Genomic DNA, 57671 nt, shown 5'->3' on the forward strand with positions numbered 1-57671 from the left:
GCTTTCTGGCGCAATTCCTGTAATGTGATTATTAGGACTTACGAAAACATCCGCAGGTTACAATGAAAGGTTGTTCCTGCGGATGTTTCTATGGTCTTATACTATTTTCAACTTATGCTTCAAAGAAATTTTCTTCCTTCAATAAATACATTTTGAACTTCCAGGTCTTCTGAGAGTATCAGAAGATCTGCATCATAGTTCAATGCAATTTTTCCTTTTACTTTGTCTATTCCTGAGAACTTTGCGCCGTTGTAGGAAGCCATTTTAATTACTTCATAAAGTGGCAGAGCTGTATTTTTATATACATTCTGCACGGCTTTATCCATGGTCAGAATGGAACCGGCGAGAGCTCCGGATTCAAGTCGTGCTGCACCTTCTTTCGAGATAACCTTCTGGCCTCCTAACGAATATGTGCCATCTGGCATGCCGCATGCCATCATGGCATCTGTAATAAGAAGGGTCTTATCAGATCCCTTCACCTTATACGCTGTTCTCAGTGAAGGATAACTCACATGAATACCATCGGAAATGGTTTCTGTGGTGACATCTGTATCAAATATTGCGCCAACAACACCAGGGGTTCGATGTGTAAAAGGACTCATGGCGTTGAACAGGTGTGTAGAGTGGTTAAATCCGTGATGGATTCCATCCATGGCTTGCTCATAACTTGCTACAGTATGTCCCATGGAAACATTGACACCATGTTGTCGTAGATAAGGGGCGAGTGTAAGGGCTCCTTCTACTTCTGGAGCCATGGTGATGTTTTTAATCAGGTCAATATGTTCTCCCACCATATCAAGGAAAGATTCTATGGATGGGCGGATTACATAATTGGGATTCTGTGCCCCTATGGCATGCTCACTGATGAAGGGACCTTCTAGATGGATTCCTGCAATGGTTGCACCAGTGACATTTCCTTTGGCCTCTTTAATTGCTTCTACTGCTTTACGGATTTCTTCTACAGAAACGGTCATTGTAGTGGGGAGGAAACTTGTAGTTCCGTGTTTTGCGATGGTATTTGAAATGGTCTCTAATGCTTCAAATGTTCCTTCCATCGTATCGTGGTTTCCCGCTCCGTGAATGTGGATATCCACATATCCTGGAGAAAGGTACCTGCCATTACCTTCGATGATTTCATCATCGCTGAAATCAGGATTCATCGAGACGATCTTCCCATCCATGATCTGGATAGACATTTTTTCGATCCGATCTGTAAATATGACGTTAAAGTCCTTAAATATCATGTGTACACCTCTTAACTTCTGTTTAAACCATTATGTGGTTTACTTTTATTATACATCAGAATTTTTCAATTAAAACTTTATTCATGTGAATAACTTTATTGTTTTATCCCATAATAGGGTTGTCTGCAAAAAGTGGAAACTGTCGCTCATATCGATTATGATAAAGCTATGAATGATTTGAAAGGAACTAGTGAATCTTTATGGAGCGTTTAGAAGGAGTAGTCCGGGACATAGTATTTCAGAATGAGGAGAGTGCGTTTTGCATCATCAGGATTGAGGATGAGCAAGAGGTGCATACAGCGTTGGGGACATTTCCCTATATATCCGTAGGGCAAACTTTGGTCCTGCATGGTGAATCTGTCCTCCATGCAACCTTCGGAAAACAGTTCAAATGTGAGTCTTATGAGGAAGTTGTTCCCAGCACCATGGCGGGCATCGAAAAGTATTTATCTTCTGGAGCGGTTGCAGGAATTGGCCCCATCACTGCAAAAAAACTAGTGGAGAAGTTTGGTGCTGAGATTTTCAGTATTATTGAAAATGAGCCTGAGAAGCTTAAAGAGCTGGATGGCATCGGAGACAAGAAAGTCAGGCTGATTTACGAATCATATATCAAAGGGCGTGAGGTGAAGAACATCATGGTGTTCCTCCAAAGTTACGGAGTCACACCCAAACAGGCACTCAAGATCTATAGGGTTTTTGGTAACGAGTCTGTGGCAAAGGTCAAAGAGAATCCGTATATACTTTCGGATGAGGTGCCAAGCATTGGTTTTAAGACAGCAGATAAAATTGCCAGAAATCTGGGGATTACCTTAGATTCGCCCTTTCGGATTCAAAGCGGAATCAAGTATATCATCAACGAGTACTGTGCTCAAGGAAGCACTTTTATACCGAAGGAGATGCTTCTTGAAAAAGGTCAAAGTATTCTTGAAGTCAGAAGAGAGGAGCTGGAGGAGAACATTCTCCACGAAGTCATGAAATCTAAGCTGATGCTGGAAAGAATAGGCGATGTAGAAGGTGTTTTTACCATGCCTTATCTTTACGCTGAGATATCAGTGACAAAACATATGCTTGGTCTTTTGCTGGAAGGTGTTGAAGGACTTGACATTCCTGTGAAAGACTATATTCAGGATTTTGAGAAAAAGAATGGCATTTCATTTCATGACAAGCAGATTGAGGCAATCACAGGTGCTGCAGAAAACGGTATTGAGATTATCACTGGTGGTCCTGGTACTGGGAAAACTACAATCATCAAATGCATCCTGAATATTTTTGAGCGTGCGGGTAAGAAGGTGCTGATGGGTGCACCCACCGGCAGAGCTGCCAAAAGAATGTCGGAAGCCACCGGACGTGAGTCAAAAACCATTCACCGCCTAATAGATTTAAGTGTTTCGTCAGAGGAGGATGAAGTGCTTTTCGACGAAGATGAAACATTGAACTGTGATGTGGTTATTATCGATGAAGCTTCTATGATTGATGTAATGCTTATGAATAATCTTCTGAAAGCCATCAAGCCCAAGACGAGGCTGATTCTTGTCGGAGACGTGGATCAGCTTCCTTCTGTAGGGGCGGGTAAGGTTTTGGAGGACATTATTGACAGTGGTGCTTTCCCTGTGGTTAAGCTTCAGTTTATCTACAGACAGGGGAAAGAATCCTTTATCACAACAAATGCGCATAGGATTAATACAGGTGTAATGCCAGTTCTAAATGCGAAAGAAAGTGATTTTTTCTTTATTCAGGGAAATGATTCTGAAGACTCACTGCAGAAAGTGATTGAGCTTGTGACCACTAGGCTTCCGAAATTTAATGAAAAGTGGGACAGAGTTAAAGATTTTCAGATACTCACTCCAATGAGAAAAGGAGAGCTTGGTGTGTATAACCTCAATCTGGTGCTCCAGAAAGCGCTGAATCCAAGAAGGAAAAAGTATAGCTTCACCGATTTGCAGATTGGTGATAAAGTGATGCAGACGAAAAACAACTATATGATCAAGTGGAGAAAAGTAAAAAGGACTTTTGGGGAACCACCTGAAGGACAGGGGATTTTTAATGGTGATATCGGCTATGTTACAGATATTAATGAGGAAGATAATACCGTATCGGTGCTTTTTGATGAGGATAAGATTGTGGAATTTGAATCTCAGGACTTGGATGAACTGGAACTTGCTTATGCGGTAACCATCCATAAGAGTCAGGGAAGTGAGTTCAAAGTAGTTCTTGTCCCACTCTTCATGGGGCCTCCTCTATTGATGAGCAGAAACCTGATCTATACTGCTGTAACGAGGGCTAGAGAACTCATTGTTTTGGTGGGATCTCAGAAAGCATTGTCTTATATGATTAAAAATACAAAAACTTATGATAGGCATACATCGCTTAAGTATAGAATCATGAGTGTCATGGATAATGTAGGGGAATAGAATAATAGTGGAGGTCTTTATGAAAGTTGAAAAGAAGCAGCAGCTCTTGCGTTGGTATATGGAAGGTGAACAGAAAGCCATAAACATCAAAACAGTTCCCTATATGGGGATTGAACCATTGAAAGAACTGGTGAACAAGGTTCTTTATGATGGAGGACGGGTTCTTTACATTACTGGAGAAATGAAAGAACATGTGCTTATTTCCCAATATATGAGAAATTTGGGGTTTTCTTCCATTTCACTGCACCAGGATCTTGAGATCAATGAGAAGGAATCGCTGGTCATCTGTGATTATTTCCAAGCGTTGCGAATCAGGGAACAGTATGATCTTGTGGTTTATGATGACGTCAATTCATTTCCGATTCATAAAAAGCCTGAAATGCAGCATCTGATTGGATTTATTTTTCCGAGATGCAAAAAAGTGGTTGCCTATTCTTTTGAAACAGTTTTTATGGGAATGGATGTGCTGGAAGTCCCTATGGCAGGCCGAAGTGGATTTGTTTCTGAGCCTAGAGTGATTGAGACACGGCTGAATCTTGATGAATTCGTGCCCACTTCGGTGTATGAATACCTTCTCTGGTTTGTATATGAAAAGAAAAAAGTTCTGTTTCTTACTGCTGATAAAAAGGTCAAAAGAAAAGTTGCCAGATTTCTTTCGAAGGTTGATGAATCGCTGGAAAGCTGTATTTTTGATGTGGATGAGATTGGTACGAAGACCATGAAGGAACTGGTCAAGGATCTTGAAAAACCGTATATTTTCATTACCGATGATCTGGATGACTATTTGGATGTGGAAACCAATTTTGAAATCATCATTCATGGTTCGGACTCTTCCAGATACAGCTATAGAGAACTTCTCTTCCTCTGTTTAAGAACAGGATTCTATGAAGAGATGAATGGGGAAGTAATCATGTTGTGTCAACATATAACAAGAGATATGGAGAGGACAAAGGAACTGACAAGACATTTCAATAAAGTGCTTTGGGAAGAAGGGTTTGAATAGGATTGTCCGGTTTTTTCAGAATCTGCTGTTTCCTTATGACAAGTGCCCTGTCTGTGAAGAGTTCACAGATGGGCTTTGTGCTTCTTGTAAGAAGAAGCTGGTGTTCTTAAAGGAGGAAGGGCTACTGGAAAAGAAGAAGGGGATGTCCATCCTTGAATATAATGAGGAGGGAAAAGCTCTGCTGATGGCATATAAGAAACAAGGATCGTTTTATGCCGGTGAAGATATGGTGAATCTTCTGCTCTATGCTCACAGAGACTTCATCAGCTCTTTTCAACTCATCACATTTGCCCCGAGTTCTTATCGCTCTACTCAAAATCTGGGATTTGATCATGGTGCATTTATGGCGGAAAGACTATCCAAAGAAACTGGAGTTCCGTGGAAGGCGCTCTTTCGACCTTCAAAAACGGAGCAAAAAAAACTAGATATGGAAAGCCGGAAAGAAAATGCGAATCATATTAAGCTTCGACGTGACCCGTTGGCGCCTTTGAAAGGGAAGAGGGTCCTGATTGTGGACGATGTCTTCACCACTGGAAGCACCGTAGGGAAATGTGTGAAGCTTCTCGAGAATCAAGGGATTCAGCCATATTATATAACTGTTTTCAAACTGATGTGAGCTGTTCCTTTTCATACAGCTCTTGAATATCTTCCTTCAGATTGATATAATGTAAAATTGAAAGTTATGTTTGTAGTTGCTCGGGGATACCCCTGATAGTCCATGCCAGTCGCAGGCAAAAGGATCCACGTAAGTCAGTCAAAGCACTGACAATCATGGTGCGGCTTAGAAGTAAGTCCTGCCAGAAATGAGAGGGTAAGTAGTGAGAGGTTAATTCCGGGTAGCAAAAGCTCCAGCAGGCGAGTGTGGGGTCAAAGACTAGGTCAGATAACTTTCACGCACGATTGTGCAGTTAAGCAGCCGTTGGCTGCTTAATTTTTTCGTGTAAATAACTCTATGTGGTATTTATCATAAATAGGGCTATAATTATAGTGGTGACCGTACACAAAGTGCGGAGAAGGATGGGTGATGAAAATGGATACGATTTTGTTCTATTTGTTTGTGGTTTATTCAATTATCCCCAATATTTATTTCCGGTATTTTTCAAAATGCGTTCTGAAAAAGATTCCTGTGGAAGGGAAGAGGATAGCAGTGACGTTTGATGATGGACCAGATCCGAGATATACGCCACAGCTGCTGGATCTCTTGAAGAAGTATAGGATTAGAGCCACCTTTTTTGTGCTAGGTGAAAAGGTTAAGGCGAACCCGGACATTGTCGAAAGAATCGTCAGAGAAGGGCATGTGATTGGTCTTCATGCAAATAAACATATTGGCGCTCCGATTCGTTCCTACAAAGCGATGAAAAAGGATTTTCACGATTCCATTGAGGTATTGCGGGGGATGGGTATTACAGTAAATTTATATAGACCGCCCTGGGGGCTTGTCAATATTGTTTCCTCAAAATTCATACATCAGTATGATTTTAAACCAGTATTATGGTCTCTTCATGCATCAGACTGGAGTAAGTATGTGGATGAGGAGTATATTGAAAAGACTTTACTGAAAAAAGTCAGGCCTGGAGATATTGTGCTCCTTCACGACGGAAGAGGTGCAAAAGATGCGCCGCAGAGAACGATCAACGCATTGGAGATTGCTTTGCCGGAGTTGCAGAAAATGGGGTATGAGTTTGTTGTTCCTGAACATGATGCGCCTGTAAGAGTGTAGGAGAGAGAATGGATATACTGAAGAAAGTTATTGGTTTTTATGATGCAAGTCTTGTCAGAATGCTGGGTTGGAAGCGTGTTCCGGGAAGCAGCATTGGGTTTTTATATTTGGTTCCTAAAGTGCACAGAGGAAAGAATGTGATCATTGAGGATGGTACAGTCATAAAGCGTGGTGACTGTTACTATGAAATTCATATGGTGAACACAAACTTGAAGAATCTCGATACAAGTTATGGAAATCTTTTTACGATGCTTGCGGAAGAGTTGAAACTGATCGGCAAACATATGGAAAAACCAGAAAATAGAAAGTATAAAGCTGTCTTAGGCATTACACTTCTTCATCGATTGGCTCGGCGAGCCGGGTTTACAATCATCGAGATTGAATCACCCGTAAGACGGAAGATGGTGAGCCTTGGTGAGAATATTCTTAGGAGCACCTTAAGAAAAGAAAAAGCAAAAAAAGATGGTAAAAAAAGAATTGCCAAGGAATGCTGGATATCCCAATCTCAGTTATTTGAGATGATAAAGGAATAACTGAAGTAAAAAGGAGAGATCAATGAATCAGATCTCTCCTTTTTTAATACAATTATACAACACAACTGATTTTCTGTACTATAAATTTCATGTTGTTTTATAACAGTGGGTATTTAACAGGACGAAGAATTGTATCATAATGAAGGTGGAAAGATTCTTACGGTTTGCGTGTGATGTGAAAAAGTGAGAGGATAAAAGAAAAAAGTTGTAATAAAATAATAATTATTTTTTGTCAAGCTGTATTGAAATGTGAGACAAAATCACTATAATAATCATGAATTCTAGAATACTGTACTATTTTTGTATCAATAACAAGGGGTGTTGTTATAATAATCATCAAAACAGGAGTTTGTCAAGAGAGTTTTCGATTAAAGCAAGATTATCGGAGAAAAAACTTATTGACTAGGTATTAACAAAAAGATGAACCTATTGTATAATACATTTGTAAGAGAAAACAGATTAAGCTAAAAAGTTAAATGTGTTATAAAAACTAGGAGGATATAAGATGATAACTCAATGGAACGGATTTAATGAGGGCAACTGGACAAATGAAATAGATGTTAGAGATTTTATTCAGAAGAACTTCACACTATATGAAGGAGATGCATCTTTTTTAGCAGGCCCTACAGAAAACACAAAAAAAGTATGGGAAAAAGCTGGGCAGCTGATTGTTGAAGAAATTAAGCAAGGTGTTCTTGGGGTAGACGAAGAGAACATTGCAGGGATCAATAACTTCAAACCAGGATACATTATCAAAGAAGCAGAGACCATCGTAGGTCTTCAGACAGATGCACCATTGAAGAGAATCATCAATCCTTACGGTGGATTCAGAATGGTAGAGCAGTCTCTGGAAGCTTATGATTTCACAGCATCCGACTCAATCTTGAAAGAGTTTCCTAAATATAGAAAGACACACAATGAAGGTGTTTTCCATGCATACAATAAGGAAATGAGAGCAGCAAGAAGTACGGGTCTTATTACTGGACTTCCAGATGCTTATGGAAGAGGAAGAATCATCGGTGATTACAGAAGAGTGGCTCTTTATGGAATAGATCGTCTGATTCTTGAAAAGAAAAAGGATCTTGAAAACCTTAAGGGACCCATGCTGGATGCACTAATCCGACAGAGAGAAGAAGTCAATGAGCAAATTCGAGCATTGAATGAAATGAAAGAAATGGCAGCTTCTTACGGATTTGACATTTCTCAGCCAGCGAAGGATGCAAAGGAAGCAGTTCAGTTTGTGTATTTTGGATATCTGGCAGCTGTAAAAGAAAACAACGGAGCGGCGATGTCTCTTGGAAGAACAAGTACTTTCCTGGATTGCTATATCGAAAGAGATTTACGAAATGGTACCATTGACGAAGCGGTAGCTCAAGAGATCATCGATCAGTTTGTCATTAAGCTGAGAATGGTCAGACACCTGAGAACGCCAGAATACGATGATCTGTTTGCAGGAGATCCAACTTGGGTAACTGAAGCGATCGGTGGTGTTGGTCTTGATGGACGACCACTGGTGACCAAGTCATCCTTCAGATTCCTGCATACACTGATCAATCTTGGAACAGCTCCAGAACCCAATATGACGGTTCTATGGGCTCAGTCTCTTCCTGAGAACTTCAAGAAGTTCTGTGCGGATATGTCCATCCAGACAGATTCCATTCAGTATGAGAATGATGATATCATGAGACCTCTTTATGGGGATGACTATGCAATCGCATGCTGTGTGTCTGCAATGTCCATCGGGAAGCAGATGCAGTTCTTCGGAGCAAGGTGCAATCTGGCAAAATCACTTCTCTATGCTCTAAATGGTGGTGTTGACGAAAAATCAGGAAAGAAAGTCATCGAAGGTCTTACACCTATTACTGACGAAGTACTGCAGTATGATACAGTACTCGAAAACTACAATAAGGTTCTCGAATATGTAGCGGAACTTTATGTCAATACCATGAATATTATCCACTATATGCATGACAAATATGCTTATGAAGCTGGCCAGATGGCACTTCATGACACAGAAGTGGGCAGACTCATGGCGTTTGGTGTTGCAGGACTTTCAGTAGCTGCTGATTCACTTGCTGCGATCAAATATGCAAAAGTAATGCCAAAACGCAATGAAAATGGAATCACAGTGGATTTTGATATCGAAGGGGACTTCCCCAAATATGGAAATGATGATGACCGTGTGGATGACATCGCAGTCAGTCTGGTGGAAAAGTTCTCCAGCGAACTGAAGAGACATCAGACCTATAGAGACGCAAAACATACATTGTCTGTTCTGACCATCACATCCAATGTGGTGTACGGTAAGAAAACCGGTGCAACACCAGATGGAAGAAAAGCAGGAGAACCATTTGCGCCAGGAGCAAACCCAATGCACGGAAGAGACCTGGAAGGTGCTTTAGCATCTCTGAACAGTGTGGCTAAGATTCCATACTGCAGCACGTGTGAAGATGGTGTATCCAATACATTCTCGATTGTTCCGGATGCCCTTGGAAAGTCTGGAGATGAAAGAATCAACAATCTGGCATCTGTACTTGATGGGTATTTCTCACAGGATGCGCATCACTTGAATGTGAATGTATTCAACAGAGAAAAGCTTGAAGATGCCATGGCGCACCCAGAAAAGTATCCAACTCTGACCATCAGAGTTTCAGGATACGCAGTTAATTTCAACAGACTATCTAAAGAGCAGCAGATGGAAGTCATTTCAAGAACTTTCCATGAAGCTATGTAGTCTAGACTGATCAAATACTAGAAGGAGTGAGGACTTTGAAAGGCAGAATCCATTCAATAGAAAGCATGGGTCTTGTAGATGGACCAGGAATCAGAACTGTGGTGTTTTTGCAGGGCTGTAAATTGAGATGCCTCTATTGCCATAATCCAGATACCTGGACTATGGGTGGCGGAACCCAAGTAGAAGCCTCCGACCTTATCAAGAAGATTAAAAGATATCGTCCGTATTTTGAAAAATCAGGTGGTGGAGTTACCTTTTCCGGCGGAGAACCGCTGCTGCAGCCTGAGTTCCTATTGGAATCTCTCAAGGCTTGTAAAGAACTTGGCATCCATACTGCACTGGATACTGCGGGATACGGATTTGGCGAGTATGAAGAGATACTGAAGTACACAGATCTAGTTTTGTTTGATATTAAGCATGAAGATCCGAAGCAGTATTTATTCATCGCAGGTCAGAAAGAAGATAGGTCTTTGAAGTTTTTGGAAGCCGTTCAAAATGCAGGGACCAAAATGTGGATCAGACATGTTGTGGTGCCTGGCATCACAGACAGCGAGGAACATATCGTTCAGCTGGCTCAAAAAATCAAAACGCTTCAAAATGTAGAAAAAGTTGAACTTCTTCCTTATCATTCCATGGGAGAGAACAAATACGAGGTTATGAACATCAAGTATAAGCTTGAAGGTGTAGAGCAAATGGACCGTAAAAGAACTCAAGAGCTCACAGCACTACTTCATAAAGAGCTTGGTCAAGACTTTGTTGAAAGAGTGGAAGAGAAGAGTAAAGGTACTACATTATATAGAATAAGCTAGTGAAAAGCAGGGGAAACCAGATTTGGTTTATTCCCTGCTTTTTTGACGGAAATGTAAAGCGCCAGGCAATTGCCTGGCGCTTAAAGGGATTTTACTCTTCAACCTCGAACTGGTCTTTGCCAACTCCGCAAAGTGGACATACCCAATCTTCTGGTAGATCCTCGAAGCTTGTTCCTGGAGCGATTCCGTTGTCCTCGTCGCCTACTGCTGGATCATAAACATATCCGCAAACTATACAAACGTAACTCTTCATCATATTCCCTCCTAATTCAAATAAGTGTTATAGAATCATAACCTAATTTGATTATAGTGTAGAAATCACAAGCTTTCAATAGATTTTCTTCGATTTGATGTTTCGTAATGCGGGTTAATCTAGTATACTAAACAAGCGTGAGGTGAAAACATATGTTGGAATTAGAAAAGGAAAATATAAATAATCAAAATCATTTTTATAAAATACTACTTACCATTGCTATCCCGATCATTGTGCAGAATTTCCTGTCCTCCTCCTTGAATATGGTGGACAATCTGATGATTGGCAATCTTGGAGAAGCATCGATCGCTGCGGTTGGACAAGCGAACCAGCTTTTCTTTCTTTTTACTCTGATGTCGTTCGGTCTCAACAGTGGAGGAGCTATTTTTTTCTCCCAGTTTCATGGGAGCGGTGATTACAAGAGTTTCAAGAAGTACATGGGTATGACCATGGCTTTAGGTGGGCTGATTGCGGCTTTTTTTACAATCATTGCTGTGATCATTCCAGAAAGAGTTATGGGACTCTACTCTGAGGATCCAGAGGTTCTTAAAGCCTCTGTAGAATACCTTAGAATCGTTGGGTTCAGTTATATTTTGAGTAATCTTTCGGTGACAATGATTTTTGCGCTTCGATCAACAGGTCAAGCTTTTGTACCTATGTTTTCCAGTATCCTGGGATTAGGGACGAATACGCTGCTCAACTATCTTTTGATTAATGGAGCTTTTGGTTTCCCGCGATTGGAAGTTAGAGGAGCTGCCCTTGCCACGCTCATAGCGAGAATCATTGAGTTTTCAGTGCTCTTCTATATTGTTTTTCTGAAGAGCAATCTTTTGAATGGAACATTTAAAGAGCTTACATCGTTTAAGAAACCAAATATCTCGAATTTTCTGAGAGTCGCTGCACCTGTTCTATTGAATGAGACATTCTGGTCCCTTGGCATTGTGGTGTACAATTATTCCTATTCAAAACTGGGAGTATCCTCATTTGCTGCAATTCAGATTCAGAATACGATAACCCAGCTTTTCTATGTGTTTTCCTTTGGTATCTGCAATGCGGCAGCGATTATCACGGGGAATCTCATTGGGAAAGGTGATATAGAACGGTTAAAGGTGTATGCAAGTAAAATTATCAAGCTCACATTCCTTATCGGGGTAATCACATCGCTTCTATTAACTGTGTCCAAAAATCCGATTCTCTCGCTTTATCGCCTGGAAGAAGGCACGAGAGACACAACATTCAAGCTGCTGACTTATATTTCTTTTATCGTTCCTGTCAGATTTTTAAATGTACTTTTTGTTGTGGGACTTTTTCGTGGCGGGGGAGATACCAGATATTCTCTTTTTGCTGAAACTGCGAGTTTGTGGCTTGTGGGAGTTCCGCTGGTATCACTGGCGGCTTTGGTGCTGAAGCTTCCAGTAGAAAGGGTATTCGTTTTAAGTTTTTTTGAGGAAATGGTCAAACTTCTGATATGTTTGCCTCGCTATAAAAGCAAGAAGTGGATTCACCGTGTTGTATAAAGTATAAAGAAAAGCTCTTGGGCATTTTTCCCAAGAGCTTCTTTTTATGATTTTATTCTGCCAAGAGCTTCTGAGAAAGTCTCGAGCATACTGATTGATGAGTTCAATGTAAGGTTGTTTCGGTCTGTGATTGGATTGAATTCTACAAAATCGATGCTTTTTACAAGACCTGTCTCAATGATAGAGGAAACCAGCTGTTTGCTCTCTTCGAATTCTAAACCGTCTTCTACAGGAGTTCCTGTTCCGGGTACGTGTCGAGCATCCAGAGAATCAATATCGTAGGACAGATGGATGCGTTGGATTCCGCTCTCTGTAATTTTATGTAGAAGCTCTTGGATGGCTTTTTCCATGCCTCTCTCTCTGATGTCGGTCATTCTCCAAGTGTGGATCCCATGTTCTTTAATGATGACCTCTTCCCCTTCATCTACGCTTCTCAGACCGAGGATATAAATATTCTCAGGTTTTACTTTTTGACCTTTCACATAGAGTTCTGTGAGCAGTTCATCACCAAGTCCTGCAGAAGCACCTAAAGGCATTCCGTGGATATTCCCGGATGGACTCGTCTCAGTGATGTTGAGGTCTGCATGAGCATCGATCCAAATCACGGCAAACTCGTCTTCTGTGGCAGACTTGACGCCAGCCAAGGAACCTAATCCCAAGGAGTGATCTCCTCCGACAACAAAGGGAAGATTGCCTTCCTGAATTGCATTTTGAACAGTCTCAGCAAGCCTTTCGTTTCCGGATACGACTTCATTCAGATACTTCATAGATGTATGTGAAGCATACTTCTTTGAAGGATCCACCTGATCTACTTTGATATTTCCTCTGTCTATTACATACTCATTGTTCTTTTTAAAGAGGTCTACAAGGCCTACTTCTCTTAATTTGTCTGGCCCAAATTCAACGCCAGGTCGGTCACAACCATAAAACATTGGAAACCCAATGATTTCAATTTTCATATGAACACCTCCGTGTAATTACAATTCATTATATATCAGATGTTTTTATATTACCATTAATTTGGGATAAAAATCTTTATGCAATTATGTGTATAAACGTTCATTTTAAAGGGTTTGAAAGGGGTTGAAACTAAATAAGACGATTTCAAAACGATTACATGACAACGATTTCGTTGAATGAAGATTTGCATAAATCGTCTAAAGATTTAGTCCGTTTTCAATAACTTCAATTGCGGAAGTCCACTGTATTGTGATGATGATACAGGGTATAATGAAGTATAGATTTTGAGGAGGAGTATGTGATGGTTATAAAGAACGATCAAGTGAAGGAAGTAGTCTGCGGTGAAGGAATCAGACGAAAGGTTCTAGCCTACAATCAGGAGATGATGATGTGTGAAATCACCTTTTCAAAAGGTGCAGTAGGAGAGATGCACTCGCACCCTCACACACAAACAACGTACGTTATGGAAGGGGTTTTTGAGTTCACCATTGGTGAGGAAAAAAGCGTAGTGTATAAAGGTGACAGCTTACTCATGCCTGCGGGTGTGCCCCATGGGACAGTGGCGTTGGAAGATGGTGTGCTTCTGGATGTATTCAGCCCGATGAGAGAGGATTTCCTATAAAATCCTCTCTTTTGCAGTTCGATACAACAAAGAATTCCTAAGTAAAGAAGAATGCATAGAGGTGCTGGCTTCTTCATAAAGCAGGGAGAATACTGCCTGATGCTAGGAAACCAAGAAGAACAGGTAAAAATTGAATCATTTTTTTCCTGTTCTTTTATATGGTATGATTCCCTTCACTTTGTCCAAATGGATACATGAAATCCAAAAACAATGCATTTCCCGCCTATGGTACACATGGAGGAGATGCATTGTTTGTTCAGGATAAAGCTTTTTTACGATAAAACCACTTTATGGATGATGGCGCCTTCTTCTAAAGAATAGGAGTATGTACCAAGGTTGAGCTCTTTTAGCAAACCATCTAGAAAGCTTTTACGTAGTTCATGGTAAAGGGCGGGGGAAAGTCCAGCATTTTCATAATAGGGAGCATGAAGATCCTTGAGGGTCGAAAAGACCAGATGATGCTCACTGGCGTCTACGAGCTTATTTACTTTGTCACAGGGCATTCCATCCAACAAAACAGACTGGAGCAGCTGATACAGCTCCTCTCCGTTTTGTACAGAAACACCAGGTTTTAAAGTAGTTCCCAGATTGTGTCCAAATTCATTATACGCTTCATGTAGTGCGGACAGATTGGTATCGTTCATTATTTCAGCCAGCAGTTCACTGAGTCTTTTTTCATTAGCTATGAGATGACCCTCCAGCCAGCCATGAATATTGTTATGATCAATCTGATCTGAGAGCATTGCATCAGTTGTGGGAGTACCATGATGATTTTCCAGATCATTCAGCTTCTTTTCCATACCGAATTTTCCAGCAAGGTAAGATTCTATCTGTTCCTGAAGGTGTATTCTCTGGTGCTGTATGAAATGGATGGGAGCAAGTTTTTCTTTCATTTTAACCTCCTGAAATGTTGTTCTGTATTCAGTATATCGGCAAAAGTGCAATAGAAAAATGATGGATATCAAATTTCATGAATTATAGATACCGAAGCGAATGAGAACAAAATAATGAAATTATGCTGAAAGTAAGGTATACTTCACTAAGGAATAAATTTAGATAGGTGATGAAATGAGATTAAGAAAAAAATGGTGGGCCAGACCAGAAATGGCAGAAGATGAGAAGTCCATTCTCAACCCCTATGATCAGAAGGGAAAATGGAAGGAAATATTTGGCAATGATCATCCGATTCATGTGGAGCTTGGCTGTGGTAAAGGACAGTTCATCAGTACACTTGCAAAGGAAAACCCTGACATCAACTACATTGCCATTGATTTAAAAGATGAGGTACTGGTGTTTGTATTACGGAAAATCAATGAGCTTGGATTGACCAATGTTAGGATCATTCCGATGTTTATTGAAAGGATAGATGAAATTTTCACTGAAAATGAAGTATCGAAACTCTACATCAATTTCTGCAATCCGTGGCCTAAAGCCAGCCATAATAAAAGAAGGCTGACGCATCCAAGATTTCTTAAAAAGTACAAGGGATTTATTAGACCTGGTACAGAAGTCTGGTTTAAAACCGATGATGATGATCTGTTTGCGGCTTCCTTGGACTACTTTAATGAAGAGGGATTTCGTGAGATGTACCGGACCTTTGATCTCGAGGAGTCTGGATTCAGTGAGAATATTAAAACGGAATATGAAGAGAAGTTCAGCTCTTTTGGAGTGAAAATCAAGTTTGGTATTTTCAAGCTCCAGGAGGGGGAGTAGAATGATGAGTGTTGAAGAAATAAGAGAAGATCTGGATCGATTTCTAAAGGGATATTATAAGAACGCATTCATTGAATATCTTGATGTACCTGGGAAGGTTCTGGAGCTTCGTCTGGTTCTGGATGAATCAGAAAGAAAGTATGTAAAGCTGTTTTATGACGACAATAAAAAGATGTTTACAGAAGCAGCTGCGGAGACAGAGAAGGATCTGGCAAGTATCGATGCGGTATATTTACGCATCGATGAAGATGGGATCTTTTTCGGCAAATCCTCTTTTGATCTCACCGCTTCGAATGCCGCTGTTTATTATCTGCTCAGCAGGTATTTAGAAGAGATGGTTGAAAAACTCCCTGGAAAACTAGAAGAGTATGAAACGAAAATGCTCCTGCAATAGAAACACCCTGGTGTGAAAAATCACACCAGGGTGTTTCTATTATTACTCAAATACTTTTTTCGCTTCTTCGAGAATCTTAGAATAGTTGGGTTCATGACCAATTTCATTTAGATACTCAGCGTAGATTACGCGGTTCTCTTCATCTAAAACAAATGCAGCTCTAGCCAGGATGCCCAGTTCTTCCACATAGGTTCCTGTGACTTCACCAAAGACTCTGAACTTATGGTCCGAGAGCATGGTGATATAGTCGCCTGCATTTTCCTTGACCCATCTCTTCAGGGTAAAGGGGAGGTCCATGGAAACGGCGAATACTTTGTAAGAAGGCAGATTCTCCAGCTGATCATTGAAAGTCAATAATTCCAGAGAACAGACTGAAGTATCCACAGAGGGGAAGGTCAGTAGTATTTTAGGACCACTGAGATCTCTAGAGTCCACATCTTTCAGGGACAAATCCGTCAGCATAAAGTCAGGCAACAGATCACCTTCTTTGAGCTGTGTGCCAAAAAGATGGACTTCGTTTCCACCAAATGTTACTTTCATGAAAATCACTCCTCGTATAACATGTTTATGTAAATCGTACTACGTATTTTTCTTCCAAAAACAGAGGCATATAGGATTCTTTGGATTTTCTCAGTCCAGGAATGCCCAAATCCTGTTCCCGGTTGGTGTAGAGGATTCCATCTCCGAACTCTTCCAGAGCAGTTTTGGCAAGAAATGCATAAAGACCGTTGAAGGTTTTCTGCGCTTTTTCAATATGGTTTAGTATCACCTCATCTTGAATCACTTCAAGAATTGTGAACCCCTGGCATACCCCATCAATAAACACGGATATTCCCTTCAGATCGAAAGAAGCCATGTTCAGAAACAGATCACGGATGCCAAGAAGTTCATGGTACAGTTGAGGAGAGTACTCATTTTCTTCAAACCACTTTTCTGCAAGCTCGATACATTCTTTGACTGAATCTTCTATATATTTTATAGTGTACTCGTGATTTCTTATAAATTGGTTAAAGTGATTTTTCTTTTTATGAAGTGCTTTTCCCTGATATGTTCTAAGCTGTTCTACACTATAAATATATTCCTGCTGATCTCTATGAAGTTCATAAGTGAAGGTGAAAGGCAATGTCTTGAGATCTTCCAGCTGAGATTTTTCCACATCTCTTAATACCTTATCGTGACCATTCTGTTCCATGTGTGCAAAAAGCATAGTGTAGGCTTCTTTTGCATGGAGAGCGTCCTTATAGACAGGAGCCATGAAGTAGGGCTCTTCGGTGCCTTTTTTGATGAATAGATAGTTTTCTGAAGCAAAGTACATGGTATTATTGAATTTACGCCACAAGTAAAGGTTTGTGAACTGATAACTTGAATTTCTATAAGGGAACGGGTTCAAAAACTTGTCCCAAACATTCTTTGCATCTAGTGTCAATGGTAAAAAATCCATGAAAAAACTCCTTATTCAGCATGATACGTATTATTTTTTTTCATAAGACAAGATCAGATTTTTTTTGTAGAGCTCATAGAATACAGGGCTGAGCTTTGATGCGTCATGGAGCTCGAAGTGTATGTCATCTGAAGCCAACAGCGTTATCTCAATGGTATCCTCGAGAATACTGCATTTTTTGAGGTGCAGCTCCTTTTGGTCAGACTGCAGCAATCTTTCTGCGAGGCTTAAACAGATGCCGATATCATAAACCATTTCCAGATCCATTCTATTGATGATCTGCCCGTACTGAAGAAGAGGAGCTTCTTTGTGGATGCCATTGGTGAAAGTGGCAGTAAGTCCACAAAGAATGATCTGGCGGTGATCGAGGCCTCTCAGTTCAGAGTTTATAATGATGTAGAAGTTGTGCTTATCATGATTGTAGTATCTAACAGAAAGACCAACATCTCGAAGTCTGGAACTTACTAAAAGTATGTCCTGTGCATCCTTCCATTCCTTACGCACACCATGTAAAGACTCATAGAGCTCTGAGGTGAGTACAAACAGATTCTTTGACTTTGTTTTGTTAACGGAATGTCTGCTGAGGATATTGGAGATGGATTGCTCCAGCATAGGGGGCAGCATGCCAAACCTCTTTTGGATATGTTCCAGGAGGAACCCTTCGCGGATTCCCGATCCGCTGACACGGATCCGTTCAATGCCGGTTTCCTGAAGCAGCAAGTCCACGATGGCTAAAGCAGAGGGCAGGATATCTGCTCGATCTTTATCCAGACCAGGCACTTGAATTCTTTGAGCCAGATTTTTCGACATAAGGGATTTGTAATGCCAATGGATATCCTGATTTTCCAGGGTGTATTCGTGAATGATATCCAGTGGATATCTTCGTTTTTTTCGGTCAATCTTAGAGATTGCTCTGGCAGATCCTCCAACAATGACCATATCCTCATAGGTATAGCGTTTCAGCCAAGGGATTTTCCGGATCTCTTCAATGAGATGTTTCTCCAGTCCTATATGGTTTTCTTTCAAAATATGATTCTCAAGACTGAATTTTTCCGTCAATGAAACGGGTCCAACAGGAATATGATACCGATCTTTTAAAATACCGTTTTCCACAAATCCGATCTGGGTGGAAACTCCGCTGATATCCACAATGAGAGATCTGGTAAGGTTCATAGAATGAGATAGTGCCAGATAATCATAATGAAGCTCTTCTTCACAGGTTAAGCTGACGATTTCCTCGCCAATCTCATCAACGATTCTTTGTTGGATGGTGGAAGTGTTGTCGATTCTCTGGAAAAATTCTGAAAAGACAATGAGGATTTTATCTGCTGACACAGAATCTGAAAATTCCTTGAAGTGCTTCAGGATGGTGAGCAAGTGTTCTATTTTTTCTTGTTTTATGACATTCTCCACATGGGTGTTTTGTCCAAGCTTCAGATCTTCTCTATAGGATTCAAGAAGCATGTAGCTTTGATCAGCTTTAATCTGCCAAAGAGCATAACGGATTGTATTTCCACCTATATAAATCAATGCGAATTTTTCCATTTCTTTTCCCTCGCTTTTTTCTAGTGTATTCATTATACTACAATAGATTTTACAAGAAGCAGTTCTGTGTAAATTTTACAGAAGACGCAAGGTAATAATAGGGACTTCTTTTGGCTGGCCAGTATCCAGAGTATGGACGAATGAAGCGTACTGTAGTAAAATGGATAAGATATAGATGGATATAGAAGTCAGAGCGTCCCTTTTGGGACAACAAGGAGGAAGAACGATGGATTACAAAGCAGTCATAGCAAACAAGATCAGCAGTGTGCTGAATATCGGGCAGGAAGATGTCATGAGACTTTTGGAGATTCCACCGAGACCAGAGATGGGAGACTATGCTTTTCCGTGTTTCTCCCTGGCAAAGACCTTAAGAAAAGCACCGAATGCCATTGCCAGCGAACTGAAGGATCAGCTTCAGATCAAAGAAGTGGAACGAATTGAGGTTTTAGGACCGTATCTGAATTTTTTCCTGGATAAAACTGAGTTTTTGTCAGGCGCTGTAAGTGAGATTCTCTCAAAACGTGAAGCGTTTGGACACTCGGATACTGGGGAGGGAAAAACAGTCCTTGTGGAGTACTCCTCTCCCAATATTGCGAAGCCATTTCATGTAGGGCATCTTTTTACAACAGTAATCGGAAACTCTCTTTCCAGAATCTTTAAATCTCAAGGATATAAGACAGAGAGAATCAATCATCTGGGGGACTGGGGCACACAGTTCGGAAAACTGATCTCAGGGTACGAACGATGGGTGGATCTTGAAAAACTGAAAGAGACGCCGATTGAAGAGCTGAACAGAATCTATGTGAAGTTTCATGAAGAAGCGGAGAAAGAGCCAAGCCTGAATGATGAAGCCAGAGCCCATTTCAAGAATCTGGAGGACGGAAAAGAGTATGAAGTAAAACTCTGGAAGGAGTTCAGAGAACTTTCACTCATGGTTTTTGAAAGAGTCTATAAAGAACTGGGCGTCGAGTTCGATTCTTATGCTGGTGAGAGTTTTTATGGGGATAAAATGGATGAGGTTGTGGATATTCTGGAAGAAAAAGGAATTCTTACAGAAAGCAACGGAGCTCAGGTGGTTATGCTGGATGAGTATAATATGCCGCCTACCATCATCAAAAAAGCCGATGGAGCCACCATATACGCCACAAGAGATCTTGCGGCGGCTATATATAGAAAAAGGACCTATGATTTTTATAAGAATATCTATGTTGTTGGCACACCACAGTCCCTTCATTTCAGACAGGTTTTCAAAACACTTGAACTTGCTGGGTTTGAATGGGCTAAGGATTGTGTGCATGTAGGGTTTGGTCTGGTGAAGTTCCCAGGTAAAATGATGTCTTCCCGAAAGGGGGATGTGGTTCTGCTGGACGATCTTCTGAAAGAAGCTGTGATTACAGCGGAGAAGATTATTCTTGATAAGAATCCAAATCTGAAAGAGAAAGAAGATGTTGCCCGTAAAGTCGGCATTGGCGCCATCATCTTCACGTACCTTAAAAACGGCAGAGAGAAGGATATTATATTTGACTGGGATGAAATCCTTTCTTTTGATGGAGAGACAGGACCATATGTTCAGTATACCTACGCACGAGCAAAGAGCATTCTAAGAAAAAATGACACATATCATGATGCGGATTTAACTGTGCTCACTGGCACAGAAGAGTTTGAACTGTCTAAAACCCTGGCATCCTTCTCCAACGCGGTAACTCAAGCAATGGAAAAATACGAGCCTTCTGTCATCACCAGATATGTGCTCCAGGTAGCCAAGGATTTCAATAAGTTCTATAACAACTGTCCAATAAATTCAGCAGAGACCAGTGTTAAAAAAGCAAGACTCCAGCTGGTGGAGGCCACAACGGTGGTCATCAAGAATGCCCTGGCGCTTCTTGGCATTGAAACTGTAGAAGAGATGTAATAAATGACAAGATAGACACAGCTTTTTAAAGCTGTGTCTTCTTTGACGGAGTCTTCAGAAGGGGGACCGCTTTAGATTTCTCCAATTTTAGCCAGTCAACCATAGGCTTTAAAGTATACTGGATTCAGTTCCTGACATTTGAGAAAGGGGTGAAAGATATGATCACCGTAGAAAATTTGACAAAAGAGTTTAAGATCAATAAGAAGTATCCTGGGTTCAAAGGCGCCATTAAATCCTTTTTTTCTAGAGAATATACCATAACCAAAGCTGTAGATGATATCAGTTTTACAATAAACAAAGGAGAAATCGTCGGATATATTGGAGCCAATGGGGCAGGGAAATCAACTACAATCAAGATGATGACTGGGATTCTGACGCCTACAGCAGGTACAGTGACTGTCAACGGACGAGTACCTTATGAGAACAGGCAGATTAACGCAAGAGACATTGGTGTGGTATTTGGACAGAAGACGCAGCTATGGTGGGATCTTCCTCTATCAGAGACGTTTACATTGCTAAAGGATATTTATGAAGTTCCGGAAGAAGAGTACAAGAAGCAGATGACATTTCTGAGTGAAGTGCTGGAGCTCAATGACTTCATGCTGCAGCCAGTGAGAACTCTTTCTTTGGGACAGAGAATGAGAGGTGATTTGGCCGCTGCGCTGATTCACAATCCGAAAGTCATCTATTTGGATGAACCTACCATCGGTCTCGATGTGGTGGTGAAGGAAAATGTCAGAAAAGCCATCAAGAAGATCAATGAAGTATACGGGACAACCATCATACTCACAACCCATGATCTTATGGATATTGAAGAGCTCTCCAGCAGAATCATCATCATTGACCGTGGCAGGATGCTCTATGACGGAAATCTTGCGCATATTAAGGAAACTTATGGCTCACAAGCTGAAATAGAAATCATCACCAAAGAGGTCATTCAGCAGGAGAAACTGTCCATGGCTTCACACCTGGAAAGAAAAGGATGTACTGTAACATCAGAAGAAAACCGCTTAAATATCAAATACAATAAAAATCAATTGTCCAGTACTGAGATATTGAAAGATCTTATGGGGATGTTGGATGTGACAGACTTTAAAATCAAGGAAGTTTCCATTGAAGATATCGTAAAAAGAATATACAGGAATGAGGTGTAGAGGTGAAGAAGCTTAAGATGTATCTCCCTTTTACATTCAATACATTCCAGATGCTTCTCAGCTATAAAGCCAATGTGATCATCTTCATGATGGGGGAATGGCTGATGCTTATGGTGAGCTTCTTTCTTTGGAAAGCGATCTTTGCCAGCTCACCGGATCAGATTCTCAATGGCTTTACCTTGGAGGAAATGTATGCCTATATTATGTTTTCGTTTTTAACAGGTCTGATGACATCGGTAGACATTTCTTTTGATATCTCCAGGGAAGTGAAAGACGGCACCATTGCCATCAATCTCATCAGACCCATCAGCTATGAAATGAGGATGCTTTTCCAGGCGCTGGGGGGAGTGCTGTACAATTTCATCGTGATTTTTGTTGCGGCTTTCCTGGTGGTCAATGTTCTGCTTTATCAGGCGACTGGAATACTCTATATACAGCAGCTGCCTCTTTTTGCGCTGAGTCTTAGTATTGGTCTGATGATCAATTTTTATTTCAGCTATACCTTTGGTCTTCTTTCATTCAAGGTGACCAATATGTGGGGCGTCAGTCAGATCATGGGTGCTTTGTCACAGCTTCTCTCCGGTGCCCTGATTCCGCTGGTGTTTTTCCCTGATCTGGTTCAAAAAATAATCCAGGTTCTTCCTTTCAGTTCCATCATCTACACACCAGTGATGATTTATCTGGGAAAGCTCTCTGGAGAGGATACAATATATTTCATTCTCCTGCAGCTGTTCTGGCTGATGGCTATGGTGCTGCTGTCCAGAACTGTCTGGAAAGCGGTGGTAAAGTCTTTAACCATACTAGGAGGTTGAAATGAGAAGATATAGTAAACTTTATCTGCAGTTTCTGAAGCAGTACATCAAGGTGCTGATCGAGTATCGTGCTGACTTTATTTTTGGTCTGGTTGGGTTTATTCTGGTTCAGTTTTCAGGTGTGGTCTTTATTCAACTGATTTTCAGAAGCATTCCTGCTTTATCTGGATGGACCTTTCATGAGGTGCTCTTTATCTATGGATTTGCTCAGATTCCCAGGGGCATCGATCATGTTTTCACAGATAACCTTTGGATATTAAGTGGGCGGATTCTTCTGGAAGGTGGATTTGACAAATATCTTCTTAGACCCATCAATCCATTATTTCACTTGCTGTCTGAACGCTTTCAGCCAGATGGATTTGGTGAGATTATCATAGGAAGCATCCTGGTTGGATACAGTGGCGTGCACCTGGGCATGGACATCACACTGGAGAAAGGAATCCTCTTTTTGACTGCCGTGTTCTTTGCCACCATTATTTATACGGCCATCAAGCTTGCGGTATCAAGCATTTCCTTCTGGATCAAGTTTGCCCAGTCGTATCTCTATATGACCTATCAGATGAGCACATTTACGAAATACCCCATGACCATTTATCCCAAGGCGATTCGCGGACTTCTGACTTTTGTGATACCCTTTGCCTTTACAGGATACTATCCAGGGGCCTACTTTTTAGGGAAGGCTGGTTTTATTCAAGGTATCGGCATGACAATCCTCGTCAGCATCCTCAGCATCCTGGCTGCGTATCAGATCTGGCTGAAGGGTCTAACCAAATACGAAAGTTCAGGATCTTGAAGAAAGAGTAATATAATAATGGACATGCCGGACTAAATCCCTGAGAAGCGACAGATATCGTGCGCTTCTCACTTTTTTTTGTAATGCTGAAATCGTTCTATTCTGACGAATATAAAGTCAAAGGCACTATTATTCTTTCGTTCTTCACATTTGCGCTCAGATTATTTACCACGCCGGTTTTGCTGTGATAAGATAACCACGTTGTTAAATTTTTTACTAGGAGAGTGAAATATGAGAAAAGACCTGCTGTATACACTAAAACCTCATGAACTGACCAAGGAACATCTGACAAGAAGCCTCAACAACCATCCAGAGGTGCAGTTTGTTTCGTTGGCAGCCGTAGACCTGATTGGACATGAAACAGATACAAAAATACCGGTTCGTTTATTTCTGGAGGATCTGGACACATTTCTCTACGGTTTTGCCGCTCAGACAGACGGGTCCTCTGTATTCCTTCCAAAGATTGCCACACTGAATAATGCGAAAGTTGATATGAAAGCAGATCCATCTGTCAACTGGTTCGTTGAGTATAATGAAACTCTTATGGATCTTGAAACTGGAAAGCCTGTGGGCACACTGAAAATCCCGTGCTTCCTCTATCACGATGGAGTTGCAGTTGACTCGAGACATATACTGCAGGAAGCTGAAACTGTCATGAAGAAGGATATCCTGGAAGCATTTCAATCGCCCTCACTCCAGAAAGAGTTTGGGTTCACCGCCGAGGATATCGACGAAGTCTGCCTCACCACGGCCACAGAACTGGAGTTTTGGGTGAAGTCACCCAACACATCCGGAGATATTGAAGCTCTCAGCACTTCACAGGAACTGAAGGAACAGTACTGGAGCAAAACAAGAGGTGCAGTGAGGAGTGCTCTTGAGGAAACCTTGATTCTCATGGACAGATATGGTATTGAACCTGAAATGGGACATAAGGAAGTGGGAGGTGTGCGGGCGAAGCTGAATGATCATGGACGATTTGAAGGGGTTTTAGAGCAGCTTGAGATCGACTGGAAGTTCTCTTCACCCAAACAGACTGCCGACTACGAGCTCTTTGTGAAGAATCTGGTGCGGGAAGTTTTCATCAGATATGGACTGGAAGTTACCTTTCTGGCCAAACCTCTGGATAAGATTGCGGGCAGTGGAGAACACACGCACTTCAGCGTCGCGGTTAAGCTGAAGGACGGAAAGAGAGTGAATCTTTTCCACAGTACACGAGAGGACTTTCTAAGTTCCATCGGTTATGGAGCCATCATGGGCGTGCTGATAAATTACGAGGTCATCAATCCTTTTGTGACCTCATCCAATGAAGCTTTCAAGAGACTGAAAAAAGGATACGAAGCACCCATCAGTATCGTTTGCTCCCTGGGATATGAACCTGCGGTGCCCTCAAGAAACAGAACGATTCTGATCGGTCTTATCCGAGATGAGAAAAATCCTCTTGCCACTAGATTTGAACTAAGAGCACCAAATCCTCATACCAACACATATCTTTGCATGGCTTCCATGTTTATGGCCATGAAAGATGGTATCAGCTATGCTGTTCTGAAAGAGCCGGAAGAGCTGCTGAAAGAACTTTCCAAAACGCCGGAAGAGTCCTTTGACTACTTAGGAAAAGGAAGGGCTTACAGAACGGAAAAAGATGTCTTTGATGATTTTACGGATGAAGAAAGAGAAAGATATTTTGGTGTTGCTCCTGAAACAGTATATGAAAACATCAAGGGATTCTTCCAGTATCCAGAAAAAACACAAATTCTAAAAGCTGATAATGTGTTCAGTGAAAAAATCATAGACAGCTACATTGATGGTCTATTATATAAATGGTATACAGAAATAGATCACAGGATAATTCCAACTTTCATACAGGAGATCCGAAGTTTCAAGAAGTTCCATAAAGACGGAGTTTTCCTTGATGACCGGGCCAACTGGGATAAAGTCGAAAGACTGAAGATTTCACTGATGAAAAACACGGATAAAGGAAAAGGCGTATTCAACTATATGCGTCAGGCAGTGGAGCAGAAAGAGTGGGACACACTTTCCGAGACACAAAAGCTGATGTACGACAAGATGGATGAACTGAGACTTGCCTATAAAGAATACAAAGAAAACCTGCTGGATCTTCAATAGAAAAGCAGCCTCCTGTCATCAGGGGGCTGCTTTTCTACGCCATTTAATTTGTGAAAAAAATCCCAGGATGGTATTTGCTGTAATTCCGCATGAGAGCGAGAATGCTCCATATGAATTTCGCTCATGGACTTTGTTAAGTTTTGACAGTGTGAGATATGAGTTGTATAATAAAAGTTGAGAAATTAGATTGCATACAATCAAATAACGTAAAAGGAAGAGCAGAATGGTAAAGTATAGACTGAAAATTACCGATATCCTGATAGAATCGGAAGATACATGGACATTTCTCTTGGAAATGCCGGAGGATTTTAACTGGGAGGAAGGTTCCCATGCACATATTGGCATTGAGGGATATGATTTTAATGCGCCAAAAGGTACGTTTGTCAGGCATATGTCCATCATGACGTTGCCTGAAGAAGGGAAGATCGGGTTCACCACCAGAAAACGTGGAGAGCTTTCTGTGTTTAAAGAGACACTGTTCAATATGAAGGTAGGGCAGGAGCTCCTGGTGTTTAAACCTGGCTCCAGAATGGCACTGAGACGTGAAAACCGTCCTCTGGTTCTTCTTTCCATGGGGGTAGGCATAGCAACCATGAGGCCGCTTATTCTGCAGCATCATAACAATCCAATGGGAATCAAAGAAGTATACCAGATCAATGTGGATGCTGGTGGAAGTTTCCTTTATCAGAAGGAGTTTGAATCCATGGCTGACAGCAGTGTTAAGCATACATGGCTGAGAGGCAGAAACGGGCTGGATGAGGTTCTGGAACGTGTGCTTTCAATTGAGTCCCCCATTTTCTACCTCGTGGGCAGTGATGCATTTGTCATTCAGCGCACTCATTGGCTCATGGAGCATGGTGTAGCATTTCAGGATATTGTTGTGGATAAAAAGGAGCAGTTCATCAGCAGAATGCTCATGATGAGCCCCAAAGATTTTCAGATGATTTTATAACAGAACGGATCCGTTCTGATACAAGGCGCAGAAGAAGAGAGGAATAGCTTTCCTTTCTTCTTTTCTCGTTAATAAAAGCTCTGATATAATAGATCTAGTTGTGGATCAAAAAATAACCCATTACAGGAGGCATTTTGTGAATTATTTTTATGGAAAAAGTCAGTTTAACAGTCTTAGAAGGGCTCAAGAAAAGTATTACCTTTTGACGAACCAGAGAGGGGGGTATTCTTCTTTGTCTATTTCAGGCTCAGCTTCAAGGAATGAGCAGGTGCTTCTGATGGCATCAGTGAAAGCCCCCAATCATTGGGTACAGTTCATCTCCAATATGGAAGAGATTGTTACAGTAGAAGAGAAAGAGTGCAGCCTTCTTTCCCAGGAGTTTGTTGGATACACGAAAAATGCGGAAGGCTTCAGATATCAGGACAGTTTTGAGATGGCTGATTTTCCGACCTATCGGTATCGGGTTTTTGGAGTGGAGCTTGAGAAGAGAGTTGTCATGAAACATGAAGAGAATCTTCTGCTGCTCTCCTACAGTATGGCGAACCGTAGTGCGAATCCAGTAAAAATTCGGCTGAAACCATGGTTCAGGTTCACGAAAAAAGGCGACATGCCTTTACAGGGGCAGACGCTCGAGATGAAAGAAGGCTACATGTCAAGTAATGGTTACAGCCTGATGTATAAAACAGATGGCCAGGTACAGATGGAGGAGCTTTCCTGGCAGAAAGATCTGTATTTTGAAGATGATGCGAAAGATGAGAGAGATTCTGTAGGAAGCGCATTTTCCACACACTCCTATGTCTATGAGCTCATGCCGGGAGAAGTTCGGGAGGCTTTTGTGATGTATGGGCTGCAAGAGATCCATGAGTCACCTTCGGAAATCATAGAAAAAGAGATTGCAAGAAAAAGAAAGCTGCTGAAAAGAGCTGGTGCGCGTTCAGCCTTGGCAGAGGAACTTGTTCTTGCAGCAGATGCTTTTGTTGTAGACCGCGATTCAACTGGCGGGAAAACCATTCTAGCGGGGTATCCATTCTTCGGAGATTGGGGCCGAGATACGATGATTGCCGTCATGGGGTGCTGCATTGCCACAGGAAGAAAAGAAGACACGGAAAATATATTCCGTTCTTTCATGAAGTACATGAGAAAAGGAATTATGCCCAATATGTTCCCAGAAGGGGATGAAGCTCCTATGTACAATACCGTGGATGCCTCCCTGCTCTTTATTTATGCTGTTCAAATGTACTATGACCAGTTTGGTGATCTGGACTTTGTGCGGGAAGCATATCCAGAAATGAAAGAGATTGTTGAATGGTATAAAAAGGGAACTGATTTCCATATCAGAATGGAGGAAGACGGACTGATTTCTGCTGGAAAAGATCTGGAACAGGTGACCTGGATGGACATCAGAATCCATGACGTTCTACCGACTCCAAGGCACGGAAAACCTGTAGAGATTAATGCCTACTGGTATAATGCTCTGAAGATTTTAGCTTCTTTCTCCAGGTTACTGCAGCTGGGTGATGACTCTGCCTACGAGGATCTTTCAGAGAAAGTGAAGGAATCTTTTTTAAGTCAGTTCTGGAATGAGAAAGAGCAGTGTCTCAAAGATGTTCTATCCGGGACTTCTGCCGATGAGCAAGTCAGGCTGAATCAGATTTGGGCTGTTTCTTTACCCTACAGCATCTTACCTAAAGATAAAGAAAAACTAGTGGTAGAAAAAGTCTATGCAGAATTGTATACCCCATATGGACTTCGATCCCTATCCCCAAAAGATCCTGAGTTTAAATCATCCTATGGCGGTTCCTTATGGAACAGAGATATGGCATACCATCAAGGAACGGTCTGGGCGTTTCCATTGGGGGCATATTACCTTTCTTATCTGAAGGTGCATGATTACAGTGAAACGGCCAAAACAAAAGTCAGACGGGATCTGGCGCTTTTGAAAGGGACTCTCCAGGAAGGATGTTTAGGCCAGATTGCGGAAATATTCGATGGTCTGGAACCTAATGAATCCAAAGGGTGTTTTGCTCAGGCGTGGAGTGTGGGGGAGCTGCTGCGCGCTGTAAAAGCGGCGGAGTGAGGTATAATAATGCGTGAAAAAGATTAAAAATGCGAAAATGGATGTCTGATAAAGAGAGAAAGAGATTGAGGAAGAACAAAAGACCTCTTTGAAGATGGCAGGGTTTTATTTTTTCAGTAAATTCTGTTAATATAAAGATGAGCTCCAAGGAATACCTAAAACAGACATCCAATGGAACCCATCTTTAGAAACAGAATAAAAGAATCCGCTTAATCACCGTAGATCGTTAATCTGCTATACCTGAAAAGAGAAAGAGACCATAGACTTACCATTAGTCCAATACATTGAAGCCAAATACACATAGAACCAAAAAATCTAAGTGAATTGCATGCAGAGATGAAAAAGACCATTAGTAGATTTAAGTAACAAGTACCTTAGCAGATGAAGTCATTAAGCAGGAACCACTTTTAGGAAACAAAGAAAATGGTGGAAAGAAAGATGAACGTTGAGAAAGGTTCGTTGGAGCTTTTCCATTGCAGTAAAAAGAGAACTCCTTTCAATCGGGAGTTCTCTTTTTTTTATCGGATCTTTAATTCATAGATGTCTGGAAGGTTTCGGTATTTTTCCTCATAATCCAGTCCGTAACCGACCACAAAGGTATCGGGCATGGTGAAGAGACTGTAATGAACTTCCACATTGAGCAGGCGCTTTTGAGGATTATCAAGCAATGTGAGCACCTTCAGACTCTTTGGAGAAAAAGACTCAATATGCTGCAAGATGGTTCCTAAGGTAAGACCAGTACCTATGACATCTTCCAGCAGGAGCACATGTTTCCCTTTTATGGGGATGGAAAGATCTTTTACATAGGTGATGATTCGATTTCTTTCAGTATCTCTTTTCACTCCGATGGATAAAAAATCAATGAGAACGGGCCTTTGGAGTGCTCTTGTGAAATCACTCAGAAAGTAGACAGACCCTTTTAATATGGCCAGAATAACCAGGTCTTCTTCTGGTGGGTATTTCTCCTGAATGATTCTTGCCATTTCTTGGATTCTCTTTGCAATCTCATCCTCTGTATAGAGAATTTTTCCTAACTTACTCATCAATTGCCTCCCATTTGGCAAATCTTTCTAAAAGATTATGAAACTCATTCTTATAGACGATGCTGACATTGATTTTAGGATAAAGCTTCTTCATAAGACTGAGTTTTTTCTTTTTGTCCTTTGTATACTTCTGGTTCATAACGGTGAGTTCGATATAGGTATCAAATTTAGGTAGGTAAAAATCTGGAGAAAAGGCTTTCGTGATATTGCCTTCAAGATCCCACTCCAGGGGGAAGGTTCGAGGCTCATAGTCCCATTCAAAATCGTAAAGATCCAGGACTTTGGCAAACTCCTCCTCGGAGGTGTTCTTGAATATCACTGAGCCGTTTTTTGATGCTTCCGGAGCAGGCTGATCCAGATGATAGTAATTTTTTAAGAGGGATAGAGCTTGGACCAATGTGATATTGTCTGTATTTACAATCAGATCATAAAGAAGTGAATTGGACCAGTCTTCATGGTAGAGAAGATGGATATATTTCTTATGCCTCCTGTCTGTAAGCTCTAAGATCCTTTTTGCATCATCCTCAACAAGATTATGCTCCTTCATGAGCCGTTGGGTTCTTCTTGCGATACTTCCATGGATTTTGATATGTCCTGCAGAGGCGTGTTTTCGAAAAATGATCTGAGCGCCGAGTCCGCTGATGATGGCAGGTGTTTCAGAAACTGCAGATTTCAGTTTGTTTTCTATGAATTCCTGAAACGTTATGCCGGAGGAAGAGGATTTCAGAAAATAACCAGGGCTTTCTTCCAGCATATGGAGTTCATGTTTGGTAGCAATCTCAGGCAGCCAGTTCCTTAGAGCATACTCTCGATTGAAATAGGAAATATCAAGATCATGAGCCAGTTCTTTTGCAATCTGATCTCCCATACTGCCTGTTTCTCTAGAGAAGGTCAAAAGACTTTTCATGAAAAGTTCCTCCTGTTCATTCTGTTACTTCATTTTATCATAAAACCAGTCATCTGTTGCAGGGATCCATAGGTCCTGATTATAAGACCAGAAAAAGGGTGAAAGAGCATTGACAAACCATCCCTATAGTGTAATTCATAAAAGATTGTGGTATGATTAAAGTTATATAAAACGGTGATTTTACCGCGGAATTCTACTATTTTGGAGGTACATTATGGGGATCAAGGCTGTCGTTTTTGACCTGGATGGAGTTTTGGTCGACACGGACAGATTCCATTATCTTGCATGGAAAAAAGTGCTGCAGGATTTAGGGAAAGACTTTACAGCAGAAGATAATGAGCAAATCAAAGGGGTGGCCAGATTCAGAGCCCTGGAAATCCTGCTCAAAATGAAAAACATCGAAATGAGCGAAGTGGAGAAAATGCGGATACTCCGTAAAAAGAACAATCTTTATCTGGAGCATGTGACGGATATTGATGATTCTGATATTCTTCCTGGAGTGGAAGAGTTTCTGGAGCTTCTGAAATTCAAAGGTCTTATTACTGCAATCGCTTCAACCAGTGACAACACATCAATTATTCTGGAGCTGACAGGTTTGAAGAAATACTTTGATGTGGTCATTGACGGACACCGGGTTAGAGCACCAAAGCCAGATCCTGAAGTTTACTTGGAAACTGCTGGTGAGCTTAAACTGTCTCCTGCAGAGTGTGCAGTATTTGAAGATTCAAAAGCAGGAGTGTTATCAGGAAAAAGAGCAGGGATGAAGGTTGTGGCAGTGAGTGAAAGACCGATTCTTGAGGCAGACAAGTGGGTCAGCAGCCTGGAGGGCCTGACAGAAGCGATACTGAGATTCTAATCTTTTAGTGAAAGGATGGTCAATGATATGCAAACAGCAGCATTTTTTGATATTGACGGAACCTTATATCGAGAAGTATTTATGAAAGAATTATTCAAAAGAATGATCCGGAGCGAGATTATCCGGGAAGAGGAGTGGTATAAAGAGGTCAAGCCCTATTACGACCAGTATGACCGCAGGGTGGGTTCCTACGATGATTATCTTCTTCGTATGGCGACTATTTATACCGAGGCCATCAAAGGATACCATCGGAGTTTTATTGAGCATATCATTCATAATGTGGTCCGGGATATGGGCTTAAGAAACTATCTCTTCACAAGAAACCGCATCAAATGGCACAAGAGCCAAGGACACAAAGTGCTGACAATATCAGGAAGTCCGATTGAACTTGTAAAAGAAATGGCAAAGCTTCATGATTTTGATGACTACAGAGGTTCTATCTATCCCATGGATGATAAAGAGCGTTATACAGGCGAAGTCATTCCCATGTGGGACAGCAAATCTAAGCAGAAAGCCATTTATGATTTCAAAGAAAAGTATGATATTGATCTGGACGCCTCCTATGCCTATGGAGATACAGCTGGAGATTTCTCCATGTTTCAGCTGGTAGGACATCCAGTTTTAGTGAACCCGACCAAGGAGCTTGTGAATCTGGTTCTGAACGATCCAGAGGTGAAACACAAGGCGGAGGTCGCAGTGGAGAGAAAAGACCTGATTTATCGGGTAAAGATTGAGGAGCTTGTATTAGACTAAGAAATGAGGGATGCACATTGCTGAAACAGCAGGAAGTCATTCCAGTGGTAGTGCAAGGCAGTGAACAGACGTTGAAATTTCATGGTAAAGAAATTATCAGAAACGCCATATTTTTTGATCTTGAACATTATTTATACAAAGAGCCCATTGCCATTGGTGTATTTGGGGCAGCGGTCTATGACGAAGCAGAAAAAGCCGTCATAACCACCCAGTATATGATTGAGAACAAAAGAGATGCCAGAGCTATCCTGGAACTGACAAAAGAATATTTTATCAATCAGAAAAATAATGGGAAACAGTATCTGGTAACTTTTTCCGGGAATAATGATTTTTTAGTGATCAACCATTTGTATCAGAAGTATGATATTTCATACAGTTTTGAAGAGGAGTTTGAACTGATTGATCTTCAGAAGGAATATGAACACAAATTCCAGAAGAACATTGGGTTGAAAAATCTTGAAAAACTGCATCAGATAGACCGTGGCGGAGAACTGATCTCAGGAATGACTCTTGCAAAAACATTCTCGAAAATCATCAAAGACCAGGGGTATTTCGACCGTATGCCTCTAGAGAAAGTGGAAAAGATTCTAAAATATAATGAAGAGGATGTAGTGAATCTTTTTAACATCATGAATCGTTGGGAAAGTGTGACCATGGATGATGTGCTGATTCTTGAAGAAAAGCTGCATAGAGAAAAAATGGAGAAGCTTGCATTAAAAGCTCTTCTGGAAGAGCAGATAGAACTGGAAAAGGAAGAGAGCAACCAACCATTTAAAGGACAAAAAGAGGAATTAGGATATTCATCTTAACGGATGATGACTGTAAGAGTGTGAAGAGCCATGATGTAATCCTTATAGGATTTTCATGGTTTTTTTTGAATACAATAGAGTTCTTTCAGGTATGAAGATGTAGGAACGTGTTATTTAATTATGGCGAGGTGGAATATGGGATTTAATTTCAGAAAGAGAATACGTATTGGGAAATTTCTCAGCTTAAACATCGGTAAGTCAGGAGTGAGTCTTTCTGCAGGAAGAAGAGGGTTTAGACAGAGCTTTAATACAAAAGGTCAGGCTAGAACAACAATTGGTATTCCCGGCACTGGACTCTCCTACAGCAAAACAATTAATGCAAAGAAACTGATAAACACTGCAGGAGAGAAGAAAAAACTGAATGCCGCATCACGAAACTTCTCCTACGAAGAGGAAGTCAGACAGTTCAACGAAGATTTGGAATATCTGGTCACATTGCATCATGAGGCGGATTATCTAATAGATATTGGAAGAAATTTCAGTTCAGAAGATAGCAAGCCCTATGAACCAGGAGAAGATGGGCCGTATGTAAGAGAAGCCAAGAGGATTATTGAAGAGAATAAGCCAGGGTTTTTTAAGAGGATTTTTTCCGGGAAACAATATCGGCACGATTCAGAAGAGATGCTGAATCATGCAGAGGCTGCGGACAAGGAGCTTCTTTCCAAATGGGAGAGAAATAAGAGGATATCCGGTGAACTATTGAATATGAAAGAAGCTTCTCCTGTTGAAGTTCTAAAAAAAGTAGAACTGGAAAAGGACATGGAGTTTATTGAAGATCTGGACTGCTCTCTGGATTCGGATGGATGCTTGAATGTGGATATGACCATCAATCCAGAGTCTGTGGTGCCTAAGGAGTACATTACCTTGACTCCAACGGGAAAACTCTCGAGAAGAGAATATTCAAAAACGGACTACTATAGTATTGTCAGCCAATTTGTTGCTGCTTTGGCATTGCGTACTGGAAGAAATGTGTTTCATCTGGTTTCTCCAGATGAGATACGTCTGCACGTACACGAAATGAAAATAAGTAATGTTTCAGGACTAAAATCGGAAGAGCTCATACTGTCTGTCCTTTTGGACAAGGAAACATTTCATCAGATCAATTTTGAGGATATACAGCCTTTTGAAGCTCTTACTCAGTTCAGACACGAAGTAGATTTCTTGAAAACAAAAGGATTTAAAGAAGTTTCACGATTGAAATAAGTTTAGAAGTATTTCAGAGCGTTATGGATTGAAAAACAGGTAAAATAGAACAAATTTTAACAGTTGTGAGTTACAACATAAAAAAAAGCAAGAAGTTTGTGAAAAAGATGCTTTTTCTAAACGTTTTCTTTTTATAAACTGCAATAAAAAAAATAAATATGATTTTTATGAAAATTGACTTTGAAAATAAATTATGGCACATTGTATTAGTTAGACTTTTGTTTGAGCAGCCAGTTAAAAAGCAGAAGAAATGATAATTTGTTAATTATCAGACTAGTCTATGGGAAGGAGGGAAATCATGAAGAAACTCATTAAGGATATCGTTGAACTGGATAAAGCAGCAAGAAATGAACTTCAGCAGATTAAAGAAGAGTTGGATGAAGTTCCTGCATATGTTGCAAGTCAGAGACCTTTAATCGAGGAAAAATACAAAAGAGATACTGAGCGGCATTTGATCGAACTAAAAGAAAAGTTGCAGGCTGAGTATAATGATAAAGTGATTCAGACATCGGTGAAGTACGAAAAATCTTTAGAGAAACTTAGAAATCAGTATAAATATAACCGGGAGCGATGGCTGAAGGAGATATTTGAAAACTGTATTGACAGCTAGCTCATGAGGAGGAGGGAGAAAAACCATGGGGATTGTGAATAGTCCTGCTCTTGCTGCTAAAGCAAAATCAATGTATGGCAACAGATTGAAAAAAGAAGATTATGATGAACTCCTTAGAAAAAGCACAGTGCCTGAGATTGCGGGTTACCTCAAAAATGAGACAGAGTATGGTACGACGATGCGCGATATCTATGAGAATCGTATACATCGCGGACAGCTGGAACAGCTGATCAGACAGAACATGTATGAAAAGATTGAAAGACTTCTCAAGTTCTCTATGCTGACAAATCATGAGTTTTATAGATTGAATATTATGAAACGCGAGATTGAAGTCATCCTTCTGATACTTCGAGCAATCATTCAGGATGAAGAACATGAGGATGTTCAATATACCACTCTCATTTCAGAGATTCCATTGGCTCTTTCAGATTATTTCTCCTATGATATAGATAAAATATCTGAAACATCTTCATTTGAGGATATTCTAGATATATTACAGGGGACTCCATATCGAGCCGTGCTTAAAAAATACATCGATAAGAAGGAAGAGAAGCTGGACTTACCTGCAATCGAACAAGAGCTTTTCAGCGCATATTATCAAAGTGTTTTTAGAATCATTGAGAAGAACTTCAGTGGAAGAGTAAAAAAAGAACTGTTGGATATTTATAAAACGCAGATCGAGCTCATGAATATTGTCAAAATATATCGAATGAAGAAATTCTTCAAGGTTTCCAATGAGTATATTGAGAAGACAATGGTTCGAATGAAATCCAGAATGAGTGATTCGTTTATAAAACATCTTATTGCTCAGCCTGATGCAGAAAGTGTGCTGAGAGTTTTAGAGTCATCTAAGTACAATATGTATGTTGATGACAAAGAGTATACTTACATAGAGTATTACTCGGATCAAATAAAATATCATTTGGCGAAAAGATATATGAGATTCTCCATAGATTCTCCAGTAATCTATACCGTTTATGTGATATTGATGGAACTGGAAATCTCAAATATAACGAATATTATTGAGGCAGTTAGATACGGAACTCAAAGGAGTGAAGTAGAAAGTCTGCTGATTTACTAAGGAAGGAGGAAAAAGTATGGCAATTGCTAAAATGAAACTGGTCAATATTTTTGCGGATAATGAGCATTTAGATGAAGTTCTTGCAAAATTCATTGAACTTGACAATTTTCATCCAGAGCCTGCTTCAAAGCTAGTAGGAGCTGTGCATGGTTTGACATCAATGTACTATGACAATCCATATTTAAAGATGTTGAACAGAATCAACGAAATTGTCGACAAGATGCATCTTGAAATCGAGCCGAAACAAGTAGATGTACAGGAGTGCGATTTAAGCAGAATTGAGCGGTTTATTGAAAAAACATACCATAAGTTTGAGGAGATCACCTCGAATGAAAATGAGATCAAACAGCTGATTCAGGAAGACCAAGATGCCTTAAAACAAGTCAGAAACATCAAATCATTGGATATTTCACTTGATGATTTGTTTTCATGCCGTTATCTCATTAGTAGAGTCGGGAGACTGCCTCTAGACAGTGAAGAAAAGCTGAAGTTTTATGACAACAGACCATTTATATGGAATTCATTCAGTAAGGACAGCAATTACAGCTGGGGTATTTACATAACAACCAATGAATTCGAACGAGAGGTGGACAACGTATTCTCTTCTTTATACTTTGACAGAATCCATATACCTGATTTTGTACATGGAACACCTGAAGAGGCTGAGGAGAATTTACTTAAGGAAATCGAAAGTTTAAATAAGGATTTGCTGAAACTTAAAGAAAGTGAACAAGAGCTTCTTGAAAGAACAAGAGACAGGTATTCGCTATTCACCGCAGTGCTTACGAAAGTCAGTATGATTTTTGAAGCTAGAAGGTTTGTGGTGGGCTTAGGCGGAAGATTCTCCATCACTGGGTTTATGGCCAAAGATGATCTGGATCATCTTCACAAGTTGTTTGAGAGTATACCTTCTGTTGAAATTGAAGTACGACCAGCGAACAATGATAAAAGACTTACTCCACCAACCAAGTTAAAGAATGGATGGTTTTCAGAGCCCTTCGGTATGTTTGTTGAAATGTACGGAGTTGCAGATTATAAAGGGATAGACCCAACTCCATTTGTCGCACTGACTTACACTCTGCTCTTCGGAATTATGTTTGGGGATGTCGGACAAGGACTGGTGCTTTCTCTCCTTGGATGGGTTATGTATAAATTCAAGGGTATGAGATTAGGTGCGGTTGGTATAAGGATCGGTATTTCTTCTGCAATTTTCGGATTCCTGTATGGATCGGTATTTGGTAATGAGCATCTCTTGGATCCGTTCTTTATCAATGTGCTGGGTCTGCCAGGCAAACCAATCCATACCATGGAGCCTAGTTTCACGATGACACTCCTGCTCTCTGCCATTGCCATTGGTGCAGTTCTGATTATTTCTACCATAGGTATTAATATCTATGTGAATTATAAGAAAAAGCACACTGTGGAAATGTTCCTGTCGCATAATGGTGTGGCTGGGCTGGTGTTTTATAGCTTTGTGATCATTGGAGCAGGATTGATGCTTGGTGGTATAGCAAATCCATTTAATACCGTGACGTTGATTCTCTTTGTAGGGGTACCGTTACTGCTTATGTTCCTGAAGGAAGCAATCGAACGAAAGGTGCATGGAGAAGCCATGTTCCCCAATGGATTTGGCGGATTTTTCACAGAAGCGTTTTTTGAGCTCTTTGAAATTGTGCTTTCCTATATCACAAACACTATGTCTTATATGAGAGTAGCTGGATTTGTGCTTTCCCATGCAGGTATGATGCTGGTTGTATCAAGCCTTATGGAAATGACTGGAAATGCGGGACCTATTGTGTTTATTTTTGGTAATATTTTCGTAATGGCTCTGGAAGGCCTCATTGTAGGTATTCAGGTGCTCAGACTGGAGTTTTATGAAATGTTCTCCAGATACTATACTGGTGATGGAATTCCGTTTAAAACTTTGAAAGAATATTTATAGTGGAGGATAAAAAATGTTAAATATGATCGAATTGTTAGTTCCAATGGTACTTATTGTGTTAATCTCTCTTCCTTTAATCAAGGTGTTTAAGGGTAATATGAGTGCTCAGTCCGCAAAAACCAGGCTGATTACCCATATAGTGATGTTCTTTGTTGTAGTGATTGGCTCAGTGCTTTTCTCCGTAGGAGATTTCTCAGTACTCGCAGCTGAAGAAACAGCAGCGGCTGGTGAATCCATCACAGGAACCATCGCACAGGGATTAGGCTTTATCAGTGCTGCACTTGCTACAGGAATGTCCGCTCTGGGCGCTGGTATCGCAGTTGCAGCAGCAGCACCTGCAGCGATTGGTGCATTCTCTGAGAATGAAAAGAACTTTGGTAAATCTCTGATTTTCGTTGCCCTTGGTGAAGGTGTTGCGATTTACGGATTGTTGATCTCTATTCTTATTATTAACAAGCTGTAAGATAAGGAGGTTTTCATGAGATTTTTTCTAATAAGTGACAATATTGATACTCAAATGGGGATGCGGATGGCAGGAATTGAAGGTGTTGTCGTTCACGAACGTCGTGAAGTGCTTGAAGAGCTGGAAAAGGCAATGCATCAGGAAGATATTGCCATAGTCCTTATTACAACGAAACTCATTGAAACCTGCGCAGATGTTATTTCTGAATTAAAACTAAGACAGCTCAAACCATTGATCGTTGAAATACCAGACCGTCATGGCCAACACAAGATTGGAGAAACCATAGACAAGTATGTTAGTGATGCAATTGGTGTGAAACTATGAGGTGAAGAATATGAAATATAATACAATCGCAGAGCTGGAAACCTATTTTAGAAATGAAATCGGTAGATTATCTCAAAAGGAAATGGATGATGCCAGAAATGAGATTCAAAGGATCAAGAATAGAAGCATAAAACAAATTGAGGATTATGAAGCGAAGAATACTGAAGTGTATTTGGAGCATGAAGTTAAAAGTATAGAAAGTGAACATGCGATTGCCATCAGTAAACTCATTGATGAGAATCAGAGAAAGCTGATGCGTATGAGAAATGAGCTGATTGGTGAGCTGTTTGGCGAACTGAAGTCAAAATTGAAAGAGTATACAGCTACGGAAGAGTATCTTAGCAAGATGAAGGCTAAGATCGAAGCGGTCAGTGCAGAACATGGTTCAAAAGCAAATCTGCTGATATCAGAAAAAGACATGAAGTATGCGGAAGAACTGATAGCATGCTTTAAGGGAGAAGCTCAGGTGAAGGCGAAGAAAGACATTGAAATCGGTGGCTTCATCATTGAGTTCTATGAAGAAAATATATTCATTGATGAAACCTATGATGCAAAGCTTAAAGAGCAGCATAATAAGTTCTATGCAAATTCTGAACTGATTCTAAACTGATATGTGGGTGTTGCATGCAATGCAAAGAGGTGATTAAGTGAGTGAAAATTTAATATATTCAATTAATGGACCTGTAATCACTGTGAAAGATTCTTCTGATTTTGAAATGTTGGAAATGGTTTATGTTGGCCATAAGAAACTTATGGGAGAAGTAATTTCCATTACGAACAAATTCACGACGATTCAGGTGTATGAGAGTACAACCAGTCTAAAACCAGGTGAGCCTGTTTTCCCAACGGGAATGCCGATATCTGTAAAATTAGGACCTGGAATTATTAAGAATATCTTTGATGGTATTGAAAGACCACTGAAGGATATTTCTCAGCTGTCCGGTGCTTTTATTGAACCGGGAAGCAATGTGGAGTCTCTAGATAACCATAGAGAATGGGATGTGACGATGAAAGTTCAAGAAGGGGAAGAGCTTAGTCCAGGTCAGATTTTTGCGACTGTACCTGAAACAAACCTAATTGAGCATAGGCTCATGATACCTCCACATCTCTACGGAACTGCAGTTTATGTGGCAGAGAATGGCAAGCGGAAGATCCATGACTGCATACTTAAGCTTAAGGATGATACTGGTGCTGTTCATGAACTGACACTAGTTCAAAAGTGGCCAATTAAAACTCCTAGACCTGTAAAAGAGAGACTGCCAATATCGATACCTCTAATTACAGGGCAGAGAGTCATTGATACGCTGTTTCCCATCGCTAAAGGTGGAACTGCTGCTGTACCAGGTGGTTTCGGAACAGGAAAAACAATGACACAGCATCAGCTGGCAAAGTGGTGTGATGCAGATATTATTGTGTATGTGGGATGTGGTGAAAGAGGAAATGAGATGACTCAAGTTCTTGAAGAGTTCTCAGAACTGATTGACCCTAAATCCAACAGACCTCTTTTAGAAAGGACCGTCCTGATTGCCAATACTTCTAACATGCCAGTGGCCGCTCGTGAAGCAAGTATTTATACTGGAATCACTTTGGCGGAGTACTACCGAGATATGGGATATCATGTGGCAATGATGGCGGATTCTACTTCACGCTGGGCAGAAGCACTTCGTGAAATCAGCGGAAGACTTGAAGAAATGCCTGCAGAGGAAGGATTCCCTGCTTATTTGCCAAGCAGAATCTCACAGTTCTATGAAAGAGCTGGTTATGTAAAAAATACAAATTACTCCGAAGGGTCTGTATCCATCATTGGGGCAGTATCTCCTCAGGGTGCCGACTTTTCAGAACCCGTAACTCAGAATACAAAAAGGTTTGTCAGATGCTTCTGGGCTCTTGATAAACAGCTCGCCTATATTCGACATTATTCTGCAATCAATTGGAATTTGTCTTACTCCGAATATGTGGGGGACTTGTCCAGATGGTACAATAAAAACCTTGGACCGAAGTTTCTTACACATAGGAATGAGATTATGACTCTTCTTGCGGAAGAAAACAAACTTATGGAAATTGTAAAGCTCATCGGCAGTGATGTTCTTCCGGATGATCAGAAACTGATTATTGAAATTTCTAAGGTGATTAGAGTTGGATTCCTTCAGCAGAATGCATTCCATAAAGATGACACTTACGTGCCTTTAGAAAAACAGCTGAAGATGATGGAAGTAATCCTTTATCTGAACAGAAAAGCCAAAGAATACATCAGCTCAGATAAATCATTGAATATGCTGATACGGACAGGAATCTTTGAAAATGTAACGCGAATGAAATATGATGTACCGAACGATAATCTTGGAAAACTTGATGAGTACTACGGTATCATTGACAAAGCTGTCGCTAAAGCACAGTAGTCGAAAGGAGGAAAGCAGTTGAGCCTTCAGTATTTGGGACTTAGCGAAATCAACGGTCCTCTCATTGTGTTAGACAATGTGAAGGATGTTGGTTATGAAGAATTAGTAGAAATTACAATGAAGGATGGCACGGAGAAAACAGGCCGTGTCGTTCAGATAGATGGGCAACGTGTGGTTGTCCAGGTTTTTGAAGGGACCAATGGTCTCTCTTTGAAAAATACCACCTCAAGGTTCACAGGCAAACCCATGGAATTGCCTTTATCAAAGGAAATTCTTGGTAGAGTGTTTAATGGATCGGGTAAGCCTATTGATGGTCTTGGTAAGATTTTTGCCGATAAAATGATGGATATTAATGGCTTGCCACTAAATCCTGTATCTAGAATCTATCCAAGAAACTATATCAATACAGGAATCAGCAGCATTGACGCCCTTACCACTCTAATCCGTGGACAGAAACTCCCCATATTCACAGGTTCAGGAATGCCTCATAATGAGCTGGCGGTTCAGATTGTGAAGCAGGCGAAAATATCCGAAGGAGATGGAAAAAACTTCGCGGTTGTTTTCGCAGCCATGGGAGTGAAGAATGATGTTGCTGATTACTTCAAACGGTCATTGGAAGAAGCGGGTGTCATGGAAAATGTGGTGATGTTCCTGAATCTTTCCAATGATCCGATCATAGAACGTATTCTTGCACCTCGTTGTGCACTTACAGCAGCAGAATATCTGGCTTATGAGCATGATATGCACATCCTGGTTATTTTAACGGATATTACTTCTTATAGCGAGGCGCTCCGTGAGTTCTCCAACAGTAAAGGAGAGATTCCAGGAAGAAAAGGATATCCGGGATATCTGTACTCAGATTTATCATCTCTTTATGAGAGAGCGGGGATTATTGAAAATGCGAAAGGATCTGTAACCCAGATCCCGATCCTAACGATGCCGAATGATGATATTACCCATCCAATTCCAGACTTAACAGGGTATATTACCGAAGGACAGATTGTACTGGATCGAGACTTGAATCAGCTGGGGATCTATCCGCCTGTAGGCGTTCTGCCTTCTCTATCCAGACTGATGAAGGACGGCATAGGTGATGGCTATACGAGGAAAGATCACTCTTCTGTAGCAAACCAGCTTTTTGCATGTTATGCAAAAGTACAAGATGCAAGAAGCTTGGCATCTGTTATTGGTGAAGATGAGTTAAGCGATCTGGATAAGCAGTATATGGAATTTGGCAAACTCTTTGAAGGTCAGTTTCTTAACCAGGGTATGAATACAAACAGAGATATTTTAGAAACTCTGGAGCTTGGATGGGATCTGCTTTCGATGCTTCCTAAACAGGAGCTGGATAGAATTGATTCTGAAGTCCTCGATCAGTATTATAATCGAGAACGGAGCATGAAAAGATTTAAGCTTGCTGAAAGGTCTATCATCCGTGAACTAGCGATGGATGGTGAGTAATTATGGCTAACAATCAGGTTTTTCCAACAAAGGGAAATCTCATCGCACTGAAGAAATCCAGTTCTCTGGCAGAGTTGGGATATGAACTCATGGATCGAAAACGGAATATTCTCATCAGGGAGATCATGATTCATTTGGATGAAATAAAGAGTTTGAGAGACCAGATTTCAGTTACGTTCAACAAAGCCTATATCGCATTGCAAGAGGCCAACACCACTCTTGGTATCATCTCTGATCTCGCGGAAATGGTGCCTATTGATGATGGAATATCCATTACCTACCGAAGTGTCATGGGTGTTGAAATACCTATGGTTTCTCACGAGAAGCCACAAATGAAGCTCACTTATGGTATGGAAAGAGCTAATACTAAGTTTGACTATGCGTATAGAATGTTTCAAGAAGTGAAGGAGCTATCCATAAAACTTGCTGATATTGAAAACTCCGTATACCGATTAGCGAATGCAATCAGAAAATCACAGAAGCGTGCAAATGCACTGAAAAATATCGTGATTCCTGAGTTTCAGCAGAACATCAAATTCATTACAGAAGCTTTGGAAGAAAAGGAACGCGAAGAGTTTACAAGGCAGAAAGTCATCAAGAACAAAAAAGACAGGAAAATATAGAAAAAAAGCTCTCTGCAGGGATTCACTATGGTGATGGCCTCGACAGGGAGCTTTTTTAGACGTCTTTTGAAAGAGGACAGCCCACAAAGCACATTAAAACTAAGTTAAAATTAGCAAAAGGTATTTACAAATCTCTAAGGAGGTGGTATTTTAATAACGTACCTGTTAGCACTCGCTAGTTATGAGTGCTAATAAAAGGAGGGGAGATAGAGTGTCAACAGAAGTGGATCGAAGAAAACTAGAAATACTGAAGGCGATTGTCACAGATTATATCATGACAGGAGAGCCTGTGGGTTCTAGAACCTTAGAGAAAAAATATAAGTTAGGGATCAGTTCTGCTACCATCCGAAATGAGATGGCAGATTTGGAAGAACTAGGATATTTGGACCAATTGCACTCTTCTTCTGGCAGAGTTCCCTCTGCAAAGGGCTACCGAATGTACATTGACAAACTCATGACATTGGAATCCTTGAGTCCTGATGAGGTGCGCTTTATTGAAGATAAAATCATCACCATGGCTGCTTTTGAAATGGATAAGATTATGAAACAGACAGCGATGATGCTCTCAGAACTGACGAATCTGGCGGTTGTTGCTAAGAAGCCCAGTCTTTCAAAAGCTCATGTGAAAAATATTCAGCTGATCCAAGTGGAGAAGAATACAATTCTTGCAGTAATCATGGTGGACCATGGATCCATCACACACAAGCTCATCAAGCTGAATCACACACCAGAGCCGGAAGTGCTGACAAATATTTGCAATCTCCTGAATCTGAAGCTGAAAGATATGACCATAGAAGATATTAATCTTCATATTGTCAACAGCTTGAAAAATGATCTGGAAGGATATGATGAGCTGTTTCTGTCGATTTTGTCCGCTGTATATGACAGTCTGAATGAAGAAGCTTCTGAAGATCAGTATTTTGTGGATGGAACTTCAAAAATCCTGAACTATCCTGAGTTTTCAGACATCAACAAAATGAAGGATTTCCTGGGACTTCTGGAGCAGCCTGAACTTCTCTTTCATGATATGGAAGATCTGGGTGAGGAAATGATGATTACCTTAGGGGATGAGCTGGCGCTTCCTGAAGCAAAAGATTTTACAATCATCACCACAAGTTATCGAATCAATGATGAAAATGTTGGCACCATCAATCTGATTGGCCCGAGAAGGCTGGATTATCAGAAGGTTGTGTCTATCATAAATAATGTGAAGAAAGAGCTGAAAAAGAAGCTCAATGAGGAGGATGTAAATGACGGAGGATAAGAATAAGATTCCTGAGGATTTGAAGAAAGAGGAAGCAGTTCATGAGGAGAATCCCACGGAAACTTTAGAGGAGGAAGCAAATGAAGCGGAATCCAGTGAACAGCCTACTGAAGAAAAAGTTGAGAATACGATAGATATGAAAGAACTGTTCAGAAAGAAAAAAGAAATGCTGGAAAGCATCAAGAAACTGGAAAATGAAAACAGTGCATTGAAAGACAGGCTTGCAAGAATCAGTGCTGAATATGACAACTATAGAAAGAGAACTCAGAAAGAGAAGGAAGGGATTTATGCAGACAGCATCGTAGATGTTGTGAAAGAGCTTCTTCCAGTTCTGGACAATCTGGAAATGTCTCTAAAAGTGGAGGCTCAGGATGTGGAAGCGCTGAAAAAAGGTGTTTCGATGACACTGACTCAGTTTCAGGATTCACTTCTGAAACTTAAGGTCACAGAGATTTCTACGGAAACTCCATTTGATCCAAACCTTCATGAGGCAGTGATGCATGTGGAGGATCCAAGCTATTCAGAGAAAGAAATTGTCGATGTTTTCTTAAAAGGATATCAGAGAGAAGAAAAAATTATTAGATACAGCGTCGTTAAGGTCGCTAATTAGGAGGAAATATAAAATGGCAAAAGTTATAGGAATTGACTTAGGAACAACAAACTCAGTAGTTGCAGTTATGGAAGGTGGAGATCCAGTGATCATCACAAGTTCAGAAGGTGGTAGAACAACACCATCTGTAGTATCTTTCCAGGCCAATGGGGAGAGACTTGTGGGGCAGGTTGCGAAGAGACAGGCAATCACAAATCCAGATAAGACCATTGCTTCAGCAAAAAGATACATGGGAACTGACAAGAAGTTCAATATTGATGGTAAAGATTACACACCACAGGAAATCTCAGCGATGGTCCTTGGGAAGCTGAAAGCGGACGCTGAAGCGTACCTGGGCGAAAAAGTAACACAGGCTGTTATTACAGTTCCAGCGTACTTCAATGACTCCCAAAGACAGGCAACCAAAGATGCGGGTAAGATCGCTGGCCTTGAAGTGCTTAGAATCATCAACGAGCCAACCGCTGCATCTTTAGCATATGGTCTGGATAAAGTGGATGAAGCTCATAAGATTCTTGTATATGACCTGGGAGGCGGAACCTTCGACGTTTCTATCCTGGATCTTGGAGATGGTGTGTTCGAGGTTCTTTCAACCAACGGTAACACAAAGCTTGGCGGAGATGATTTTGATGAAAGAGTCATGAATTATATTGCCGATGAGTTCAAAAAGAGCAATGGCATCGATTTAAGGTCTGACAAGATGGCACTTCAGAGACTGAAGGAAGCTGCAGAGAAGGCAAAGGTAGAACTTTCCTCTTCTATGACCACTTCCATCAATCTGCCATTTATCACAGCGGATGCAACAGGTCCAAAGCATATCGATATGACTCTGACAAGAGCGAAGTTCAATGAGCTGACAGCAGACCTTGTAAAGGCCACCATCGAGCCTATGAAGAAATCCCTGAATGATGCGGGACTTACACTGAACGATATCGATAAGGTAATACTAGTAGGTGGATCCACAAGAATTCCTGCAGTCATTGACGCCATTAAGGATTTCACAGGAAAAGAGCCTTCTAAGGGAGTAAATGCTGATGAGGTTGTTGCACTGGGTGCTGCGATTCAGGCTGGTGTTCTTACTGGAGAAGTGAAGGATATCCTTCTTCTTGATGTAACTCCACTGACTCTTGGTCTTGAAACCTATGGGGGTGTTGCTACACCAATCATCGAAAGAAACACCACAATTCCTACAAAGAAGAGCCAGATCTTCACCACTGCTGCAGATGGACAGACTTCTGTGGAAGTTCACGTTGTGCAGGGTGAAAGACAGATGGCTGCAGACAACAAGACCCTTGGAAGATTCACACTTTCAGGAATTGCACCTGCAAAGAGAGGGATTCCACAGATCGAAGTTACCTTCGACATTGATGCCAATGGTATCGTAAAAGTAACTGCTGTAGATAAGGCAACAAATAAAGAAGCCAATATCACCATTACTGCATCAACGAATCTATCCGATGAAGAAATCGATAAGGCAGTGAAGGAAGCGGAGAGATTTGCTGAAGAAGATAAGAAGAAGAAAGAAGAAGTAGAAACCAAGAACAATGCGGATCAGGCTGTTTATCAGACTGAACAGACTCTGGAAGAACTGAAAGAGAAGATCAGTGAAGAAGATAAGGCAAAGATCACTGAAAAGCTTGAAGTGCTGAAGAACATCAAAGATGGCAGCGATATGGATGCCATCAAGAAAGCGACAGAAGAACTGACCAATGAGTTCTACGCAGTTTCTTCCAAGATTTATCAGGCAGAGGCAGCACAGAATCAGGGAGCACCAGGAGCTGAAGATGCTGGGCAGGCTGGACCTCAGGGAGATAATGTAGTTGACGCAGATTTCAAGGTTGAGGATGACAAATAAAGAGGGTATAATACTCTAGTACTTGGATGAGGGGTGGGCAGATGCTGCTCTTCCCTTATTCAGCTGTAATCCGTATTCTATGCCTTGGCTGAAGGCAGTGCATACTAATAGGTGGTGTAAGAATGGCGAAAAAAGACTTGTATGAAGTCCTTGGACTTCAAAAAGGTGCCGATGAAAAACAGATTAAGAGTGCTTTCAGAAAACTTGCGATTAAATATCATCCAGATAAAAATCCAGGGGACAAGGAAGCGGAAGAAAAGTTCAAAGAAATAAACGAGGCGTATCAGATTCTATCTGATCCTCAGAAAAAAGCGCAATATGATCAGTTCGGTACAACAGACTTTAATGCTGGTGGTGCTGGAGCTGGATACAATGCTCAGGACTTTGGAGATTTTGGAGACATCTTCGAATCGTTCTTTGGTGGAGGATTTGGCGGTGGACAAAGAAGAAGGACTGGCCCAAGACGAGGTGCGGATCTGGAATACCGTATGGATCTCAGCTTTGAAGAAGCTGTTTTCGGTGTGGAAAAAGATATACACATCACAAGAACCGAGGACTGTGATATTTGTCATGGCAGCGGAGCAAAGCAAGGAACATCCAAAGAGACGTGTAAAACCTGTCATGGGCAAGGAACTGTCCGGGTACAGAGGCAGACACTCTTCGGCAATATGATTCAGGAAGCTCCATGCCAAACTTGTGGCGGGACAGGCGAAATCATCACTGAACCTTGCGAACAGTGCCGTGGAAAGGGTCAGGTTCGTCAGAGAAGGAAAATCAGTGTAAAAGTACCTGCAGGAGTAGACACAGGAAATGTGATGCCGTTAAGAGGCCAGGGGGACAAGGGTGCAAAAGGCGGTCCTTCAGGGGATCTTCATGTTGTCATCCAAGTGAAACCACATAAGTTCTTTATCCGTAAAGGGGATGATATTTATGTGGACACACACATCAATATTGCGGAGGCTGCACTTGGAAAAGAAGTGCGTGTTCCAACCATTGATGGTGATGTATCCTATGATATTCCATCTGGAACTCAGTCAGGAACTCTCTTCAGGCTGAAAGGCAAGGGAGTAACGATGGTCAACTCCAGAAGTGGAGCACGAGGAGATCAGTATGTGAATGTCATCGTGGATGTGCCCAAAAAACTCAATGATGCTCAAAAAGAAGCTCTATACCAGTTCCTGGAAGCATCCGGTCAGATCGTGGACCGTGAGAATAGAGAAGATAAAAAAGATAAAAAAGACAAGAAGAAATTCGGTATATTCTAGTCAGGATCATTGGAAACAGAAAAGTCTCAGGAAAACCTGGGGCTTTTTTTGAGGTGTTTCTTTTCATTCTGTGAGAATGTAATATAATAGATTGAAGAAGTGAAGTAACTGCACTAGAGAGTTTTTTATGGATTTGAAAAAAACTTTCAGGTGAATAGAGCGAGCGTAAAGCGATAGGAGAGTAACATGAGTACATGGAATGAAATCAAAATTGTTCTTCAGGAAGAAGATCTGGAGTTTATTCAAGGGGTTCTTTATACAATGGATGTAAAAGGGGTATCCATTGAAGATCCCAGTGATATTTTAGGCAGGGAACAAAGTCCTCTCACTTGGGATTTTGCAGACATCAATATTTTTGAGTATGGAAAAGACAAAGCGGTGGTCCGGGCTTATTTCAACATTGATGTGGATGTTGCTGAGATTGTGAGAGAAATTGAAGAGAAAGTTCAGGAAGCCAAATCGTATGGGGTAGAGTTCCATGAGTATGAAATTTTCTCGGAAGAAGTCAATGAGAATGACTGGGCGAATGAATGGAAGAAATATTATAAACCTACGAAGATCGGAGAACGTTTTGTTGTGAAGCCTCTCTGGGAGGAGTATGAGCCTAAGGGTGATGAAATCATCCTGCATATGGATCCTGGTATGGCATTTGGTACAGGGACCCATGAGACAACCAGAATGTGTCTGGAAGCCATAGAAGATTACATGAAAAAAGATACCACAGTCTTTGACATTGGTACAGGATCGGGTATTTTAGCCATCGGAGCCTCCAAGCTGGGTGCTTCGAAAGTGGTAGGTGTGGATCTTGATATTGTAGCAGTAGATTCAGCAAAGGAAAATGTGGGATATAATTCCCTTGAAAATGTGGAAATTCTTCATGGAAATCTCATGGATGTGGTGGATGGAACAGCAGACATCATCGTGGCAAATATCATCGCAGAGATCATTTTAGTACTGATTCCTGATGTGAAGAAGAAGCTTCATGCAGATGGTGTGTTCATATCTTCAGGAATAATCCGTGAAAAAGAAGAGATGGTCAGAAATGGACTGATGGAAAATGGATTCATGGTGAAGGAAGTAAGATACGAAGGAGAGTGGGTCTGCATCATTGCGGAGGTGTCTCATGCATAAGTTTTTCACGGATGAACTGGACGATGTTTTTGCCTATATCAGAGGAGATGACCATAAACATCTCAGCCGTGTGCTCAGACTGAAAGAACAGGATGAAATACTTATAAATGATCTCAAAGGACAGGATTATCTTGGTAGAATCGAAACTATAGATAAAAACGAAACCAAAGTGGAGCTGCGTGAAAAAGTTCCAGAGAGCAATGAAAGCTCACTTAAGGTCACCCTTTTTCAAGGACTTCCAAAAGCAGGAAAAATGGATCTTATCGTTCAGAAATGCACAGAGCTTGGTGTTCAGAGAATCGTCCCTGTTGTGACTGAGCGTGTGGTCGTCAAAAACTCATCTGAGTTCAAAAAACTGGATCGACTAAAGAGAATCTGTCTGGAAGCTGCAAAGCAATCAAAGCGCAGCGTGCTTCCGGAGATCACAGAACCCATGAGCTTCGCAGAGCTCCTGATGGAGATGAAGAAGCTGGATGTCTTTGTGGTGCCTTATGAGAATCAGGAAGAGTACGGTTTTCTGACACTGAAAAAAGAACTGGCAAACATCAGTTCCATGGGGATATTTGTGGGACCGGAAGGTGGGTTCACTGAGAAAGAAATTGATCTCTTAAAAGACAAGGGGGCTAAGATTCTAACTCTGGGCAACCGGATCTTAAGAACGGAAACTGCAGGATTTACAGCTGTGGCCATAGCCCAGCTTTTGTATGGAGATATGGGAGGAAAATAATTGATGAAAGTCGCATTTCAGACCCTTGGCTGCCGAGTCAATGTTTATGATTCGGAGGCCATGATTGAAATGTTCAAGAAAGACGGGTATGAGCTGGTTGATTTTAATGAAACAGCAGATGTATATGTCATCAATACCTGTACCGTGACGAACATGGGAGATAAAAAGTCCAGGCAGTACATCAGTCGAGCCAAGAGGAAGAATCCTCAAGCCACTGTGGCTGTCGTAGGTTGCTATTCACAGGTGAGCAAAGAGGATGTGATGGAAATCCCAGGGGTTGATGTCATTCTGGGATCAAGGAACAAAAGTGATATTGTCTATCATGTGAATCAGGCTAGAGCAGAGAAACGTCAAATCGTAGAGGTTACAGATAAACTGATTCTGAACTCAAAGTTTGAAGATTTAGGTGTGACTGGATACGAGGGAAAGACGAGAGCGTTTTTAAAGATTCAGGATGGATGCAACAGGTTCTGCACCTACTGCATTATCCCTTATGCAAGAGGTGGGCTATCCAGTAAGAATCCCGATAAAGTTCTTGATGAAATCAGGAAACTGTCTGAAGAAGGATACACTGAAGTGATTCTTTCTGGAATTCACATTGCCTCTTATGGACATGATCTTCAGGAAAAATGGGATCTTCTGGATCTTCTGGATCAGATTGAAGAGATTGATGGCATCAGAAGAGTCAGAATTGGCTCCATTGAGCCTATGTTCTTCAAAGAAGGGAGAATGGATCGTATCGTCAAGATGAGAAAGCTCTGTCCTCATTTTCATCTCTCTCTTCAATCGGGATCAGACCATACACTGCAGAGGATGAACCGCCGCTATACAGCTAGCGATTTTGAAGAGGTTGTATCAGAGCTCAGGCAGAAGATGCCTGATGTTTCGATTACCACGGATGTAATTGTTGGATTTCCAGGCGAGTCTGAAGAGGAGTTCCAGGAGACATTTGATTTTCTGGACCGCATGAATCTAACAAAGGTGCATACCTTTAAATACAGCCAGAGAAAAGGGACACCAGCATATCAGATGAAAGAACAGGTTTCGGGTGAGATTAAAGATATTCGAAGCAAACGTATTATGACTCAAAGCAATGAAAAAGAAGCAATATTTCTTGAGTCATATCTTGGGAGATCACTTACGGTTCTTTATGAGGAAGGAAAAGGCGGTATTCATTTCGGATATTCAGCGAACTATCTGAAGATCAGAGTAGAGAGCAATGTGGATATTCAAGGAAAGTATCTGGAAACGAAGATAGTGGGCTTGAAGGAGGATTACTTGATCGGTGAAATCATCTAAACAGACTTACCACTGAGGAGATTTATTTGATATACTGAATCAAGAAGTAAAATTTGAAAGGCGGATCGATATGGATTGTTTATTTTGTAAGATCATACAAGGAGAAATCCCATCTGCTAAGATTTATGAAGATGAGTTTGTCTATGCATTCAGGGACATTGATCCTAAAGCACCTACCCATGTGCTGATTGTACCCAAAAAGCATATTTCGTCGGTGAATGAGCTGGAAGCTGAAGATACCGCTTTGCTTGGAAATGTGTATAAAGCTGTGCAAACCGTAGCTGTAGCGGAAGGCATTGATAAAACAGGGTATCGGGTTGTTGTGAACACTCTATCTGATGGAGGGCAGACTGTGGCACATCTTCATTTCCATCTCCTGGGAGGAAGAAGTCTCACTTGGCCACCTGGCTAAAAACGTTGACTGTTTTGAAAATATGTACTATAATTACTAGTGTGTTATTTTGCCCGAAAGGCTGATATTTATATTTTTAACTAGCGGAGGGAGGGATAATGAATGTCAGAAATCAAAGTTGGAGAGAATGAATCTTTAGAGAACGCACTGAGACGCTTCAAGAAGAAGTGTGCAAGATCCGGAATTCTTGGTGAAGTAAGAAAGAGAGAACATTACGAGAAGCCAAGTGTAAAGAAGAAGCTTAAGTCCGAAGCAGCAAGAAAGAGAAAGTTCAAGTAGTTTTCTTTTTTTAGAAAAGGTGTGATCAAACTATGATCAAAGAACAGATTCAGAATGATTGGAAAGAAGCTCTGAAAAGCAAGGATAAGGGAAAAGCCAGTGTTTTAAGCATGGCAAAATCTGCAATCCTCTATGCTGAAAAAGAAGCTCAAACCTCACTTTCTGAAGAACAAATCATTGAGATTCTCGCTAGAGAAGTGAAAATGAGAAGAGATGCTGTAGCTGAGTTTGAAAAAGGTCAAAGAGCTGACCTGGTTGAACAAAGCAATTTCGAAATAGAAACTTTATTAAGTTATCTACCAAAGCAGTTAAAAGAAGATGAAATAATTGAATTGGTTGAGAATACAGCTAAAGAAATCGGAGCAAATAACATGAAAGACATGGGGAAACTCATGGCAGCACTCAAGCCGTTGATTACAGGAAAAGCCGATGGCAAACTTGTGAGCACTCTGGTGAAGAATTATTTAACGAAATAAAAAATGGCTCATCTTGTTTCTGTGAAATAAGATGAGTTTTTTTGTCTCTAAACAAGGTGTAAGAAACCTGGAAAAAGGATATAATAAAGGGAAAATACCTGAGAAAGGGGAACTTATGGAAAGAGCATTGTTACTAGAAAAGACAGAGGAAGGTTCTGTGCTGAAGTATCGGAATATTGAGCTTCCGAATCTTTCAGATGGAGAAGTGAGAATCAGGGTGTCCTATACAGGCATCAACTATAAAGACAGACTTGCGGTAGATGCATCAAGCAAGGTGGTGAGAAAGTACCCTATGGTACCTGGGATTGACTTTTCAGGTGTTGTTGAGGACAGTAAATCAAGAGACTTTGCTGTTGGAGATCAAGTGTTTGTCACAGGATATGGCTATGGTACGGATCAGCCAGGAGGCTACCAGGAAACTGTCATTGTAAAGCAGGAACATTTGATGAGGCTTCCTGAAGAAATGTCTTTGAAAGATGTGATGATTTATGGTACAGCCGGTTTCACAGCAGCTCTATCAGTGGATGCCATTGAAAAAGCTCTTGGAAGCCTTGATGGGAAAAGGGTTCTTGTCACTGGCGGAAGTGGAGGTGTTTCTTCTCATGGGGTTCTGATTCTCTGTGCATTAGGTGCAGAAGTCACTGTGGCGAGCAGAACTTTGGAGAATGAAGAATATCTAGAATCTTTAGGTGCTCGGGAAGTGATCTTATTTGACAGTTTGCTTGAGAAAAGAAGAGCGTTGTCTGTGGAGAAGTGGGATGGGGTACTGGATACAACGGGAGGAGAAGCTTTAGGGAACATACTTACGGAAGTGAAGTACGGAGGAATAGTCTGCGCCAGCGGGAATTTATCCGGTATCAGGTTCGAGAGTACAGTATTTCCATTTATTTTAAGGGGAATTACCTTAAAAGGAATTGATAGTGTTATGGTGGATCATGCCATGAGAAATGAGATTTTTAGAAAACTGGCCACCACATGGTCTTCTGTGGGTCTTGAAAGAATGCTGAAGAAAGTCATTTCTTTCAAGGAGCTGCATGAGGAACTTCTTCAGTCATCAGTAGGTGTTGGTAGAGTTCTGGTTGATATGAGTATGTGATTTCTATCAGTAGTATTTCAGAGCATAGTTTGATAAACTGAAACTATAATAGAGTGAAGGTGTAAGGGAAGGAGTAATCCAGACCCTCACTGCAATACACGGAATATCCTGATAATCAGAACATACGATAACATAAGGAGTGGCAATGAGAATAGAAAGAAAAACCTGGTGGCGGTATGGCGTTTTTATGGTATCCATCATCGTGACATTTATTATCCTTCTGACTAGTATCGTGAATAAGAAGTATGATCTTAAGGTTGGAGATATTGCACCTGTTGATTTTAGAGCGAATGTGGATTTGGTGGATGAAGTGACAACCAAAGCCCTCATTGAAGATGCAGTAGCCTCTGTGCAGAATCAGTATACCCAGGAACTGGAAGTAAGAAGAAATGCGCTGAAAGAGAGCAATGACTTTTTCAATGGGATCATCAACTCCAGAAATCCTATGGTTTCATTGGATGAAATTGCCACAGTTCTTTCAGAACGGGGAACCTATGGAATTAGTGAAGATGGGTACTTTGCGCTTCTCTCCATTGACAATAGCGATTTGAGGTATGCGTTAAATACCATTAACAACGGAATTAATAAAATATACGAGACTCCGTTGGAAGAAGACGATGAGAGTAAAATCACACGGTCAAAAACTGAAATGACAGATATAGTGGATAGTTTCAGCTTTAATGAGGCAGCGAAAAATGCCATTAAGCAGTTTGTAGTGACCTTAGTGAAACCGAATTATTTTTATGATGAGGAAGCAACGGCGAGGTTGAAAGAAGAAGCTGAAAATAGTATTACGCCTGTTCTCATCAAGAAAAACCAGACAATAGTAAAGGAGGGGGATCCGGTCAATGCAAATCAGCTGGAGATTCTCTCTGAGCTTGGGTATCTAAGCGAAAGCGGGTTCAATGCCCTTCCATATAGCGGTTTGGTCGTTGCAGTACTGGTCATCCATCTGATTATTGTTTTTTATCTCAAGCGTTTTTATAAAGCGATCTATGAAGATACAAAAAAGATTGCGCTGATCTTCCTTCTTATGAATCTTGCACTGGCCTTGGCAAGAGCTATGGTGATCATCAGTCCGTTTATTGTTCCTTACACATTTCTTCCAATGCTACTGACCATTCTTGTGAAAAAACGAGTGGGTCAAAGCTTGGCTCTTTACAGTGCTGTTTTTCTCAGTATTGTGACGGGGTTCAATGTGCAGGTTCTTCTGCTTCTGATGCTGACATCTATTCTCAGTGTGATTTTTATCAATAAAGTGGAAGAGAGAAATGATATTTTAAAGTCAAGTTTCTATATTTCTGTAGTAACTTTTGTGGTGTCGCTCTCCTTGGGATTCCTGCTGTCCAATTCTGTTATGGATTCTATAAGGAACTCATTGTTTGCGGCAAGTGGTGTTATTTTATCTGGAATACTTGTGATTGGGTTTTTGCCGCTCATTGAGAATACCTTTAATGTGGTAACGGAGATTAAGCTTCTGGAACTGGCAAATCCAAATCATCCATTATTAAAGAGGCTACAGATGGAGGCCCCGGGGACATATCACCACAGCATTATGGTGGGGAATCTTGCAGAAGCTGCGGCTGAAGAGCTGCACGCAAACAGCATCCTCCTTCGGGTTGCTGCATACTATCATGATATCGGAAAGCTCTCAAGGCCCCAATTCTTTAAAGAGAATCAGATTGGATCGAAGAATCCACATGATGAAATATCACCGAACCTATCTACATTGATCATCATCAATCATGTGAAGATTGGTTTGGAAATGGCTGAAAAAGCGAAATTGCCGCAGGAAATCAAAGATCTGATTGCCCAGCACCATGGTACAACTCTGGTGAAGTATTTTTATCTGACCATGAAGAACAATGCCGAAGATCCTGATTCTGTGAAAGAAGAGGATTATCGCTACCCCGGACCGAAACCAAAGACCAGGGAAGCGGGGATTATGATGCTTGCTGACAGCGTTGAGGCGGCAGTAAGAAGTATTTCGGACCCGACGCAAGGAAAAGTGGAAGCCATGGTATATAAGATATTTAAAGACAAATTGGAGGATGGACAGCTAGATGAGTGCGACATTACCTTCAGTGATGTATCAAAGATCAGAAAGAACTTTTTGAAAACTTTTAGCTCTATTTATCATGAAAGAATAGAGTATCCGGAAGATAAGCGAAAAAAGCCAACAGTTAGGAGAAAACAATGATTATTATTGAAAATGAACAAGATCAGATTGAAGTTCCACAATCCCTGCTGGAAGCCATCAAAGAAGCGATTTTATTTACTTTGAAAGATCAGGGGGTTGAAGAAGAAGCGGAGATCAGTATGCTTCTTGTGGATAACGATGCAATAAAAGAAATGAACAAAGAATATAGAAACATTGATAAGGAGACGGATGTTCTTTCTTTTCCGATGATTTCCTATGAAGAAGGAAAAGTTTTTCGTGATGAATATCTGAACCATCAGTTTGGTCCGGAGTATTATGACGGAGAGGCTCTGCTTCTTGGGGATGTGGTGCTGTCCATGGAAAAAGCCAATGAACAGGCTCTTGAGTTTGGCCATTCACTAAAAAGAGAAGCGTGCTATCTTACGATACATTCCATCTTGCATCTTCTGGGATATGATCATATGACAGACATGGACAAACAAAGAATGCGAGAAGCAGAAGAGCGTATTCTTCATGCTCTAGACATATCCCGTGAATAAGGTGGTGCTATAATGGATTTTAAAGGCCTGCTGGACAGTTTTAATTATGCAATCTCCGGGTTCATCTATGCCGTAAGAACCCAACGGAATATGAAGATTCATATGGTAGCAGCAATCTTAGTGATATTATTCTCACTATTTACCAATATTACAAAGGTGGAGCTTCTGATTCTTTTTGTCAGTATGACCATGGTGATGGCCGCTGAACTTCTGAACACTGCCATAGAAAGTGCCATTGATGCCACGACGAATCACTATCATCCACTGGCGAAAATTGCTAAGAATACTGCAGCGGCAGCTGTGCTTCTGACAGCTGTAAATGCACTGGCTGTGGGGTATTTTATATTTTGGGAAGAGATCACCACATTTACTTACAGGGGGGTACAGCTTGTCAAACATTCAAGTCCGTATCTTGTCATTGTCATACTGGTTATCGTGGCTCTTTCTGTAATTCTCACGAAAGCTGTAGTGGGGGAAGGTACACCCTTAAAAGGAGGTATGCCATCTGGGCATGCGGCTGTGGCGTTCAGTTTGGCAACGGTCATCAGCTATCTGTCAGACTCCACCATAGCAATTACACTCAGTTTTATCATGGCACTCATTGTAGCCCAGTCAAGAGTGGATTCCAAAGTGCATTCAATAAAAGAAGTGTTTGTTGGAGGGTTGTTGGGATTTCTCATCACAATTCTCTTATTTAGAGTTTTCGGTTACTAAAATAAAGAAATGAGGGATAATATGTACAAAAAATTGATAGAGGCAGCTCTCGAAGCAAGAGAAAATGCCTATGTTCCATATTCAGGGTTCAAAGTTGGGTCCGCAGTACTTATGGAAGATGATTCCATTTTCAGTGGCTGTAACATTGAAAATGCATCCTATGGTGCTACAAACTGTGCAGAACGCACTGCAATATTCAATGCTGTGTCCCATGGACGCCATAAGATTAAAGCCATAGCGGTTGTTGGAGATATCCATAATTTTACTTATCCATGCGGAATCTGCAGACAAGTGATTGTAGAATTCGCTGAGAGCAAAGAAATTCCGATTATTATTATAAAAAGCAAAGAAGAGTACATTGTAAAAACAATGGAAGATATTTTGCCTGGTGCTTTTACTAAGATTGACCTCGATAAAGAGAAGGAAGTTAAAAATGTTTAAATCAGGATTTATTACAGTTGTGGGCAGACCTAATGTGGGGAAGTCGACACTCATCAACCATTTAATGGGGGCTAAACTTTCCATTGTTTCCAATAAACCCCAAACAACAAGAAAAAATATGAATGCAATTTATACAGATGACGATGCTCAAATCATTTTTGTGGACACTCCAGGAATTCATAAAGCAAAGAATAAACTGGGTGAATAT

The 57671-nt window shown here is 40.9% G+C and carries 56 protein-coding genes (1 of these 56 running past the window's edge); 47 read left to right on the top strand and 9 right to left on the bottom strand.

The genetic code is table 11. The annotated features are described in order from the left end of the window. Positions 1-119: 119 nt before the first annotated feature. Positions 120-1244 (bottom strand): N-acetylglucosamine-6-phosphate deacetylase, encoded by a 1125-nt coding sequence (nagA, locus tag DEF30_RS03030; protein ID WP_294096363.1) that lies wholly within the window; start codon positions 1242-1244, stop codon positions 120-122. A gap of 200 nt (positions 1245-1444) precedes the next feature. Between nagA and DEF30_RS03035 the strand changes: the two genes are divergently transcribed. The 7 genes from DEF30_RS03035 to pflA all read left to right on the top strand — a co-directional run bounded on the left by DEF30_RS03035 (position 1445) and on the right by pflA (position 10454). Continuing rightward, on the top strand, positions 1445-3655 hold the full coding sequence (locus DEF30_RS03035; RefSeq protein WP_294096365.1) for an ATP-dependent RecD-like DNA helicase: 2211 nt from the start codon (positions 1445-1447) through the stop codon (positions 3653-3655). 19 nt (positions 3656-3674) lie between these two features. Next, the gene (locus tag DEF30_RS03040; protein WP_294096367.1) at positions 3675-4658 is read left to right on the top strand and encodes a hypothetical protein; all 984 of its coding nucleotides are present in this window, start codon (positions 3675-3677) and stop codon (positions 4656-4658) included. Beyond that, on the top strand, positions 4651-5274 hold the full coding sequence (locus tag DEF30_RS03045; RefSeq protein WP_294096368.1) for a phosphoribosyltransferase family protein: 624 nt from the start codon (positions 4651-4653) through the stop codon (positions 5272-5274). The genes DEF30_RS03040 and DEF30_RS03045 overlap by 8 nt, the downstream gene beginning before the upstream one ends. 414 nt (positions 5275-5688) lie before the next feature. Then, on the top strand, positions 5689-6378 hold the full coding sequence (locus DEF30_RS03050) for a polysaccharide deacetylase family protein (RefSeq protein WP_294096370.1): 690 nt from the start codon (positions 5689-5691) through the stop codon (positions 6376-6378). 8 nt (positions 6379-6386) lie between these two features. After that, the gene (locus DEF30_RS03055) at positions 6387-6911 is read left to right on the top strand and encodes a hypothetical protein (protein WP_294096372.1); all 525 of its coding nucleotides are present in this window, start codon (positions 6387-6389) and stop codon (positions 6909-6911) included. Between the two features lie 505 nt (positions 6912-7416). Then, entirely contained in the window at positions 7417-9645 is a 2229-nt protein-coding gene (gene pflB / locus DEF30_RS03060) for a formate C-acetyltransferase (RefSeq protein WP_294096374.1), read from the top strand. Positions 9646-9680: 35 nt separating this feature from the next. Continuing rightward, on the top strand, positions 9681-10454 hold the full coding sequence (gene pflA / locus DEF30_RS03065; protein ID WP_294096375.1) for a pyruvate formate-lyase-activating protein: 774 nt from the start codon (positions 9681-9683) through the stop codon (positions 10452-10454). Between the two features lie 91 nt (positions 10455-10545). On the opposite strand, the gene rd is transcribed toward pflA, so the two are convergent. After that, positions 10546-10707 (bottom strand): rubredoxin, encoded by a 162-nt coding sequence (gene rd / locus DEF30_RS03070; protein WP_074910475.1) that lies wholly within the window; start codon positions 10705-10707, stop codon positions 10546-10548. Positions 10708-10859: 152 nt separating this feature from the next. On the opposite strand from rd, the gene DEF30_RS03075 reads away from it, so the two are divergent. After that, entirely contained in the window at positions 10860-12224 is a 1365-nt protein-coding gene (locus tag DEF30_RS03075) for an MATE family efflux transporter (RefSeq protein ID WP_294096377.1), read from the top strand. A 44-nt stretch (positions 12225-12268) separates the two neighbouring features. Here the strand turns inward: DEF30_RS03075 and rocF are convergent, their stop codons facing one another. After that, the gene (gene rocF / locus DEF30_RS03080; protein WP_294096379.1) at positions 12269-13183 is read right to left on the bottom strand and encodes an arginase; all 915 of its coding nucleotides are present in this window, start codon (positions 13181-13183) and stop codon (positions 12269-12271) included. A gap of 302 nt (positions 13184-13485) precedes the next feature. Between rocF and DEF30_RS03085 the strand changes: the two genes are divergently transcribed. Next, positions 13486-13806, top strand: a complete 321-nt coding sequence (locus DEF30_RS03085; protein WP_294096490.1) for a cupin domain-containing protein — start codon at positions 13486-13488, stop codon at positions 13804-13806. Positions 13807-14078: 272 nt separating this feature from the next. Here DEF30_RS03085 and DEF30_RS03090 read toward each other — a convergent pair whose 3' ends face one another. After that, positions 14079-14699 (bottom strand): hypothetical protein, encoded by a 621-nt coding sequence (locus DEF30_RS03090; RefSeq protein ID WP_294096381.1) that lies wholly within the window; start codon positions 14697-14699, stop codon positions 14079-14081. A gap of 175 nt (positions 14700-14874) precedes the next feature. Between DEF30_RS03090 and trmB the strand changes: the two genes are divergently transcribed. Continuing rightward, entirely contained in the window at positions 14875-15519 is a 645-nt protein-coding gene (trmB, locus tag DEF30_RS03095; RefSeq protein WP_294096383.1) for a tRNA (guanosine(46)-N7)-methyltransferase TrmB, read from the top strand. A gap of 1 nt (position 15520) precedes the next feature. Further along, positions 15521-15913 (top strand): hypothetical protein, encoded by a 393-nt coding sequence (locus DEF30_RS03100; RefSeq protein ID WP_294096385.1) that lies wholly within the window; start codon positions 15521-15523, stop codon positions 15911-15913. 42 nt (positions 15914-15955) lie between these two features. Here the strand turns inward: DEF30_RS03100 and tpx are convergent, their stop codons facing one another. From tpx to DEF30_RS03115, 3 genes are read right to left on the bottom strand one after another with little or no spacing between them, the layout of a single operon-like run. After that, positions 15956-16453 (bottom strand): thiol peroxidase, encoded by a 498-nt coding sequence (gene tpx, locus DEF30_RS03105; protein WP_294096387.1) that lies wholly within the window; start codon positions 16451-16453, stop codon positions 15956-15958. Between the two features lie 25 nt (positions 16454-16478). Then, entirely contained in the window at positions 16479-17354 is an 876-nt protein-coding gene (locus DEF30_RS03110) for a phosphatidylglycerol lysyltransferase domain-containing protein (RefSeq protein ID WP_294096388.1), read from the bottom strand. Positions 17355-17384: 30 nt separating this feature from the next. Next, a complete protein-coding gene (locus DEF30_RS03115; RefSeq protein WP_294096389.1) occupies positions 17385-18884 on the bottom strand; it encodes a hypothetical protein in 1500 nt (499 codons plus the stop codon). Between the two features lie 241 nt (positions 18885-19125). Here DEF30_RS03115 and argS point away from each other — a divergent pair, with 241 nt between their 5' ends. From argS to DEF30_RS03150, 7 genes are all read left to right on the top strand, one after another. Then, positions 19126-20811 carry an arginine--tRNA ligase gene (gene argS / locus DEF30_RS03120; protein ID WP_294096391.1) on the top strand — a complete coding sequence of 562 codons (1686 nt, stop codon included), beginning with the start codon at positions 19126-19128 and terminating at the stop codon, positions 20809-20811. A 158-nt stretch (positions 20812-20969) separates the two neighbouring features. Then, entirely contained in the window at positions 20970-21965 is a 996-nt protein-coding gene (locus tag DEF30_RS03125; protein WP_294096393.1) for an ATP-binding cassette domain-containing protein, read from the top strand. Between the two features lie 2 nt (positions 21966-21967). After that, positions 21968-22777, top strand: a complete 810-nt coding sequence (locus DEF30_RS03130; protein ID WP_294096395.1) for an ABC-2 family transporter protein — start codon at positions 21968-21970, stop codon at positions 22775-22777. A gap of 1 nt (position 22778) precedes the next feature. After that, entirely contained in the window at positions 22779-23570 is a 792-nt protein-coding gene (locus tag DEF30_RS03135; RefSeq protein WP_294096397.1) for an ABC-2 family transporter protein, read from the top strand. 231 nt (positions 23571-23801) lie between these two features. Then, on the top strand, positions 23802-25694 hold the full coding sequence (locus DEF30_RS03140; RefSeq protein ID WP_294096399.1) for a glutamine synthetase: 1893 nt from the start codon (positions 23802-23804) through the stop codon (positions 25692-25694). A gap of 223 nt (positions 25695-25917) precedes the next feature. Continuing rightward, the gene (locus DEF30_RS03145) at positions 25918-26646 is read left to right on the top strand and encodes a hypothetical protein (RefSeq protein ID WP_294096401.1); all 729 of its coding nucleotides are present in this window, start codon (positions 25918-25920) and stop codon (positions 26644-26646) included. Positions 26647-26782: 136 nt separating this feature from the next. Next, a complete protein-coding gene (locus DEF30_RS03150; protein ID WP_294096403.1) occupies positions 26783-28723 on the top strand; it encodes an amylo-alpha-1,6-glucosidase in 1941 nt (646 codons plus the stop codon). A 518-nt stretch (positions 28724-29241) separates the two neighbouring features. Here the strand turns inward: DEF30_RS03150 and hpt are convergent. Beyond that, the gene (gene hpt, locus DEF30_RS03155; protein WP_294096405.1) at positions 29242-29766 is read right to left on the bottom strand and encodes a hypoxanthine phosphoribosyltransferase; all 525 of its coding nucleotides are present in this window, start codon (positions 29764-29766) and stop codon (positions 29242-29244) included. Continuing rightward, entirely contained in the window at positions 29759-30673 is a 915-nt protein-coding gene (locus tag DEF30_RS03160; RefSeq protein ID WP_294096407.1) for a cytidylate kinase family protein, read from the bottom strand. Before DEF30_RS03160 ends, hpt begins: the two co-directional genes overlap by 8 nt. 214 nt (positions 30674-30887) lie before the next feature. On the opposite strand from DEF30_RS03160, the gene pgmB reads away from it, so the two are divergent. The 29 genes from pgmB to era form a co-directional block, all read left to right on the top strand. Next, positions 30888-31529 carry a beta-phosphoglucomutase gene (gene pgmB, locus DEF30_RS03165; protein WP_294096409.1) on the top strand — a complete coding sequence of 214 codons (642 nt, stop codon included), beginning with the start codon at positions 30888-30890 and terminating at the stop codon, positions 31527-31529. Positions 31530-31556: 27 nt separating this feature from the next. After that, positions 31557-32282, top strand: a complete 726-nt coding sequence (locus DEF30_RS03170) for an HAD-IB family hydrolase (protein ID WP_294096412.1) — start codon at positions 31557-31559, stop codon at positions 32280-32282. A 17-nt stretch (positions 32283-32299) separates the two neighbouring features. After that, positions 32300-33091: a ribonuclease H-like domain-containing protein gene (locus DEF30_RS03175; RefSeq protein ID WP_294096415.1), complete on the top strand. Its 792-nt coding sequence runs from the start codon at positions 32300-32302 to the stop codon at positions 33089-33091. A 135-nt stretch (positions 33092-33226) separates the two neighbouring features. Further along, positions 33227-34294 carry a DUF4236 domain-containing protein gene (locus tag DEF30_RS03180; RefSeq protein ID WP_294096416.1) on the top strand — a complete coding sequence of 356 codons (1068 nt, stop codon included), beginning with the start codon at positions 33227-33229 and terminating at the stop codon, positions 34292-34294. A 298-nt stretch (positions 34295-34592) separates the two neighbouring features. After that, positions 34593-34904 (top strand): hypothetical protein, encoded by a 312-nt coding sequence (locus DEF30_RS03185; RefSeq protein WP_294096418.1) that lies wholly within the window; start codon positions 34593-34595, stop codon positions 34902-34904. Positions 34905-34929: 25 nt separating this feature from the next. Further along, a complete protein-coding gene (locus tag DEF30_RS03190) occupies positions 34930-35985 on the top strand; it encodes a V-type ATPase subunit (RefSeq protein WP_294096441.1) in 1056 nt (351 codons plus the stop codon). Positions 35986-36001: 16 nt separating this feature from the next. After that, complete coding sequence (locus tag DEF30_RS03195; protein WP_294096443.1) at positions 36002-37927, top strand: V-type ATPase 116kDa subunit family protein; 1926 nt, start codon at positions 36002-36004, stop codon at positions 37925-37927. Positions 37928-37949: 22 nt separating this feature from the next. Continuing rightward, positions 37950-38390, top strand: coding sequence for an ATP synthase subunit C (locus DEF30_RS03200; protein ID WP_294096444.1), 441 nt, complete (start codon positions 37950-37952; stop codon positions 38388-38390). 15 nt (positions 38391-38405) lie between these two features. Then, positions 38406-38714, top strand: a complete 309-nt coding sequence (locus DEF30_RS03205) for a V-type ATP synthase subunit F (protein WP_031573217.1) — start codon at positions 38406-38408, stop codon at positions 38712-38714. Between the two features lie 10 nt (positions 38715-38724). Further along, positions 38725-39324, top strand: coding sequence for a V-type ATP synthase subunit E (locus DEF30_RS03210; protein ID WP_294096450.1), 600 nt, complete (start codon positions 38725-38727; stop codon positions 39322-39324). 37 nt (positions 39325-39361) lie between these two features. Beyond that, positions 39362-41113, top strand: a complete 1752-nt coding sequence (locus DEF30_RS03215) for a V-type ATP synthase subunit A (RefSeq protein ID WP_294096451.1) — start codon at positions 39362-39364, stop codon at positions 41111-41113. Positions 41114-41131: 18 nt separating this feature from the next. Beyond that, positions 41132-42574, top strand: a complete 1443-nt coding sequence (locus DEF30_RS03220) for a V-type ATP synthase subunit B (protein ID WP_294096453.1) — start codon at positions 41132-41134, stop codon at positions 42572-42574. Positions 42575-42576: 2 nt separating this feature from the next. Continuing rightward, positions 42577-43197, top strand: a complete 621-nt coding sequence (locus DEF30_RS03225) for a V-type ATP synthase subunit D (RefSeq protein WP_294096455.1) — start codon at positions 42577-42579, stop codon at positions 43195-43197. Between the two features lie 211 nt (positions 43198-43408). Further along, the gene (gene hrcA / locus DEF30_RS03230) at positions 43409-44461 is read left to right on the top strand and encodes a heat-inducible transcriptional repressor HrcA (protein ID WP_294096456.1); all 1053 of its coding nucleotides are present in this window, start codon (positions 43409-43411) and stop codon (positions 44459-44461) included. After that, entirely contained in the window at positions 44448-45071 is a 624-nt protein-coding gene (grpE, locus tag DEF30_RS03235) for a nucleotide exchange factor GrpE (protein ID WP_294096458.1), read from the top strand. The genes hrcA and grpE overlap by 14 nt, the downstream gene beginning before the upstream one ends. Positions 45072-45084: 13 nt before the next feature. Beyond that, on the top strand, positions 45085-46923 hold the full coding sequence (gene dnaK / locus DEF30_RS03240) for a molecular chaperone DnaK (protein ID WP_294096460.1): 1839 nt from the start codon (positions 45085-45087) through the stop codon (positions 46921-46923). Positions 46924-47045: 122 nt separating this feature from the next. Further along, the gene (dnaJ, locus tag DEF30_RS03245) at positions 47046-48188 is read left to right on the top strand and encodes a molecular chaperone DnaJ (RefSeq protein ID WP_294096462.1); all 1143 of its coding nucleotides are present in this window, start codon (positions 47046-47048) and stop codon (positions 48186-48188) included. A gap of 186 nt (positions 48189-48374) precedes the next feature. Further along, positions 48375-49319: a 50S ribosomal protein L11 methyltransferase gene (prmA, locus tag DEF30_RS03250; protein ID WP_294096463.1), complete on the top strand. Its 945-nt coding sequence runs from the start codon at positions 48375-48377 to the stop codon at positions 49317-49319. Beyond that, a complete protein-coding gene (locus DEF30_RS03255) occupies positions 49312-50046 on the top strand; it encodes a 16S rRNA (uracil(1498)-N(3))-methyltransferase (protein ID WP_294096465.1) in 735 nt (244 codons plus the stop codon). The genes prmA and DEF30_RS03255 overlap by 8 nt, the downstream gene beginning before the upstream one ends. Positions 50047-50049: 3 nt before the next feature. Further along, a complete protein-coding gene (gene mtaB / locus DEF30_RS03260; RefSeq protein WP_294096492.1) occupies positions 50050-51345 on the top strand; it encodes a tRNA (N(6)-L-threonylcarbamoyladenosine(37)-C(2))-methylthiotransferase MtaB in 1296 nt (431 codons plus the stop codon). Between the two features lie 70 nt (positions 51346-51415). Continuing rightward, positions 51416-51757 carry a histidine triad nucleotide-binding protein gene (locus DEF30_RS03265; protein ID WP_294096466.1) on the top strand — a complete coding sequence of 114 codons (342 nt, stop codon included), beginning with the start codon at positions 51416-51418 and terminating at the stop codon, positions 51755-51757. Positions 51758-51859: 102 nt separating this feature from the next. Further along, entirely contained in the window at positions 51860-52036 is a 177-nt protein-coding gene (gene rpsU / locus DEF30_RS03270; RefSeq protein WP_031573182.1) for a 30S ribosomal protein S21, read from the top strand. 32 nt (positions 52037-52068) lie between these two features. Then, complete coding sequence (locus tag DEF30_RS03275) at positions 52069-52512, top strand: GatB/YqeY domain-containing protein (RefSeq protein ID WP_294096471.1); 444 nt, start codon at positions 52069-52071, stop codon at positions 52510-52512. Between the two features lie 115 nt (positions 52513-52627). After that, a complete protein-coding gene (locus DEF30_RS03280; protein WP_294096473.1) occupies positions 52628-53608 on the top strand; it encodes an acryloyl-CoA reductase in 981 nt (326 codons plus the stop codon). A gap of 145 nt (positions 53609-53753) precedes the next feature. Then, positions 53754-55808 carry an HDIG domain-containing metalloprotein gene (locus DEF30_RS03285; RefSeq protein WP_294096474.1) on the top strand — a complete coding sequence of 685 codons (2055 nt, stop codon included), beginning with the start codon at positions 53754-53756 and terminating at the stop codon, positions 55806-55808. Next, positions 55805-56308, top strand: a complete 504-nt coding sequence (ybeY, locus tag DEF30_RS03290) for an rRNA maturation RNase YbeY (RefSeq protein ID WP_294096476.1) — start codon at positions 55805-55807, stop codon at positions 56306-56308. Before DEF30_RS03285 ends, ybeY begins: the two co-directional genes overlap by 4 nt. 12 nt (positions 56309-56320) lie before the next feature. Continuing rightward, positions 56321-57022, top strand: a complete 702-nt coding sequence (locus DEF30_RS03295) for a diacylglycerol kinase (protein WP_294096478.1) — start codon at positions 56321-56323, stop codon at positions 57020-57022. A 21-nt stretch (positions 57023-57043) separates the two neighbouring features. Continuing rightward, positions 57044-57463 carry a cytidine deaminase gene (locus tag DEF30_RS03300; protein ID WP_294096481.1) on the top strand — a complete coding sequence of 140 codons (420 nt, stop codon included), beginning with the start codon at positions 57044-57046 and terminating at the stop codon, positions 57461-57463. Further along, a protein-coding gene (era, locus tag DEF30_RS03305) for a GTPase Era (protein ID WP_294096483.1) crosses the window boundary here: on the top strand, positions 57456-57671 show its start. The gene runs 669 nt beyond the window's last position; only the first 216 of its 885 coding nucleotides appear in the window; it begins with the start codon at positions 57456-57458; its stop codon lies beyond the right edge, outside the window. The genes DEF30_RS03300 and era overlap by 8 nt, the downstream gene beginning before the upstream one ends.

This window comes from Proteiniclasticum sp., from assembly GCF_003514505.1.
Lineage (GTDB): Bacteria > Bacillota > Clostridia > Clostridiales > Clostridiaceae > Proteiniclasticum.

Excerpts from the sequence above, each read along its gene's own strand:
- nagA (WP_294096363.1), bottom strand. The coding sequence starts at position 1,244 with ATGATATTTAAGGACTTTAACGTCATATTTACAGATCGGATCGAAAAA.
- DEF30_RS03035 (WP_294096365.1), top strand. The coding sequence starts at position 1,445 with ATGGAGCGTTTAGAAGGAGTAGTCCGGGACATAGTATTTCAGAATGAG.
- DEF30_RS03040 (WP_294096367.1), top strand. The coding sequence starts at position 3,675 with ATGAAAGTTGAAAAGAAGCAGCAGCTCTTGCGTTGGTATATGGAAGGT.
- DEF30_RS03050 (WP_294096370.1), top strand. The coding sequence starts at position 5,689 with ATGGATACGATTTTGTTCTATTTGTTTGTGGTTTATTCAATTATCCCC.
- DEF30_RS03055 (WP_294096372.1), top strand. The coding sequence starts at position 6,387 with ATGGATATACTGAAGAAAGTTATTGGTTTTTATGATGCAAGTCTTGTC.
- pflB (WP_294096374.1), top strand. The coding sequence starts at position 7,417 with ATGATAACTCAATGGAACGGATTTAATGAGGGCAACTGGACAAATGAA.
- rd (WP_074910475.1), bottom strand. The coding sequence starts at position 10,707 with ATGAAGAGTTACGTTTGTATAGTTTGCGGATATGTTTATGATCCAGCA.
- DEF30_RS03075 (WP_294096377.1), top strand. The coding sequence starts at position 10,860 with ATGTTGGAATTAGAAAAGGAAAATATAAATAATCAAAATCATTTTTAT.
- rocF (WP_294096379.1), bottom strand. The coding sequence starts at position 13,183 with ATGAAAATTGAAATCATTGGGTTTCCAATGTTTTATGGTTGTGACCGA.
- DEF30_RS03085 (WP_294096490.1), top strand. The coding sequence starts at position 13,486 with ATGGTTATAAAGAACGATCAAGTGAAGGAAGTAGTCTGCGGTGAAGGA.
- DEF30_RS03090 (WP_294096381.1), bottom strand. The coding sequence starts at position 14,699 with ATGAAAGAAAAACTTGCTCCCATCCATTTCATACAGCACCAGAGAATA.
- trmB (WP_294096383.1), top strand. The coding sequence starts at position 14,875 with ATGAGATTAAGAAAAAAATGGTGGGCCAGACCAGAAATGGCAGAAGAT.
- DEF30_RS03100 (WP_294096385.1), top strand. The coding sequence starts at position 15,521 with ATGATGAGTGTTGAAGAAATAAGAGAAGATCTGGATCGATTTCTAAAG.
- tpx (WP_294096387.1), bottom strand. The coding sequence starts at position 16,453 with ATGAAAGTAACATTTGGTGGAAACGAAGTCCATCTTTTTGGCACACAG.
- DEF30_RS03110 (WP_294096388.1), bottom strand. The coding sequence starts at position 17,354 with ATGGATTTTTTACCATTGACACTAGATGCAAAGAATGTTTGGGACAAG.
- argS (WP_294096391.1), top strand. The coding sequence starts at position 19,126 with ATGGATTACAAAGCAGTCATAGCAAACAAGATCAGCAGTGTGCTGAAT.
- DEF30_RS03125 (WP_294096393.1), top strand. The coding sequence starts at position 20,970 with ATGATCACCGTAGAAAATTTGACAAAAGAGTTTAAGATCAATAAGAAG.
- DEF30_RS03135 (WP_294096397.1), top strand. The coding sequence starts at position 22,779 with ATGAGAAGATATAGTAAACTTTATCTGCAGTTTCTGAAGCAGTACATC.
- DEF30_RS03140 (WP_294096399.1), top strand. The coding sequence starts at position 23,802 with ATGAGAAAAGACCTGCTGTATACACTAAAACCTCATGAACTGACCAAG.
- DEF30_RS03145 (WP_294096401.1), top strand. The coding sequence starts at position 25,918 with ATGGTAAAGTATAGACTGAAAATTACCGATATCCTGATAGAATCGGAA.
- hpt (WP_294096405.1), bottom strand. The coding sequence starts at position 29,766 with ATGAGTAAGTTAGGAAAAATTCTCTATACAGAGGATGAGATTGCAAAG.
- DEF30_RS03160 (WP_294096407.1), bottom strand. The coding sequence starts at position 30,673 with ATGAAAAGTCTTTTGACCTTCTCTAGAGAAACAGGCAGTATGGGAGAT.
- pgmB (WP_294096409.1), top strand. The coding sequence starts at position 30,888 with ATGGGGATCAAGGCTGTCGTTTTTGACCTGGATGGAGTTTTGGTCGAC.
- DEF30_RS03170 (WP_294096412.1), top strand. The coding sequence starts at position 31,557 with ATGCAAACAGCAGCATTTTTTGATATTGACGGAACCTTATATCGAGAA.
- DEF30_RS03180 (WP_294096416.1), top strand. The coding sequence starts at position 33,227 with ATGGGATTTAATTTCAGAAAGAGAATACGTATTGGGAAATTTCTCAGC.
- DEF30_RS03185 (WP_294096418.1), top strand. The coding sequence starts at position 34,593 with ATGAAGAAACTCATTAAGGATATCGTTGAACTGGATAAAGCAGCAAGA.
- DEF30_RS03190 (WP_294096441.1), top strand. The coding sequence starts at position 34,930 with ATGGGGATTGTGAATAGTCCTGCTCTTGCTGCTAAAGCAAAATCAATG.
- DEF30_RS03195 (WP_294096443.1), top strand. The coding sequence starts at position 36,002 with ATGGCAATTGCTAAAATGAAACTGGTCAATATTTTTGCGGATAATGAG.
- DEF30_RS03200 (WP_294096444.1), top strand. The coding sequence starts at position 37,950 with ATGATCGAATTGTTAGTTCCAATGGTACTTATTGTGTTAATCTCTCTT.
- DEF30_RS03205 (WP_031573217.1), top strand. The coding sequence starts at position 38,406 with ATGAGATTTTTTCTAATAAGTGACAATATTGATACTCAAATGGGGATG.
- DEF30_RS03210 (WP_294096450.1), top strand. The coding sequence starts at position 38,725 with ATGAAATATAATACAATCGCAGAGCTGGAAACCTATTTTAGAAATGAA.
- DEF30_RS03225 (WP_294096455.1), top strand. The coding sequence starts at position 42,577 with ATGGCTAACAATCAGGTTTTTCCAACAAAGGGAAATCTCATCGCACTG.
- grpE (WP_294096458.1), top strand. The coding sequence starts at position 44,448 with ATGACGGAGGATAAGAATAAGATTCCTGAGGATTTGAAGAAAGAGGAA.
- dnaK (WP_294096460.1), top strand. The coding sequence starts at position 45,085 with ATGGCAAAAGTTATAGGAATTGACTTAGGAACAACAAACTCAGTAGTT.
- dnaJ (WP_294096462.1), top strand. The coding sequence starts at position 47,046 with ATGGCGAAAAAAGACTTGTATGAAGTCCTTGGACTTCAAAAAGGTGCC.
- prmA (WP_294096463.1), top strand. The coding sequence starts at position 48,375 with ATGAGTACATGGAATGAAATCAAAATTGTTCTTCAGGAAGAAGATCTG.
- DEF30_RS03255 (WP_294096465.1), top strand. The coding sequence starts at position 49,312 with ATGCATAAGTTTTTCACGGATGAACTGGACGATGTTTTTGCCTATATC.
- mtaB (WP_294096492.1), top strand. The coding sequence starts at position 50,050 with ATGAAAGTCGCATTTCAGACCCTTGGCTGCCGAGTCAATGTTTATGAT.
- DEF30_RS03265 (WP_294096466.1), top strand. The coding sequence starts at position 51,416 with ATGGATTGTTTATTTTGTAAGATCATACAAGGAGAAATCCCATCTGCT.
- rpsU (WP_031573182.1), top strand. The coding sequence starts at position 51,860 with ATGTCAGAAATCAAAGTTGGAGAGAATGAATCTTTAGAGAACGCACTG.
- DEF30_RS03275 (WP_294096471.1), top strand. The coding sequence starts at position 52,069 with ATGATCAAAGAACAGATTCAGAATGATTGGAAAGAAGCTCTGAAAAGC.
- DEF30_RS03280 (WP_294096473.1), top strand. The coding sequence starts at position 52,628 with ATGGAAAGAGCATTGTTACTAGAAAAGACAGAGGAAGGTTCTGTGCTG.
- DEF30_RS03285 (WP_294096474.1), top strand. The coding sequence starts at position 53,754 with ATGAGAATAGAAAGAAAAACCTGGTGGCGGTATGGCGTTTTTATGGTA.
- ybeY (WP_294096476.1), top strand. The coding sequence starts at position 55,805 with ATGATTATTATTGAAAATGAACAAGATCAGATTGAAGTTCCACAATCC.
- DEF30_RS03295 (WP_294096478.1), top strand. The coding sequence starts at position 56,321 with ATGGATTTTAAAGGCCTGCTGGACAGTTTTAATTATGCAATCTCCGGG.
- DEF30_RS03300 (WP_294096481.1), top strand. The coding sequence starts at position 57,044 with ATGTACAAAAAATTGATAGAGGCAGCTCTCGAAGCAAGAGAAAATGCC.